Below are 54,959 nucleotides of genomic sequence, written 5' to 3'. Positions count from 1 at the left end.
CGGACTGGAAAAGCGCATAGAGCTAGCCGACCTAGCGAGGCGCTTACGCCGTCAAACGTTGTCAAGGGGTGCAGACACCGCCTTAAATGGACGCCCTGTCAGCGTCTGGCACTTGTGTATCAGATTTATCTGCCCATCGTAAGGTAACTACGAGACGATCGTCGCGCGGCCAATTCATAGAAACCTCGCATTCCGGAAGTGCTCGGAGACGCATCATACTTCGACCGGTTCACAACAATCACAAAGCCGCGGTCGAAAGGGCTGTTTCAGGTACGGTCCCTCCTCATGCTGTACGAACGTCACCAATGAATTCCTCAAGAGTAATAAGATGAGGTCGAACGGCCTCAGGGTAAGAAGCATGTATTCCAGACGGCACCACGAGCCGGATACCGGCTTCGACCATCTCGTTGAACTGCGGCTCTGAAACTCCCTCTTGGAGTGTCAAAAGGTGCTTGGTCTGAATGCGATCTGCCTCATTGATGATCTGCCGCCAGCGATCCTTGCAGGTTGTCTTTGCGGCAAGCATACGCAGGCGATTCGCTGGAAAGGAATTGTCCTCGTATGCCGCAACACTTGGAAACAGAAAATCTGGGCGTTTGTTGATCTCTATGAGCGGGTTGTGCACGAACGCTGTCCCTGGTGCCAAGCCCTCTTCTTCGAGGAGAGCTGCGGTATGGTATTCCAATGACTTCCCGGCTCGGGATTTACGGCTCTGCAAGATCGTGTTCGCCATACCCAGAAATCCATCGATCGAGTGAAAGCCTTCCTTGATCTTTGGCAGCCAAGACGCCTCTTCGATGGACTTGAACATTTCGAACTCGCACGCGCGGCGCAGCATCAGTCGGACATCGACAGGCATGCCGCTTGCCGGCCTCAATCCAATTGTCCTCTCGATGATTTCTCTTCCAGTTGGGAAAGCGGTCAACCATCCTTCAGGAATCTCGCTTGGCTGCAGCCAGCATGACGCGCGGCTTGAAACTGTGGTGAACAAGTCTGCTTGCGGATCCGAAACGCCGGGCCTCCAGATCACCGGAATTTTCGGTTCAACGGGCCCCAGACGCTCTTCGACAAAGTCCGCTTCCGTGCCTTCGCCACCACATACCCAGACGTGGCATTCAGCAGGCGCCCGTTCGGTTTCGACCTTGAAAGCAAAGACTGCAAGCGCGCCAGTGCTATCCGGGTCGAGAAGAGCCGACTGCGCGCCGCCGAAGCCCGTCAGGCGAGTCTCGTTTCTCGTACCGCCATGGAGTTTTCCGTTATACCAGATCGCTCTGATGGTCCTGACTTCCGGATGAGAGTCGAGATACAGCTCAAAAAAAGCGTCGGGTCTCTCCACTTCGGGCCGATTGATGCTCGGAAGCACCTCGAACAGCACCTGCTTTGGAATGTATGGCCCGGCCTGGTGGCTCTTGTTTGCCAACGTGTCGTTGCCAGAAAGCCGCTTCGCATACCAGAGGTAACCCGGCTTCCCGAAGTCGGCCATCCAATCACTCAGGTCGGCGATCGTCATCCCGCATCCCCTCGATTTCTCCGGTTCGCTCGGTTGATTCGAGCCACGTGCGGATCCTGTCGATTACCACGGGAAATGGCAATCGGGTCCGTCCCTTGAGAGCGCATTCCCATACTGTCAGATACCGCCATCCCTGCGCCTGAAGTTCGTCGCGAACGCGCACGTCACGTCGCCTGTTACCCTCGATCTTAGACTGCCAGAAGTCCTGTCTGGATGACGGCATTTTGAACAGGTGGCAGTCGTGCTGGTGCCAGAAGCAGCCCTCTACGAAGAGGGCCGCCTTCCGGCCAGGGAACACCACGTCTGGCTTTCCGGGCAGGCGCGTGTCGTGGATACGGTATCGGTATCCAAGGGCAAAGAGTGCCTTCCTGATGGCGATCTCCGGCCTCGTATTTTTGCCCTTGATACCGGCCATCATCTGGCTGCGTTTCTCGCGCGAAACGACGTCCGCCATCAGGCACTCTTGCGGATAAGTTCTTCGATTTCCTGGTAGTCGAGAATATAGGGCTTCATGAGTTCCGCCACAGCCTTGACCGCCGGAACGGCAACACTGTTCCCGAACTGACGATAAGCTTGCGTGTCCGAAACCGGTATACGGAACTCGCTTTCGCCTGGACCATCAAAACCCATCAGGCGGGCACATTCACGCGGTGTAAGGCGACGCGGATTGCGGCCATCACCGCGACTGATCAGGATCTCGGAGCCGTCTTTATGATAACGCGCGGAGAGCGTACGGGCGATGCCATCTGGGGTGAAGAGGCCGAACCCGAAACCGTTTCCTGCCGCCTTATGTTTTGCAGCATATGCCTGCAGGTAAGCCCAGAGCTTGTCTGTCAGCGTGTATCTATCGGAGACGCTGCCTATGTTGCCATCAGTATAGGGTTTTTCCGGCGCTTCCTCGCCGGTCTCTGGATGTAGGATCGACTTTAACGTTGGTCCTTTCAAAACATCGGGAACCTGCAGATCGTCGAAGTTGAAACCCTGATCCTGTCGGAAGCCCACGATGAAGATGCGCTCCCGATGCTGGGGCAGCCAGGATTTTGCGTCGAGAACCTTGTATTTGATCGTGTAGCCGAGCTGGTTCTCCAGCACATCCTTAATCACTGAAAAGGTTCTTCCCTTGTCGTGGTTGACCAGGTTCTTCACGTTCTCGAGCAGGAAGGCCTTCGGACGCTTCGCCTCTAGGATTCTCTGGATCTCGAAGAAGAGCGTGCCTTGGGTCTCACATGCAAATCCGTGAGGACGGCCCAAGGCATTCTTCTTTGAAACGCCCGCGATCGAAAAGCTTTGGCAAGGAAACCCTCCGAGGAGGACGTCATGATCCGGAATTTCATCGACGTGAAGCTGGCGGATATCGCCGTGGATTTCATGCTCATCGTCCGGGTAATTTGCCCGGTAGGTCTGCTGGCTGTGCTTGTCCCATTCGCAAGTCAGTACACACTTACCGCCGATAGCGTCAAAGCCGCGTCGAAGCCCGCCAATGCCCGCGAAAAGATCGATGAAGGTGAACGAATGTTCCCCTGAGGTGGCCGGGCAACGCTGCTGCCGCAGGGACTCAAGCTTGTCGATGACGACCTTCCGCGGCACATTCTCTCCGGATTCCCAGCGGTAGACCTGACGCTCGTTGTAGCCCAGAAGCTCGGCTGCTTCAGGAACAGTCAGGCCAGCTTTCTGGCGGAGAGTTGAAAAGTAGGACATGATTCACCTCGTATTCGCTGGGACTCTTTCTGACATCCGGGCACGAATTCACCAATAGAACAAAAATAGAACATTAACAAGATTGTTCCGGATTTGTGCTGGCGTTTGCGCCGTGCTCGTCCAGCCCACACCATTTTCTTCGGCATCTTGCCTCGAAGGACTGGGCTTCAATGCCATTCTGCCGTCCAGCCTGATTGAAGACGAACTTGAAACTCCGGACACCTTCAGTCTAGCCGCCGAGCACATCACTTTGAATTCTGAGAAGGGCAACGACCGCCAGTATCGTGCGATCCTGCTGGAATGCACTCGGTAATTCGATAGCCTGAAGTACCACATGATCGTCAGCCAGTTAGCGGAACCTGCTTGGAACCGCTTCGTATCTCTCCGGCTGCGAAAGCCCGAGGATGGCATGGAGGCCGACGACTACAAGGACCCTGATTGGATGCACCCGGCTCGTGGCCACATCCATCCCCAGCAGGAAATCGCCGCCTTTAGTCAAGCAGTTCAGGATGGGTTCACCTCCCGGAAGCGCGCGACCTCTTCGTTCAGGGAAGACATCGAGGATATCGACGACGAAATCGAAATTGATCAGGCACGGGCGAGAAGCAAAGACCTCCGCTGCACCATCTATCCCGCCCTCGACACGGACACAGAAGCGGTCTTGCGGACGCTCGAAGAAGATCCGGATGCGGAAACCGATGAGGCGCAGATAAACGCTGCAAGATCGAGAGGATCGAGACGAAAAACGGCCTAACATCGCCTATAAATTTCACTGATTTCACAGTGGTAATAAGAATACAATACTTCTCAATTCATTGAAAAAAAATCAGAAATTGCGTTTCTAATCTGTTGACGTTACCACTCCATCCGGGGCTTTCTATGTGCGTACGCCACAAACAAGAAAGGCTCCGTACCGTGTTTATGTGTGACTTCCTGGCCATCGATGGAGAGCGCTACTTCATCATCGTTGACACCCGCACGAAGCAGTTGCGCTTCGAGCACGTATCGAACGCAGAGTTCGAAAAGTTCATCCTCGCTGTCATCGCACCGAAGGACGGCGAGTCCATCTCGATCGTGGCACCGGCCTCGGCGGTGTCGGCATGAGCAAGGCACTTAAGCGCGCGGCCGAGGTGACCGCTGTTATCGCCGACCTCAAGCATGGCACCGACTTCCTTTCGGACTGGCTCGCGTCTCAGATCCGCGAGAATTCCGAACGTGCCGATGATGGGTTGTCTCACCCCACGCTCGCCATCCGCGTTGCAATCAAGGACGGCAAGCCCAAAGGGCAGATGGATCTCTACGATCGTACGCGCCCGATGCCGAAGCAGCGCGACAACGACTTCCGCGTCGAACTCGACACGATGTTCGAGCGCGAGTTGTCGCCGCGGGATGTCCACGAGTTCCTCCGCTCTTCGGAATGGCGCAGCCTGTTCAGCAACCGCCAGCTTGTGAAAGGTCTGATCCAGGAGGCACGAGCATCTCATGGCGCGTAAAGCAAGTTCCGGCTTCGGAAAGCTGTCCAAACTTATGCGCGAAGCCGCAGACACGCAGGAATGGCTTCGGTCCGTTCGTGAAGCGCAAGCCGCAGGCCTTCCTCAGCCTCCGACGGGTTCCGAGTTGACGCTGCCGCGCCGCATCGGCCTCACGACGGATGACATCGTCGACTGACGCCTGAAGCCCCCGGATTTCGGGGGCTATCATTTTTATGCCGTCCTCGTCTCGAATCTTTCAGAACACTAGGTAACGCTCTCTGCAGACACCGTTCTGAGACGAGAGAATGCTAGCAAAACCATCAACATCTAAAGCACCAACCATGTCCTATAGGGGCTCGGTCAAGCGCGCGCTGTCGTCTGCTGATGTCTCGTCGGTCCCGGTTTCGGTAGCGTTCGCGCTCCTCCACGAAGAAAACCCCCTGACACGCCGGATGTCGACGACGTGCCTGCGCCATCGCTGCCGCGCCAGATTAACCTGAGACCGGACTGGAGTGCTCCCCATTTCACCGGACATAGGGGCTGAAGATGTCGCAGAAGCTTATAATGGGGCTGTCGGGGTTCGTTCAACGCCGGATCCACAGCGAAGTCGATGGGCGGCTGAGGACGGTCACGGTCGATGTCATGGCGCGCTGGGATGTCAACAACGAAAGCGTGTTGGCCATTGGGCGCGAGCAGGCGGGGATACCAGTCGCTGTCAGATAGGAACGGATGTGGTGTTCGTAGCGCCGACCTGATCAAACCGCCTTCTTGATCTCCGGAATACCTAGATCAACCACGTACTCCTCGTTGTTCTGAACTTTCGTGAGCAACTCAACGAGATCCTGCGAGTACTTATGGAACACGGTATTGTTGACCTTGTCCGCCCGATGATACCGATTGTCGGACTTCTTAAGATTGACACCCTTCTCGTTGAGAACTCGGGTAATGAGGTGATCTGCTGAATGCCAGCCCTTGTGGCCGAGTGCCTTACCGACCTGCGTCAGGCTGTAGCAATGATGGGCACCGGCAGCACTGTAGTCATGGATGTTCGCGATGCCGAACAGCTTGGCAAAGGTTTCAGAGTTCTCCACCGCGTCATTGAGCATCTTGAAGTCGGCCTCTACGGTCATCTTAGGGATGTCGTGGCGGACTAGCTCGTAAGATCTCGCAATCAGCGACCGAAGGACTTTGGTGTTGACATGCGCAAGAGCGGGATTGGCCGCGAAGGCGTCAAACACCCAAGAGAAATCGTTGGCAACGATCATCTTCACCCGGACGCTGCGATCTTCTTCAGTTGGGATCACTTTATCGCGCGGCGGCCAGCTATCTTCCGTAAGAGAGCCGTCCCACTGAAGGATGAATACGTTCGGAATTATGCCGCCCTTTTCAGGCAGGGCTTCATCGATGTCCGACAGGATTGCACGAATATTCGGGTCACCCGCATTGTAGCCCACAAAAACCAGCGGATGCTCATTGAAGAACGTCAGCAGTTTAGCGCTGAGGAACTTCTTACGCTTCATGAACTCGTCGTAGTCGTCCGATGTGAAGACGATGCTGTCGTGATCCGTCACGCATCCATGAATTTTGTAGATCTCTCCGACGCAAACCTGTTGTCCCTTGAGAATCTGCTGTCCGATAATAGGCTCGTGATCCGGGAAGATCAGCTCGATCATCTGATCATAGTTCGTCGTGATGATCGCGTGCGGCTTGACCTTCGAAAGCACCTCAATCTCGCCGAGGTAATCCGCCTTCAGCCCAGCAGTGTTTTGCGGCATTAGGCTAGTGAGATACTCAGCAATCTTGAACTTGATATAGGATTGTGCGTGTACGTCGTCATTGAAGAGCTCTTTTGGGAACTCATTGTTGCCTGCGCCCCAAGCCCACTCGTGATAGAGCCGTGCGAATTCCTGGCCTATTTTGATCGGCGACACTAAGGACTGCTTGTAGAAACCAAGACCCTTATCGATCACAGAGCATTTATCGGCGAGATGCGATAACAGCTCCTCCCAATTAGGAGCGTCCATATAGCGCTTCGCAAGACCGGATCCGATGAAAAGGATGGGTTGGCATCCGAACTCATCGACTGTGTTTGTGATGTCCTCGGTTATCTCTTCTATATAGCGTTCGTAGCGAGGCTGCTTCGTCTCGGCTGCCAATACTTCCTCCACCATGTACCCCCCAAGACTCAGCGCCCTTATATTGTGTCCAGATGACACCGCACACGCCGATTTCGCAAGCAGCAGATATCGAATCTTGCAGCGTTGTAAGGTCTGCTGTTGGAATTGACACCCAGTGCGTGAGATCAGCCTTCTGACCTGAGACCCATTGTCGCTCCAATTTTCAGGAGAGTCTTGGGTTTTCTGCTCTGAGACCGAAGATTGGACCGCCGGATTCTGGAGTTTTCGGGGATCAGAGCACCGCTACTGGAGAAGCTGCGCGCGAAGCGTTTCGGAGGTCGGACATGATGTTTGCGTGGCCAAGTTCGCGTGCGGTGTGAGTACTCGTGGCCATGCTTGCCCGGTTTGTGCTGACTGGGTGCCAGTCTAAGCCGAAGGAGATCGTCGTCGAGAAGGTCGTCGAGCGAAAGGTCGAAATCCCGAATTCGTTGTTAACATGCTCGGCAGAGCCAGTGGCGGGATCGACATGGCTCTGGGAAAGGGATGTCGCGCAGTATCTCGTCAAGCTGCTGCGGCTGGGGAGGACTGCCGCGCGAAATTGGCGGCTGTCAGACGCCTGGTACAATCGAAATGAAAAGGCCGGGATCACTCCCCGGCCTCGCTTTCTCTTACTCTCTTTTCCAACTCTCGGTGGAAATCTAACATCCATCCTGATCCGACTGATATGATCGCCTTCTTATCTTGCCTATCCTCGGACAGCGGTCCCTGCGCTCTTGCCATCCTTTCCGCGATTTGCGCCCCAAAATGATTCCGTCTTGGTTTCTCGGTCATTCGAACATCTCCCGCTGCCCTGCATTCTCTCGTGCTTCGAGCTCGTCGATCGATCCCTCGCGGTGCCAGTCCGGACCCGGTCTCGGGACTGCGCCGATCCATGTCCTACGGACAAGGCAGTCCTTTTCCTTATCCCACCAGTACCTGACCCATCTCGGCCGCCGTAAAGACTTGTCCGTCGACGGCCGTTCCTTCGCAGCCATCACCGCGTCATACGCAGCCTGCTTCTCCGCTGCTTTCTCTGCTCTCTTGGACATCAGAAATCCTCCAGTTCCGACATCGCTCTCGCGGTAGCCGATTCCCACGGCTGGATCTCGTCGCCGCGCTCGATGTCGCCGACGGCAGCTTCAAGCCGCTCGACCTGCGATGTCGTCACCTGCGTCTGCCATGGCCGATATTCTGTGCTGAACGACCACAGGGTATATCTGTCGCAGTCGGCGAGTTCGCAGAGCAGCTTGGCGGCATCCTCCGGATCGTCGAAAGCGGTACCGATCTGCCAGGCACCCTGTCTCCAACGACTCCGGAGAGCGGCGGCGGCATCTAGCGGAGGCACCTCAGTCACACGCGGATCCGCGCTCCATGTCACACGCACGCTGCCGCCTAGCTTGTCAGCGACCTCGCGCATGCGCAGGGGATGCGGATGTCTGTCTCTGACCAGCCCGTCCTCATCATGCGCGGTATAAACCGGAGTCAGATGCGCCTGAGAGCCGCCGAGTTCCTGCCGATACGGCCACGCTGCTGCCTTCCAGTATGCATCCACTGCCAGCTCCCGGATCCGGTCCAGCATGACGGCTGGCATACGCCGATGCGACACGGTTGCGACACCACGCGAGTAGGCCTTGAGCGTTATCGGCGAGATGCCGAGAGCGGATGCCGTCGCGTCACGGTCGATGCCTTGTGATGCGAGCAGCTCCTCGGCCGCGCGGCATACGGAGCCGATCTCGCTGTCGGTCAGGAAATAGCGGACGCTTGGACGCGCTGTCTCCTCGATTTCGATTTGTAGTTCCATTCGATTACACTCCCAGTTTGAATTCGCGTTCCTCTGCGGTGGTGGTCGTCATCTTCGTGAGTTTGGCTACCGCGACCTCCGGAGAGGTTTCGGCCCCAGCCACGGAGCCAAGAGGAGCCGAAGCTCCCCGTCATCAGGCGGCTTCGTAAATCCATTCTGCTTCGTGGATCCATTCTGCGTTGTCAGTGTCGTAAATCGCGACGTGGCCAAGGTGCTCGGATCCCTCGTGTGAGATGAGGTTGTCAGGATCCACCTCGTCGTACCCTGTCTGGTTCAGTACAGCGTGGAACACCATATGTTCTCTCAGGCGATAGTTGGCATCGACCCAAACGAATCCAGTCTTCGCGTATCCCGCGACCTCGCCGATCTTCTGGACGGCCTCTTCGACCGTCGCTCCGGAAGAAAATAGGGCTCCCGTGAAGTAGTGGATGAGATGGACATCCGCCATTTTCGTTCTCCTTGTCTGCGGCAACACCTCGCTGCCGATGACTAATGGTGTGTCCGGATGCGGACACAACACAATAGCCGAAATCAAAATAATCCATTGTCAACAATTGCTTAGGTTAACGACAACCGATTCCAAGCCAATCCGTTCACTGATTTGTCAGTGCGTTTTGACCGGCGAAAACGCCAGTTGTCGCTTTCCGCCGACGGCTGGATCCTGGGGTCAGACAAACAGGAGGTGTCGACATGCAGAAGAAGACGAAATCGATGTGGAAGCTGCTGAATCCGCTGGAATGGATCCACGCGGCTTTCGCGCTGCTGGCATGGTTGATGGGGCCGATCCTGCGATTTTTCGGGATGATGCCGCCGCCGCGCACAGACGGATTCCAGAATATTCAGAAGAGCGATGTCGATGAAGCGGCTGAGCAGGCCAAGCGGACGGAGGAAGCTGTCGATGCGATCCTGAAGGAAATGTCGCCTGCAGAAGTCGTAAAGGCGTATGCGAAGGCGGACGCAGACACACGATCGACGATGGATCTGTCGGTTCTCGATCTCGAGGGGCAAGATTGGCTTCTCAACCTGTCGAAGGAAGATCTCGATCTGTTGGGAATGTCGACGGAGGCCGCTTGCGCAAGGAGCCTAGAAGCGAGGGAGGTCAGACCCGCATATCCGAAGCCGCGCCCGGAAACAGAAGCGCCCGAGATCCTTTCGGTCCCGAGCGCAGAAGATACAGATGAATGGAAGCGGCAGCAGATCGCCGAACGATTCCGTCAGGTACAGCAGGAGTTGTGGCTATCCCCGGGCGTTCCCAATCCGAAGCCTAAGCATGCCGCCTTCACGCTGCACTGAAATCGAGTTTGACTTCATGTTGAAACCGCCCGGAATAGCCTCCGGGCGGTTTTTGATTTCATGAATACGAAGAGCTTCCCACAGCTCCGGAATCTCATTGATCACGTGGCCGTACTTGATCGCCATGGCCTCATCGGAGAGATCGGTCGCGATATCCATCAGGCGGCTCCACGGTTGCGTTCGATGTGAGCCTGACGCTGCTGGAGAGCGACCCGGAGACGGCGGACTTCGGCTTCGAGGCTCGCAACATGGCGGACGGCACGAATAGCAACGCGGCCAAGCTCATCTGCCCGGCCGCGAGCTTCGACGAGTTCGCATCCGTATTTATACGCAGCTCGGCGTTCCTTGCGTTCTTCTGCCGCCTGTTTTCCGGCGGCGAGACCGTCCGCGAAAGTTGCGGCGATGCCCATGGTCAGGAGGGTCAGCTCGCCAGCGGCGGCTCCGGCGGGGTTGCGAGAATTCCACATCGACATACGCAGCACTCCAGATGAACTCGGGAAGGTATGCGTACACGGACCCGGAGGCGCTGTGAGCCCCAAAATTCCATGAATAGTAAAGAGAGCACGATCGCACGCACTGAGGTATCAGTGCGTTTATCTTGGCATCTTCCGCATCGTCGCTTTGTTGCCAACCTTGTTCTGACAGGCCTTGCACCGTAGCCGTGAAGGGATCGCGGACAGCACGGTCTTCGGGCCGAGCACGCGCTTGATATCACGCCTCTCTATCGATCCGCTCCGACGGCAGCGCGGACAGGTGCCGACGAAGGCATACCATTCAGGTACCTGATCCAATCGTTCTTCTGCGGCCGCACCTTCAGGCTTGGCCGCCGATACTCCGGGACGGGAGGATCCGGGGCGCGCTCGCAGGTCATGCGATGCCTTTGGTTCAAATGGATCAGGGTTTTGCCTGGTCGCTCGCGAACGGCAGCCTTCAGTGCGGCACAGGACACGCCGAAGGTGGTAGACCGGGATATCGTCTCCAGCAACTCGCCGCCGGCTTCAGGAGGATCGGACCAGACTTCGATCCGATAGGGAGCATCAGGCGGCTCCGAACCGCCACGACGGCTGCCTTCGCCAACGGTATAGCCGACATCGGCTCCTTCGCGCACGAGGTCGATGCCTTTTCGGTGTTTCACTGGACGCGCTCGTACTGGGGCTTCCAGCCGCGGGCCATGCCTTGGCTCATGATGCAAGATGCCGTGTGGAGCTGATCCCGAAGGAAATCGGCGTCGAGCAGCAATTCTCGGATGGCGGCAAGTGCGTCACCGTCGAAAGCGTTGAGTACAGACACGGCGAGATCGACAGAGTCGTATGACTGGGTGCCAGTTTCTTCGACCGGGATATCGAGTGCGAGCTGCTGAGCCATGAAAGCCTCCGTAGGAATGTTATCCGCGTCAACGAATTTGTTCCTATTTTGTTCTCATTGCTTCGAGAGTCAAGCGGAGTCTTTCGATCTGCCGTATCGCTCTGGATATCTCGCGACCTTCGCTTCGGTGATTCCGCTCTCACGATCGACGGGATCTTGGTATAGAGCCCGAGCGGTTTCGACCTCGAGCCAAAACTCGGCGTCGGCCTCAGACATATGACGATACCGTGCGGCGCGTTCTTCTGGTGGCAGCGCGAGCCAGTCGTCGTATCGAAGGATGTCGTCGGCTGTCGTATCTCCGGGGATCCATTTCATCCGGAGCCAGTCGCGCAGGGTGTCGTATTCGTCATCGATCATGGCGGGAGAGTAGCCGGTGAGAATGATGGCGTCGATCTCGAATCTTGCAGGAAGCCAAGGCATCATCTTCATGATGACCCGGGTAGTCGAGTACTGCCGGGAATCGGGAGCACCCGTCGCATGCGGCGGTTGACGCTCCTGCCACGGCGAGACGTCTCTGTGGTGAAGTTATCCGCCTCTTGGTACAAAACTGAGTGACGACTTCAAAAGAGGGCTACGGCTGCTCTTACCTGCTTCGGGCGTGCGGACGATCCGAAGTTTATCGTTCCAGTGTTTTGAACTTAGAGGCGGTTCGCTTCATCAAAACGCAGTTGAGATCTGAGACCACCGACGGCTTCCGACGGATTGGAGTTTCCAATCAATCGGTGAATCTGTCGGTGGAGATTTCGCGCGTCTATTAGCAGAAACAGAAAAGCCCTGCTATGCAGGGCTTCTAGCTGGTCGGAGTGGCAAGATTCGAACTTGCGACCCCCACGTCCCGAACGTGGTGCGCTACCAGACTGCGCTACACTCCGTGACCAGCGGCGCTTCTATAGACCAGCCTCTGGCATTCGACAAGCGGCTTATTGCATTTTTTATGACAAGTTTTCCCCACCTGCTGAAACAGCCCCGGCAGGCACCGGCGGCACCGGGCGGAAGGCTTCAAAACGTTACAAAAAAGCAATTGTGGCAGGAAATTTTCATCGGGCCGCACAGCTCCCCTGCCCGCCGCCGCCAAATCTGCTAGGGGAACGGAATGACCGGCGGGATGCCGGACACGGCACAAAGGACATTTCACCATGCTATTTCGCAGCGTAACGCTTGCAGCGTTTGCCATTGCGCTCTCGGCCTGCACCACTTCCACCGATGGCTCCACGCCCTCCTTCACCCAGAAGAGCCCGGTTGAGACCCGTTGGGTCGGCCAGTCCGCAGGTATTTTCTTCGCCAAATTCGGCCCGCCGCTGAGCGACACCGAAAGCGGCAGCTCCACCGTCTACAACTGGCGCGGCGGCTACAAGAAGGCGACGATTCCGGCGAAGTTCGAAGAAGGCAAGGATGGCAAAAAAGGCCGGCAGATTTCGCCCGCCCGCACCGCCTCTCTTTCCTGCACGGTGCAGCTGGTCGTCTCCAGCGATTACAAGATCACCGCCGTGCGCACGATCTCCGATCGCCCGGGCGTCAACGGTCCGAGCTACTGCGCGGAATTCCTCGCCGCCAACTGATCGTCAGCCACAAGCCAAAAATGCACGAAGGCCCGCCCCGAACCGGTGGGCCTTTTCACTTTTTCGGGATTTCCGTCATTATTCTGAAAAAAATTGTGCCTGAAGCGGCACCTTGCGGATCGTAACTCACTGGAAAGGGTGCTGGCGCTGCGTTTTTGGCAAAATCCCGTCAGGGAACGCTTTCAACCGTTTGAAAGCCGCAACTTATCTTAACAATCATCAAAATGATAATCGGCATAACCGTGAGATCGGCCGTCCGCCGCGGCAAAATCCGCACAAAACCGCTTGAACTGGGGTGGATGAGTCCGGGTTGTGCCGGTTTGCGCTTTGCTATAACGGGGCGGTCGGGAGGAGTGTTTTTAACACAAAACAAGAATCAGGTATGGCCGTGACTCCCATCGATCAAGACAAATCCCAGCTCACTGATCTCTCCGAGGAAACTTCCCTCTCCCACGCATTGCCGATGAACCGCAGACAGGTTCTGGGTGGTGCTCTCGCCGGACTTGCCGCGGCAGCGCTGCCCTCTTCCGCGCTTCTCGCCAATACGACTGCCAAGAAGGTCGACGTGCTTCTCATCGGTGGCGGCATCATGAGCGCGACGCTAGGTGTGTGGCTGCGCGAGCTGGAGCCCACCTGGTCGATGCAGATGCTGGAGCGGCTGGATGGCGTGGCGCTTGAAAGCTCGAACGGCTGGAACAATGCCGGCACCGGCCATTCTGCGCTTGCCGAGCTGAACTACACGCCCGAAGACGACAAGGGCAACATCAAGATCAGCCAGGCGATCAACATCAACGAATCCTTCCAGATTTCCCGGCAGTTCTGGGCATGGCAGGTGCGCAACGGCGTTCTGAAGAACCCGCGCTCCTTCATCAACCACACGCCGCATATGAGCTTCGTCTGGGGTGACGAGAACGTCGCCTATCTGGAAAAGCGCTATCAGGCGCTGAAGGCGAGCCCGCTTTTCGCGGGCATGGACTTCTCCACCGATCCCGAGCAGATCAAGAAGTGGGTGCCGCTGATGATGGAAGGCCGCGATCCTTCCCAGAAGATCGGCGCAACCTGGTCGCCGCTCGGCACCGACATGGAATTTGGCGAAATCACCCGCCAGTTCGTATCGCATCTGCAGAGCGACCAGAATTTCGACCTGCAGGTCAATAGCGAGGTTTCCGACATCCAGCGCAACGCCGATGGCAGCTGGCGCGTGACCTATACCAACACCAAGACCGATGCCGAACAGGTGGTGGATGCGAAATTCGTGTTCATCGGCGCCGGCGGCGGCGCGCTGCATCTGCTGCAGATGTCCGGCATTCCGGAAGCGGATGATTATGCCGGTTTCCCTGTCGGCGGCTCGTTCCTCATCAACGAGAACCCCGATGTGACGATGCAGCATCTGGCCAAGGCCTATGGCAAGGCCTCGGTGGGCTCGCCGCCCATGTCGGTGCCGCACCTCGATACCCGCGTGCTGGGCGGCAAACGCGTCATCCTGTTTGGACCTTTCGCCACCTTCTCCACCAAGTTCCTGAAGGAAGGCTCTTATTTCGATCTCGTCTCCTCCGTCACGACCAGCAATGCCTGGCCGATGGTGCGCGTCGGCATCGATGAATATCCGCTGGTCGAATATCTCGCCGGCCAGCTGATGATGTCGGATGACGACCGCTTTGCTGCGCTGAAGGAATATTTCCCGAATGCCAAGCAGGGGGAATGGCGCCTGTGGCAGGCAGGCCAGCGCGTGCAGATCATCAAGCGCGACGAAGAAAAGGGCGGCGTGCTGCGGCTCGGCACCGAAGTCGTCTCCGCTGGGGACGGCAGCATCGCCGGCCTGCTCGGCGCTTCGCCGGGCGCTTCCACCGCAGCGCCGATCATGCTCAGCGTTCTGGAAAAAGTCTTCAAGGACAAGGTGGCAACGCCGGAATGGCAGACGAAGCTGCGCCAGATCGTGCCGAGCTACGGCACCAAGCTCAATGACGACCCGGAAAAGGTACGTGAGGAATGGGCCTACACCGCCGAACACCTGCAGCTGCCGACCCCGCCGCAGATCGATCTTGAAGCGCTGAAGGCAGCTGGCTCGGCGCCTGCGGGTGCGCCGGTGAAGAAGGTGCCGGATATCGCGCTTTAAGGTTTAGGTGCGATTTAGGATTGGACGCCGCGTGTCTCTGGATGCGCGGCGTTTTTTGTCGATCCAATTCTGCATACTGAAATATCTGGTCGGCCAATCTCTTTGGTGGTAATAATTGCTACCAAATCGATGGAGATCTTAGATGGCCAATGTGGAAAAAATCAGCGTCTCGATGACACCCCAGCACGCCGAAATCTTGCGTGATGCCGTGGAAAGCGGGGCTTATGCCAGTAGCAGCGAAGTCATCCGTGAAGCGATGCGTGACTGGTCGGCAAAATGGGTTCAGCGACGCGACGACATTGCCAAGCTGCGCGCATTATGGACCGAAGGCAAAGCCAGTGGCAATTCAACCGAAGTGGATTTCGACGAGGCGCTCAATGAAGCGCGTGCAGAACTGGCCTCGTTGAAAAATCGTGACCATTAAACTTTTCTGGTCGCCCCGCGCGCGCAGCAATGTGAAGAAAATCTATATCGATATCGGCAAATCACAGCGCCTTGCCGTTCCGCGCCAAAGCGGAGCGCTTGGTCGACCATCCTCACCTCGGCGAGCGCCGCCCGGAAATTTTCCCATCCGCCCGCATGCTGGTTGAAGCGCCTTACATCATTCTCTACGAAACCGTGCCGGATACCGATGGCGGCGAAATATATTCCGTGGAAATCGTTCGCGTGATCGACGGTCGCCGGAACCTGCGAACGTTGTTCTGACTTGGGGATAGATGGCTGGGGCGCCAGGATTCGAACCTGGGAATGCCGGTACCAAAAACCGGTGCCTTACCGCTTGGCGACGCCCCAACAGGGCAGCGAGAGCGAAACGCCGCTGCCTGAACCGCGCCTGATTAGCAAAGCCTGCCCGGCGCGGCAATGACCCGGCGACCAATTTTTTCACAAAATTCAAGCTTTTTGGGTGCCGTGTCGAAGTTCGCATGTTAGGGCTTGGCCGTGACGCGGATGAGGCCGCGGCGCAAGCATGCATGGCATTTTTTCAGGAGGTCTCGATGGCGGACCCGGCATTCGATCTCGATTTCCAGCCGGCCTATGGCGAGGCGGTTCCCGTCGCCCCGCTCATCCAGCGCATCACCGTCAACAATCCTTCCGCCTTCACCTTCCATGGCACCAATTCCTATATCGTCGGCGACCGTTCCGTCGCCGTCATCGATCCCGGCCCGGAGGACGAGGCGCATTTTCGGGCGCTGATGGCCGCGCTCGAAGGGCGCGAAGTCACGCACATCTTCGTCAGCCACACCCATCGCGATCATTCGCCGCTTGCCCGCAGGCTGGCGCAGGCGACCGGGGCGCTGACGGTGGCGGAAGGCCCGCACCGCGCCGCCCGGCCACTGCATGTGGGCGAGACCAATCCCTTTGCCGAAAGTTCCGATACGGCTTTCGCGCCTGACATTGCGCTGGGCGACGGGCAGAGCCTTTCCGGCGACGGCTGGACATTGACGGCGCTGCATACGCCGGGCCACACCGCCAACCACGCCGCCTTTGCGCTTGAGGGCAGCGGCATCGTTTTTTCGGCCGATCACGTCATGGCCTGGGCCACCACCATCGTCGCGCCGCCTGATGGGGCGATGAGCGACTACATGGCTTCACTGGAGCGGTTGCTGACCCGCGACGACCGGTTGTTCCTGCCAGGCCATGGCGGCCCGGTCACCGATCCCGCCGCCTTCATGCGGGGCTTGCGCGCCCACCGCCGCATGCGGGAAAAGGCGGTGTTGAAGCGGATCAGGGACGGCGACAGGCTGATCGCCGATATGGTGAAGGTGATCTATGCCAGCACCGACAAGCGTCTGCATGGGGCGGCGGCACTTTCCGTGCTGGCGCATATCGAGGATCTGATCGAGAAGGGCGAAGTTCGGACGGATGGCGCGCCTTCGCTCACGGGTGAATATTTCCCGGCGTGACGGGGTTTTAACTAGCCAGCTCTCAAGGTGCTTTTGTGATTGCCGCCCCTTCGGTGGGGAGCGAGCGGGTGCCACTTGTTTCTCCTCCCCGCCGGGGAGAAGTCCGCGGCAATGGGATGAGGGACAAGCTCTCCGAAAATCTCGCCGTTGCCCCCTCATCCCGCTGCCGCGGACCTTCTCCCCGGCGGGACCCGTTGCAAAATTCCGTGGTTGTGATTCACTCGGTCGAGGATAGCGGGCGAGGTTACGATGTCGGTGCGAGACAACAGGCAGTTCAGTTTCGTTGAGGCGCTGATGCCGCAGGCGAAGGGTTCCGGTCGGCTGGAGCGCTTGTCGGGCGTTGTGAAGTGGTATCGGTTCGAAAAGCTTCTGTCGCGTCTTCGTGATGAGAAAAGCGCCGGTCGTCCGGCCTATGAACCGCTGGTGATGTTCAAGGCCCTGCTGTTGCAGTCACTCTATGGGCTTTCCGACATGGAGCTCGAGGAGGCGCTTGGCGACCGGCTGTCGTTCAAGCGTTTCGTCGGCCTGACGCTTGAGGAGGCCGTTCCGGATCATTCCACGCTTTGCCGCTTCCGTAACCTTTTGATTGGCGAAGGTCTGCTGGAGAGGTTGTTTGGAGAACTCGACCGGCAGCTCGATGCCGCGGGCCTGATCCTGCGGCGCGGCACGATGCTGGATGCGACGATCATCGAAACGACGGCGTCGCGGCCACCCAGGGGGCGCAATGGTGACTTCGATGCGGCCGCTGGATTTGCAGATGGGCGCAAACCGGAAGAGCCGGATCATCCTGGTGCTGCCGGGAGCGATGAGCGGACAATCGATCCGGATGCCCGCTTTGTCCGGCATAAGGGCAAGCACGGCTCGGCCTATGGCTACAAGGCGCATGTCGGTGTCGATGAAGGGTCTGGCCTGATCCGCAGGATTATCACCACGCCTGCCAATGTGAACGATACGGTCGTCGCCGATCGGCTGATCGTCGGCGACGAGGCCTGCGTTCTGGCAGATGGGGCGTATCATACCCATGCGCGGGAGAAAGCCTTGAAGGCGAAAGGCATCAAGCCGCGGCTGATGCGCCGTCCGAACCGGCATCACCGCGTTCTGTCGCCGCGGCTTGCCCGGCTTAACCTGTTGATATCGAAACGGCGGGCGGCCGTCGAAACGACGTTTGCCACACTCAAGAACCGCATGGGGCTCGACGTGATCCGCTACCGTGGGCTGATCAAGGCCAGGGCGCAGGTGCTACTGGCAGCCATGGCCTTCAACATGCGCCGCTGGGTGACTTTGACAACACCTGCAAGGCCCCACTGCGCCTGAAAACCACCGAAAACATCCCCAACCCACCCAAAACCCGCCAAAGACAGAGGCGGGACGGGAAATCACGGCTGAAAATCTCCCGAAAGGGTCCCGTGATGAATTTTGCAACGGGTCCCGGCAGGGAGAAGAAATGTGCGGCGACGTCACGATGCATCAGCCGACGTGTAGCTTTGCCTTCCGGCCTCAATTATCGTTCAGACCCTGCATCTCCGCATCCAGCGCATCGAGATAGGCTTCCGCAATCGCCGCACCCATGCCAAGATCATGCGGGCCGTAGCGGGAGGCGACGCGTACGTCGACGATGGTGGTTTCCGCCTCTTCCTTCAGGCGAATGAGGATATCGAAGCGCAGGCCCCAGATGCGGGTGCGGGTTTCACCCTGCATCAGCACCACGCCGCTGCCGTTGAAGAAGGTGGGCAAAGGCGCGTCGGTCGGGCGGGCCATGGGCACGGGCACGATGGAGGGCAGGTCTTCCACCGGCGCATCGTCGGCGGGCTGCTGCCTGTCCTGTGCTGGCACCCCGACGGCAGGGGCATCCTCCGCCCCGATCACACCCTTCGTATGGGTAATGCGGATATTCTGGGAGGCGGCCATTTTTTTGGCGGCGGCGTAGATGCGGTCTATCGCACCTTCATAACGGCGCCCGGCAAGGCTGGCATAGGCCTCCATCTGCGCATCGCGATCAGCCTTGGTAATGGCCGCGGGCCGCACCAGCCATTGCTGGTTGGCGGCCGGTGTCGCCAGCCACTCCGGCACATCGCTCAGGTCAGTGGAAATGTCGTAAATCTTCGGCTGCTGCCAATAAAGAAAGGCGCCGTAGCCGACAACGCCGAGCGGCAGAGCCGAGAGAAGCAGCGCCGCCAGCGCCGAAAGGCCGCCGCGTGCGCCTCTGGTCCACAGCCGCTCAAGGCCGATCAGCGCCAGAAGCACGGCAAGAAAAGCGATGCCTGCGGCAATGAGGAGCAGCCCGACAAGATCAGGCGTCGTCAGCGGCCCGAAACGGTGGATGCCGGCGGCGATGAGAAAAAGCGCCAGTGCCGCCAGGCCCAGATAGCGGGAAAGATAGGCTGCAACCGAAAAAGGCCGGACGAAACGCACAGTCATGGAAGCGGATATCCGTTAGATCGCATTGGCTAAGAGGCGTTGCACCCGGGTTCTGGCAGGGAATCACCTGCATATGATGTCATAAACCGGAATTGCGGCGAGGAAAACAAAGGAGGGGGCGATCTGCGGGTAAAGCGTGCCCCCCCCCCGAAGATCTCTCTTCCGTCATGCCGGGTATGATCCACTTCTGTGCGGGTTAAATTTCCGGACAGGTCGCAGTTTCCTTGAGGTCGGTGATTAAGGGTGAAGACCCGCTCAACGTCATGCTCGGCCCTGTGCCGAGGATCTAACTACCTCCAATAAAAATCAATATGGCGGCAGACCTCGGGACAGGCCCGAGGATGACGTCGGCGCAATTAGCATGACTTTCCCTGCGCGACGGACTGAGAGGCCAAGCCAACAAGAAGCAGGAATATTTTTCCGCATTGCCGCAGCGCCAGGGAATAATTCCCCGACAATGCAACAAATACGCACGTTCATCCCTTAATTGCTGAGGAAATCGGCGTATCCTCGGCGACCTCCCTCGAGAATGCTTGTAAAAAATGCAACATTCTCGCTTTCTTGCACAATAAAGAGACATGTCATGTCACAGGCAACGACCTCTGCCCGCCCTTCGAGGCATAAACCCTTTTATCGCAATTTTGGCTTTCAGGTTCTGATAGCCATGGTCATCGGCCTGCTGCTTGGCCTTGTTGCCCGCAATATCGGCCCCGACGCCGCCGGTAGCCCCAACTGGCTCTCGGTGACGCTGCAGACCATCGGCAGCATATTCGTCCAGCTGCTGCGCGCACTCGTGCCGCCGCTGATCTTTACCGCCATCGTCGCCTCCATCGCCAATCTCAAGAACCTCTCTAATGCGGCGAAGCTCGTCTGGCAGACGCTGCTCTGGTTCGCCATCACCGCTTTGATCGCGGTCGTCATCGGCATCGTGCTCGGTCTTGTCATCCAGCCGGGCGTCAACACGGCGATCGCCAATACGGCAGCCGCAGCACCGTCCTCCACCGGTTCTTGGCTGGACTTCCTCAAGGGTCTCGTCCCGGCCAACGTCTTCGGCCTCGAAGCATCTACCAAAATCAGCAATGGCGCGGCCAGCACCTCGCTGAATTTCAACGTCCTGCAGTTGCTGGTGGTGTCGATTGCCTTCGGTGTCGCGGCGCTGAAAGCCGGCAAGGCGGCGGAGCCGTTCCTCGCCTTCAACCAGTCGCTGCTCGCCATCGTGCGTAAAATCCTGTGGTGGGTCATCCGCCTTACCCCCATCGGCACCATCGGCCTGCTTGGCCGCGCAGTTGACCAATATGGCTGGACCACGCTGTCGCAGCTCGGCTGGTATGCAGCGGCCGTCTATATCGGTCTCGCACTGGTGCTTTTCGTCGTTTACCCGGCGCTGCTTCTCGCGCATGGCCTGAAGCCCTCGCGCTTCTTTGCGGGCGCATGGCCGGCCATCCAGCTCGCCTTTGTCTCGCGTTCCTCCATCGGCACACTGCCCGTCACCGAAACCGTGACGGAAAAGAGCCTCGGCGTGCCGCGCGAATATGCCGCCTTCTCCGTGCCGCTCGGCGCCACCACCAAGATGGACGGCTGCGCCGCGATCTATCCGGCAATCTCGGCGATCTTCATCGCACAGTTCTTCCAGGTGCCGCTCGGCATTCAGGAATATGTGCTGATCGTCTTCGTTTCGGTGCTCGGTTCCGCCGCAACCGCCGGACTGACCGGCGCGGTGGTTATGCTCACGCTGACGCTCTCCACGCTCGGACTGCCGCTCGAAGGTGTGGGCCTGCTGCTCGCCATCGACCCGATCCTGGACATGGGCCGCACCGCGGTCAACGTCGCCGGACAGGCGCTGGTGCCGACCATTGTCGCCAAGCGTGAGGGCATTCTCAACGAGGCCGTTTATAACAACGCCAAGGACATTGATGCGCTCGATGACCGTGAAGTGGCGACGGCCTGACAGCAATAGTCGCGGGGCGTTTCCGATAAAAAGGAGATGCCCTGCGTTGGCCACTTCCTTTGCCCCATCAAAGTTAGGGGTTGACGGAGATGGCTTCATCGATAGCCATAACGACGCGGACAAAACGCAGCTTCAGCGGAACGTATGCATGGTGAAACGTAACTGGATCTATGTCGGCCTGCTCGCCTTTGTCTCAGTCGGGCTGCTTATCGACGCGGCCATCTGGCCCGCCGGACCGCCCAGTTCCTTTACCGCGAACGATCTGGTGCAGATGATCGGCATCATCACCCTGTTTGCGTGGTGGCAGATAGCGGATGCCGAAAAGCGGGGTTCCCGACGCAGCTCTGCCGTAAAATTCGCGACTATTCTGCTCGCGCCTGTGGGCCTCGCCGTTTATCTCTATCAGACCCGCCGCTGGACACGCGCCACACTCGGCCTGATAGCATTCATGGGCGGTCTTCTTCTCGCCGGCATCCTCACGCTTCTGTTGAGTGACTGGCTCATTCAGCAGGGCTTTTTCCCGCCCTCCTTCCTGTCCAGATATTAAGCACAGCGGAGGTGCCTGCGGCGGCCTATTGATGCAACTTTCCACCCCGCCGCGGCTTTTCCCCGTCTTAAAACAGGCGTATCAATCTCGGCAATAAGTGCCGTACGGCTGTCATATCAGGGAGAAACAAAATGCGCTTTTCCATCGTCTTCGGTGCGCTTGCCGCCATGCTGGCGCTCACCGCATGCCAGACGCTGACACCGGAAGAGCGCCGGGCTCGGGATGAGGCGACATGCCGGGGTTACGGTTTCCGCCCCGGCACTGACCCGATGGCCGGTTGCCTTCTCGATCTGGAAATGGACCGCCGTGCGGACAACCGTGCCTGGCAGGCGCAGATGAACCGCGACATGTTCTACCGTCCCGTGGTGGTGGAGCGGCGCATCATCGTCCAACAGAACCCCTGACGGGGATAAAGGCGACATTGCTTGCCACCTGCCCTTCTTCCGCCCGCGCGGCAAGCGTCGCCTGCGCGGCGGCTAGGCGGGCGATGGGCACGCGAAAAGGTGAGCACGAGACGTAATCAAGATCGGCATTTTCGCAGAAATGGATGGAGGCCGGGTCTCCTCCATGTTCGCCGCAGATACCGAGCTTCAGTTCTGGCCGCGTCTGGCGGCCGCGTTCGGCGGCGATGCGGATCAATTCACCCACGCCATCGAAATCGAGCGAAATGAACGGGTCGCGTTCGATGATGCCCTTACGCTGATAGGTATTGATGAAGCGCGCCGCATCGTCGCGGGAAATGCCGAAGGTCGTCTGCGTTAAATCATTGGTGCCGAAGGAGAAGAACTCGGCCGCTTCGGCAATGACATGGGCGCGCAGGGCCGCCCGCGGCAGCTCGATCATGGTTCCCGTGAGATATTCGATCTCCATGCCGGTTTCTTTCGCCACCGCCGCGGCGACGCCATCGATGACCGCAGTCACGTAATCCAGTTCCGAACGCAGGCCGACCAGCGGCACCATGATCTCAGGCACGACGGGCGCGCCGGTAATGCGCGCCGCCGCAACGGCCGCTTCGAAAATGGCGCGGGCCTGCATTTCGGCGATTTCCGGGTAGGAGATGGCGAGACGGCAGCCACGATGGCCGAGCATGGGGTTGAACTCGTGCAGCGCATCAAGCCGCTGGCGGAACACCGTCTGTGGCATGCCCATGGCGGCGGCAACCTCGACGATTTCACCATCCGTCTTCGGCAGGAATTCGTGCAGTGGCGGGTCGAGCAGGCGGATCGTCACCGGCAGGCCGTGCATGATCTGGAAAAGTTCGGTGAAATCCGAGCGCTGCATCGGCAGAAGCTCATCGAGCGCCGCCCGCCTGCCCTTTTCGCTTTCGGCCAGGATCATCTCGCGCATGACATGGATGCGGTCGCCCTCGAAGAACATGTGTTCGGTACGGCAGAGGCCAATGCCCTCAGCGCCAAAGGCGCGCGCGGCGCGGGCGTCGGCGGGCGTGTCCGCATTGGTGCGCACGGTCATCCGGCGCAGCTTGTCCGCCCACTCCATCAGCTTGCCGAAATCACCCGAGAGTTCCGGCTGCGTCATCGGCACTTCGCCTTTCAGCACCCGGCCGGAGGAACCGTCGATGGTGATGACATCCCCCCGCTTCAGCATGCAGCCGACGCCGATCAGCACCCTGTTGCGCATATCGACCCGCATGGAGCCGGCGCCGGTGACACAGGGAATGCCCATGCCGCGCGCCACCACGGCGGCGTGGCTGGTCATGCCGCCGCGCGTCGTCAGAATGCCTTCGGCGGCATGCATGCCGTGAATATCTTCCGGGCTGGTTTCGATGCGCACCAGAATGACGCGACGCCCCTCGGCTTCGGCGGCGACCGCCTCTTCCGCGGTAAAGACGATCTCACCCGTTGCCGCCCCCGGAGAAGCGGGCAGGCCGGAGCCGATGATGGGACGGGATGTGCCGGGATCGATGGTGGGATGCAGCAGCTGGTCGAGCGACGACGGCTCGATGCGGCAGACGGCTTCGTCCTGCGAAATCAGCCCTTCCTCCACCATATCGACCGCAATCTTCATGGCGGCGCGGGTGGTGCGCTTACCGGAGCGGGTCTGCAGCATCCAGAGCTTGCCGCGCTCGATGGTGAATTCAAGATCCTGCATGTCGCGGTAGTGGGTTTCCAGCCGCTTGCAGATCGCTAGGAATTCGGAAAAGGCTTCCGGCATCAGCTTTTCCATGGATGGCTTGTCGGAGCCGGAGGCCAAGCGTGCGGCCTCGGTGATGGATTGCGGCGTGCGGATGCCCGCCACCACGTCTTCGCCTTGCGCATTGACGAGGAATTCACCGTAAAGCTCCGCCTCGCCTGTCGAGGGGTTGCGGGTAAAGGCGACGCCGGTTGCCGAGGACGAGCCGAGATTGCCGAAGACCATGGCCTGAACGTTAACGGCCGTGCCCCAGTCGCCGGGAATATTGTGCAGGTGCCGATAGGTCACGGCACGGTGGTTGGTCCAGCTGGCGAACACGGCGCCAATTGCGCCCCAAAGCTGGACGTGACAATCCTGCGGGAAGGCTTCGCCGAGCTCATCTTCGATCAGCTTCTTGTAGAGCGAAACGACGTGCTGCCATTCGACCGCCGACATGTCCGTATCGTATTCATGGCCAAGCCGGCCTTTTTCATCTTCGAGGATTTCCTCGAACATTTCATGGTCGAGACCCATGACGACATCAGCATACATCTGGATGAAGCGGCGATAGCTGTCCCAGGCAAAACGCGCGTCGCCCGCATCGTGGCCCAATGCCTCGACGGTGCGGTCGTTGAGACCAAGGTTCAACACCGTATCCATCATGCCGGGCATGGAGGCGCGCGCGCCGGAACGGACGGAGATGAGCAGTGGCGACTGGCTGCCGCCGAAGGTCTTGCCGGTCACGATTTCCATACCATGCAGGCCGGCCATGACCTGAAGCTTCAGGTCATCCGGGAGATCGCGGCCGTTCTTGTGATAAAGCGCGCAGGCGTCGGTAATGATGGTGAGGCCGGGGGGAACAGGAAGGCCGAGACTTGCCATTTCGGCAAGGTTTGCGCCCTTGCCGCCCAATATCGCAACGTCACCCGCCCGGCCTTCGGCAGCACCGTTGCCGAAGGTATAAACCCATTTTTTCATTCCACGCTCTCCACCCAGAAGCGTTGTCATTTTTCTATCATCTACAGCATTGGCGGCACGTTGGGAACGCCGCAACGCTTAGTTTACATCGCAGTGCAGCATAATTGCGGCGAATTGCGCGCCAGAATTGCCTTAAACAGGACATAACAGCAGCATTGACGCATTCGTGTAGTGCGCTGAAACGGAGTGTTACCTAAGCCATTCAAATCGCCGACAAAGAGATTATTCATGCAATTTACCCGCCGCCACACGCTTAAATTTGCCGGAATTTCCTGCGCCGCCACCGCCCTTGCCGGTGCGCTTAGAGCCGAGGGCGGAGCTTCCGCCGCCGTCGATCCCACCCTGCCCTTTGCGCTGACGACGCCGATGCATATCGGCAAGGCGGCGCTGCGCGTGCGCGAACTCGATCCGATGATCGATTATTACCGTTCGGTGCTGGGTATGAACGAAGTGGAACGCACGGCAAGGGGCGTGACGCTGGGTGTCGGGACCGTGCCGCTGCTCGATCTCGATCACAAGCCGGCAGCGGATTTCGAGAGCCCCACCTCTGCCGGCCTGTTCCACGTCGCCTATCTGATGCCCTCCCGCAAGGATCTGGCGCGCTGGCTGGTGCATGCGGCGCTGAAGCAGGTGCCTCTGACGGGCTTTGCCGATCACAATGTCAGCGAGGCGATCTATCTCAACGATCCCGAAGGTAACGGCATCGAGGTCTACAGCGATCGTCCCACGGACACATGGGTGTGGAGCGGCAACGTGGTTAAAATGGGCACCGAGCCTCTTGATGTCGATGATCTCGTAAAGCTGACCGATACCAAAAACAGTGATTATGACGTCGCCCCCGCGGGAATGCGCATTGGTCACATCCACCTGCGAGTTGGCGACATCGCCGCTGCCCGCGCCTTCTACGAAGAGGCCGTCGGCCTCAAACCGACACAGGATGCGCGTGCCGACGCGTCTTTTCTCTCTTCCGGTGGCTATCACCACCATCTGGCGGTGAATACCTGGAACAGCCGTGGCGCAAAGGAACGCAACGCCATGGAAACCGGCCTTGACTGGTTTTCAATCACCGTTCGCAACCCCACCGATCTCGAGGCGCAGAAAACACGGCTACGGGCCGCGGGTTATGTGCTGGTGGAGATGGAGAATAATGTCGTGGAAGCGATCGACCCCTGGGGCACAAGGTTGCGGCTTGTGCCGGGGTGAGTGATGGTGGCCTCCATGCATCATGGGCCGAGAAACTCGCACACTGCGCGGGCAGTTGCAGCATGCCAGTGTTTACAGTGATTGGCTGCGTCGCCTCTCTCCGTCATTCCGGCCTTGAGCCGGAATCCAGTCGACGCGGCTCTCGCGCGACGGGAAGAGTCCTTTCAGCCCAAGGACTTGGGCTGGCTGGATACCGGCTCAAGGCCGGTATGACGGAAAGAGGCTTACTCCCCTGACACAATTGCCAATGCAAACCGCCGCGCAACCCTATGAACCCGGAAAAAGAAAGCCTTGCGAGGCCACGGCAGCGGCCTCGCAAGGCATTCCATCCGGTACAGGAAACCGGATGGTGGGGTCTCAGGAGAACCCTTTGGCTCTTGCGAAAGACATAGCAAACTGCCGCGCAATGTCGCTCACCCGAATGGGTGATATGGCAAGATAAATTGACATTGAGCAAAACCAGAAATTGAATCCCGGAAATGTCGCCTCAGACGGCTTCGCGCAACTGTTCGGCGGTCTGCAAATCAACAGACACCAGTTGCGACACGCCCTGCTCCGCCATGGTGACTCCAAAGAGGCGGTTCATGCGCGCCATGGTGATGGGATTGTGAGTGATGATGACGAAGCGGGTTTCGGTGGAGGCCACCATTTCATCCATCAGGTTGCAGTAGCGCTCGACATTGTGGTCGTCGAGCGGCGCGTCCACCTCGTCCAGCACGCAGATCGGCGCGGGATTGGTGAGGAAGACGGCGAATATCAGCGCCATGGCCGTCAGCGCCTGCTCGCCGCCGGAAAGCAATGTCATGGTCTGCGGCTTCTTGCCCGGTGGGCGGGCGAGGATTTCGAGACCGGCTTCCAGCGGGTCGTCGGATTCGATCAGTTGCAATTCCGCCGTGCCCCCGCCGAAGAGATGGGTGAACAGCCGCTGGAACTGCGAATTGACCACATCGAAGGCGGCAATCAGCCGTTCGCGGCCCTCGCGGTTGAGGTTCTGGATACCGGCACGCAGCTTGCGCACGGCGTCGATGATATCGTCCCGCTCCTTGATGAGCGCCTCAAGCTTGGCGGAAAGCTCGGCCTGCTCCTCCTCGGCGCGCAGATTGACGGCGCCAAGCCTTTCGCGCTCGATCTTCAGCCGGTCCAGATCGCGCTCGACATCACGGATATCGGGTTTCGGCTGGTCCGGGCCAAGGCCGGTCAGGCGAAACGCCATATGCGGCTCGGTATTCAGCGTCTCACGGATGCGATGTTCCGCCTCCTGCCGTTTCTCGCGGGCGGAAACCAGCCGCTCTTCGGCACGGCCGCGCTTTTCGCGGGCTTCGGCCAGTTCGGAAAGCGCCGTTGCCGCCAGCCGGTCGGCGGCGCGTTGCAGGTTTTCCGCCTCGGCCAGCCGGTCGGCGGCCGCGCGGCGGGCGTCTTCGGTCTTCTGCAATTCGTTGAGGAGGTTGCGGCGTTTTTCGTCAAATTCCTCGGGCGCAATGTCCAGCTCGGCGATTTCCTCGCGCGCCTCTTCCTCACGTTCGCGCAGCGTGGCGATATGGTCGGCGGCACTTGCCGCCCGCGATTGCCAGGTGGAACGCTCCTGCCCGATTGCCTGAATTCTGCGCTGGCGGCTTTCCGCCTCGCGGCTCACGCCTTCATGGCGGGCGCGTGCTTCCGCCAGCAGGCCGCGATCGGTCGCGACTTCCAGCTGGCTTTCACGCAGCTTCAGATCAAGCACGGAAAGATCAGGCGCATCTTCCATCTCGATACGGGCATTTTCTTCCTGAACGGCGATCTCGTCGATCTGCGCGCCGATCTGGTTCAGTGCTTCGGAGACGATATCCCGGCGGCGCAAAAGATCGCCCGAGGCCCGTTCGGCCGACGTCAGCGCCTCGCGTGCCTCGGCAAGCTGACGGGTCGCAAGCCGGCTCCGGTCGCGCACGTCCGAAAGCCGCAATTCGCTGCTTCTGATCTCCTCGCTTTTCGCGGCAAGCTGGTCTTCGGCCTCTTCCAGAATGGAGCGGGCTTCATCCAGTTCGGTTTCGATTTCGGCGAGGCGGTTCTTCTGCGACAGGCGAAGTGCCGCAGCGCCCGGCGCATCAGCGCTGGCGACATGGCCGTCCCAGCGGAACAGCGCGCCTTCACGCGTCACCAGCCGCTGGCCGGCCTTCAGCGACGGCAACAGCCGCCGGGCCTCCGTGACGTCTGCAACGACGCCGATCTGTGCAAGGGCACGCCTAAGCGCATCCGGCGCCTGAGCATAATCCAGAAGCGGTTTAGCACCCTGCGGTAAGGCAGGATCATCAGAACCGTCGCCATTACCGGCCCAATAGGCAGGTGCTGCAGCATCAAGCGGACTTTCGAGATCGTCGCCAAGCGCCGCGCCCAGTGCCGCCTCATAACCGCGCTCAACCGTCATTTCTTCCGCCACCGGCGTGAAGCTGCCATTCGCGGCGGCGCTTGAAGCGAGGATTTTGGTGATGGTACGCGCTTCCGTGTCCAACGCGTTCAGGCGGTTTCGCGCCGTTTCCAGCGGCCCGCGCGCCATGGCTTCGGCGGAACGCGCCTCGGCAACGGCAGCCTCGGCCTCTTCCACGACGATCAGCGCATCTTCGACGGCAATCTCGGCTGCCTCAACCGCTTCGCGCCGTTCCGCGGGGTCCGGAAGGCCGGAGAGTTTTTCGTCGATGGCCTCGATCTCGGCCGTCGCTTCCTGCGATTGCCGTTCGAGCCTCAGCTTGCGGTCGGAAAGATCGCGGATCGCCCGCTCCAATTGCTGCCGGGCGGCGGCGGTTTGCGCGCGCTCGGCGGTGATGGCGGTGAAGATGGCTTCGCTTTCCGCCAGCTTGACGGACGCAGCTTCGAAGGCTTCGCGCATTTCGTCGGCATGGCGGCCGGAATCGGACAGGATTTCGAGGAGCTCGGCTTCTTCCTCATCGAGCCGCGCGAGTATCTGGGCATTGTCGGAGACCAGCCGCTCCTCGCGGATAATATCCTCGCCAAGCTGCGACAGACGGCGCGCCAGCTCGTCACGACGGCGGAGCAGGCGGTTGGCCTCGTCGTCAAGCTGGGTACGGGCGATTTGCAGGCGTTGCAGGGCAGCGGCGACTTTCGCCTCGTCCTCGCGCAGCTCCGGCAGCTTCAGGCTGGCGATGCCCTGCTGCTTTGCCGCTTCCATCTGGGCTTGCGCCTTTTCGGCGACGATGTTCGTTGCCTGATTGAGCGCGCTTTCCGCCTCGCCCTCGGCTTCCTTCGCTTCCACCCAGCGGATGTGCAACAGGGTCGCCTCGCGGGCGCGGATATCGGCCGAGAGCATCTTGAAACGGTTGGCTTGGCGCGCCTGCCGTTTCAGGCTTTCGATCTGGCTCTCCAGCTGGGCGGTCACATCCTCGAGCCGCTCCAGATTGGTCTCGGCGGCGCGCAGGCGAAGCTCGGCCTCATGGCGGCGCGAATGCAGGCCGGAAATGCCGGCCGCCTCTTCCAGCAGCTGGCGGCGGGCCTGCGGCTTGGCGTTGATGAGTTCGCCGATGCGCCCCTGCCCCACCATGGAAGGAGAGCGTGCGCCGGTGGAGGCATCAGCGAAGAGAAGCTGCACATCCTTGGCACGCGCTTCTTTGCCGTTGATGCGGTAGACGGAGCCGTTTTCGCGCTCGATGCGGCGCGTCACCTGAATTTCATCGGCATCGTTGAAGGCGGCGGGCGCGGTGCGGTCGGAATTGTCGAGATAAAGGCCGACTTCGGCGGTGTTGCGCGCCGGGCGGTTACCGGAACCGGAGAAGATGACGTCATCCATGCCGGAGGCGCGCATGTTCTTGTAGGAGTTCTCGCCCATCACCCAGCGCAGTGCTTCGACAAGGTTGGACTTGCCGCAGCCATTGGGGCCGACGACGCCGGTCAGACCGGGCTCGATGATGAATTCCGAGGGCTCGACGAAGGACTTGAAACCGACGAGGCGGAGCTTGTTAAACTTCATGCCGCCACGCTCCGGACAGAAAAACTGCAATAAAAAACGGGCGTGCGGAAATATCCGCCGCCCGTTTTCTGAAGGCTTCGGTGATCAGAGCAGCTTGTCGATGACAGCCGACATGGTTTCAACCGACATGTCTCCTGCGTATTTCTTGCCGTTGATGATGAAAGTCGGCGTGGAGTTGACGCCGAATTCCGTCGCACCGCGTTGCATGGTTGCGTTCACATCATCCAGAAGTTTCTGGTTCGTCAAGCAGGCCTCGAAAGACTCCTGTGAGAAACCGGCCATTTTCGACATTTGCAGCAGGGCGGCGCGCGCATCCTGCGCAACGGCCCAGCTCTGCTGCTGCTTGAACAGCATGGAAACGAAGGGGAAATACTGACCTTCCGGTGCGCAGCGCGCCAGCATGAAGGCGGCAGCGGCGCGCGGATCGAACGGGAATTCGCGGAGCACGAAATAGACCTTGCCGGTATCGATATACTTCTTCTTGATTTCTTCGAAGGTCTTGTTGTGGAAGTTGGCGCAGTGCGGGCAGGTCATCGACATATATTCGACGATCTTGACGGGTGCGTTGGCATCGCCGAGCGCTGCTTCCGGCAGCGGGCCGGGCTTCATTACCGCAGCCATATCCACATCACCGGTGGACTCAGGCAGTTCCTGAGCCTCGGCGATACCGGGCGTAAAGGCAAACGGCAGGGCCGTGGCAACGGCAGCAAGAGCAACGCCGCCGAGGAGGCTGCGACGGGAAATGGTCAGTTCGGGAAAATGCATGAAAGCACCTGTTGGTAATAGACTCTATTGTCCGTTGATTCCGATATAGCGACGGCCTGTTCATCACAAGCGGGGTTCTGAACTCTTCTTGTCAAAGAATTGTGACCAGTCAAGGACGGCACCTTGCATCAAATCGTCCTGCGCCCCGGCTTCTTCTGCAACACCGCCGTGCCCAGCCTCTCCACCGCCTTGCGCAGCGCCTCGCTTTCAATGCCGTCCATCATGTCATCGAGACGTTTTGCCGCATCGCCGCGCAGGGGCTGCGGTTTGCGCCGGCGGGTGATGGTTTGCGAGACGGGCTTCTGTACGATCCTGATCTGGCGCACGGCCGGGAAGCCGAAAAAGCCGTTGATGCGAGCAATGAGTTCGCCCTGCGCGTGGGTGAGAAATAGCGCGCGCGCGCCTTCGCAGGCGATCGTCAGCACGCCGGGCTGATATCCGCCACGGTCCGGGCCTTCGTCGCGGCGCGGCCAGGTGATCTTTTCCGGGCGGGTGCAATCGGCAAAATCGTCCCCGGCGATCTCGTCCCAGGAGCCGAGCAGCGCCGTGTTGATGCCGGCGCGTTTCGACAGGACCGGGTCCATGATGCCATTGGCGACTTCGGCGATCTGCACGACGCCCTTCTTCTTGCCGGCACCACTCTGGGGATAACGCATGTTTCACTCGCGATTTTGGAGAGGGCGATCCACATTTTCTTGATCGCCCGCTACGGATGTCCCAACTATAGGCCAAATCGAACAGAAACGGCAAACCATGCTTCAAAAAACCGCCTCGTCGTCTTATGCGCAGATGCTGCTCGCATGGTACGACCGGCACCATCGCGAATTGCCATGGCGCACTTCCCCGGCCATGGCAGCGAAGGGAAAACGCGCCGATCCCTATCATGTCTGGCTTTCCGAAGTGATGCTGCAGCAGACGACGGTGCAGGCCGTGAAACCTTATTTCCTGAAGTTCCTCGCCGCGTGGCCGAGCGTCACGGATCTCGCTGCGGCGCCGGTCGAGGACGTCATGGCGGCCTGGGCAGGCCTTGGTTATTACGCTCGCGCCCGCAATCTCAAGAAATGCGCGGAAGCCGTGGCGAATGAGCATGGCGGCGTCTTTCCGGACACGGAAGAGGGTTTGAAGCAACTGCCCGGCATCGGTGATTATACCTCGGCTGCCGTCGCTGCCATCGCTTTTAACCGGCAGGCGGCTGTCATGGACGGCAATGTCGAACGGGTCATTTCACGTCTCTTCGCCATCGATGCGCCACTGCCCGGCTCCAAGCCGGCGATGAAAGCTAAGGTAGCAGAGCTGACGCCTGCCGACAGGCCCGGGGATTTCGCCCAGGCAATGATGGACCTTGGCGCAACGATCTGCACGCCGAAACGGCCGGCCTGCGCGCTCTGTCCCTTCAACGGCCACTGTCTTGCGCTTGCCCATGACGAGCCGGAGCGTTTTCCGGTGAAAGCCGCGAAGAAAGCAAAACCGGTGCGGCTCGGGGCTGCCTTTGTGGCCGTCAATGCAGAAGGTGAAATCCTGCTGCGGCGGCGAATCGACAGCGGCCTTCTCGGCGGAATGACCGAGGTGCCGACAACGGCTTGGACCGCCCGCCTGGATGGCGGCACGGACCAAAGTCACGCGCCCTTCGCCGCCCGCTGGCAGGCGACGGGCGTGATCGTGCATGTGTTCACCCATTTTGAGCTGAGGCTCAACGTCTACCGCGCTCAGGTTCCGGGCGGCCTCCAAACCGGGCCGGATGACGGATGGTGGGAGCCGGTTACAAATCTTGACGCGCAGGCGCTGCCAACGGTGATGAAAAAAGTCATCGCCCAAGCTATTCCATCCGCGTATCGGCCCGAAAATCGAAATTGATTTTCGACAGGCACGATGCGCAACTCAAAGATTTAGAGCGTCTTTCGGACGCTCTAACGTTCGATGAAAGCAGGAAATTTCGATGACCAAGATTGAGCATATCGTATTCGACATCGGCAAGGTGCTGATCCATTACGATCCGCATATTCCCTATAGCCGCCTCATTCCCGATGCCGATGAGCGCCAATGGTTCTTCGAGAATGTCTGCACCCATGACTGGAACCTCGAGCAGGATCGTGGCCGCCGCTGGGAGGATGCTGAAGCTTTGCTGGTGGAGAAGTTCCCGGAACGGGAAGAGCACATCCGCTCCTTCCGCAAGTTCTGGCACGAGATGGTCTCGCATTCCTATGACGACAGCGTCGCGATCATGACAGGCCTTATCGAGAGCGGCCACGACGTGACGATGCTCACCAACTTCGCCTCCGACACTTTTCGTGAGGCGCAGAAGATGTTCCCCTTCCTCACCCTGCCGCGTGGCGTCACCGTTTCCGGTGACATCAAGCTGATCAAACCGGATGTGGCGATTTATGAGCTTCATGCGCGCGATTTCGGGCTCAATCCCGCCGCAACTCTGTTCATCGATGATACGGCGATCAATGTCGAAGGCGCAAAGGCCGCCGGCTGGCAGGCGGTGCAGTTCACCGGCGCGGAGAAGCTGAAGCAGGATCTGCAGGCATTTGGGGTGGCGGTTTAGGTTCCGCCCTTAAGTCACCTCGTGGCACGGATTAAGGCTCATTGCCCCAGTCCTCGTGCCCATGGCGGACGCGGACGATGAGGACGTCGTCGTCCGCCTCAACGCGATAGACCACCAGATGTGCTCTGAACGGATGAATGCGCACCGACGGCGACAACTCGCCACGCTCGCGTGCGATCCTCGGATTCCGTGATATCAAGTCGAATATTGCGAAAAGTTCGCGATGGTACTTTCGCGCTTGCTGAGGTCCAAATAGGTCGATGCCTTCTTGCGCTATGCGGATGACGTCTTCTTCCGCAGGCAGAGAAAGGCGAAATCCCATGATCAGCCAATTTTACGTTTCATGGAGCGGGCTTCGGCCTCAGCAAACAAGGCATCTTCACAACGATGACCGGAGGGAGCCTGCAATCCTTCGTCCACCAGACCCTGCATGGCAGCGATCTTTTCGCTCCGCTCCTGATCCTTTCGGATGAGATCTCGGACATAGTCGCTGGCATTGGAGTAACGGCCCGTTTTAGACTGCGCTTCGACCCATTCCTTCATCTGGCCGGGCAGCGAAATATTCATGGTCACCATCTTCATCTCCTATGAAGACAGAGTGCAGATTTTGGCAAGGTTTGTCAAAAAGATCGGGAAAAGAAATTGGCGCAGGCGGAAATGGCGGTCTCCGGCCTGCGCCAGTCCTGCCGCAAGCGGCATTGGACGCAATGTTTTTGTGAGTTGTCCAGACCGGATTTTCACAACCACTGCTTTGATTAGGACAGTAGTTGTCGTCTCTTGCGCGAAACTTGTCTATCTAAAATTTTATATTCGAAAATACCAACGCCCGACACGATGTGCCGGGCGTTGGTCGTTCTCCATCCGGGACTGAAGGTACTAAACCGGACGGAGACGTATTCTGGACAAGGGCGGGCGGTGGATCGTTGCCTTCAAGCCTTTTCGGCTTGGACTATTCGGCCTTTGCCAGTTCACTGCGGATGATGGCTCGGAGATCATCGATCGGCTTCAGGTCGTCGCCGTCTTCGAAGTGCCAGAACGTCCATCCGTTGCATGCGTCGAGACCCTGCACCGTCGCGCCGAGGCGATGGATGGAGCCGGCGGTTCCGGCGGATGCGAGCGTACCATCCGCACGAATAATGGCGCTATAACGGCGCTTTGCATCCGTCAGCACCTGGCCGGGACGGACGAGGCCGCTTTCCAGCAGGGTGTTGAAGGCGACTCGCGGCTCGGCCTTCTTGCCGGTCATGACTGTCAGTTCCGCCTTGCCGAGCGGTTCGACGGCGGCGATGCGGGCGGCGGCGGCATCGATATAATCCTGCTCGCGCTCAATGCCGACGAAGTGGCGGCCGAGGCGTTTTGCCACCGCACCCGTGGTGCCGGAGCCGAAGAACGGGTCGAGCACGACATCACCCGGTTTGGTGGAAGCCATGATGATGCGGGCAAGCAGCGCTTCCGGCTTCTGGGTGGGGTGCACCTTCTTGCCGTCCTCACCCTTCAGCCGCTCATGGCCGCTGCAGATAGGGAACAGCCAGTCGGAGCGCATCTGCACGTCGTCATTGGAGGCCTTCAACGCATCGTAGTTGAAGGTGTAGTTCTTGGCTTTCGGATCGCGGCTCGCCCAGATCATGGTTTCATGGGCGTTCTGGAACCGGCGGCCCTTGAAATTGGGCATGGGGTTGGTCTTGCGCCAGACGATATCGTTGAGGATCCAGAAATCGAGGTTCTGGAGCGTGGCGCCGACGCGGAAGATATTGTGATAGGAACCGATGACCCAGATGGTGCCGTTCGGCTTCAGCACGCGGCGGCAGGCGAGCAGCCAGGCGCGGGTGAAGGCATCATAGGCCTCGAAGGAGGCGAACTGGTCCCATTCGTCGTCGACGGCGTCAACCAGCGACTGATCGGGCCGGTGCAGCGTGCCGCCGAGCTGGAGGTTATACGGCGGATCGGCGAAAATCGCGTCCACCGACTGGCTCGGGAGGGCATCCAAGGCAGCGACGCAATCACCCTTTATGATGCTGTCTTTCCAGGCGTCACTCTCACCTGCACGATCAAAACCGGCATGCCGAAAATCGGCCAGCGGAAAAACTGCTGCCATTGGTACTCGCTCCATACGCTTACTCTCTACTGAGGCTTATGGTTACCGAAGATGGTTATCAAAGCCTGAACAAGTCACGGAAAATGCGAAATAAATGGCTCCCGCGGCGCACTGGCGCAATTTGCGGAGACCGGCGGGGAACCCGAAGTCCGGCGAAAACGTTGTGCACAATGGGTTCTCCTGTGCCCGCATATTCGCGCGGCAGGAAGAGCCATTATGGCAGGGGGTAGTCCGCAATGGGGTCCGTGATGAAAATGGCGTCTTTTTCCATGAATGTCGTTTGGGCCGCACTTTTCGCGGTCGCGCTGGCAACGCCCTCGCAGGCCCAGCAACCGAACCCGCAATATAACGTCATCACCGATGCGGTTTTGTTTGATGGCGGCCCCTCCCTCGGCAACAGTGACAGGGTGCGCTGGGATTTCTACAAGGCCGACCGCACCGGCGTGCGCACCGACGAGAATGCCGGCGGTTCCTATGACGCCACCTTCGAGGCGAAGCTGCCAGCGGGCAGATATGTGGGCGTGGCGGCGCTGGGCAATGTGACCCGCGAAATAGCGTTCGAGGTGAAGGACGGAAGCGTTGCAAGGCCGAAGGTAAATTTCGATGCGGCCGAACTGACTGTCGTGCCAAAACGCAGCCCCGGCGGCGATGTGGAGACACAGGCGAAAACTGAAATCACCAAGGATGATTTCAAAGACAGCGTCTATGGCCAGAATACCGTCTTCGTGCCGGCGGGCGAAGTGCTTCTCACCGGCAGCGTCGGCCCGGCGCGGGCGCAGGAGAAGCTCACCATCAAGGCCGGCGACAAGATCAGCCACGAACTTGTCATTCCGAGCGGCGTGGTGATCGCCAAGGCCGTGTATGCGGAAGACGGCAGGGCGGTGGAAACGGATGATATCCGCTTCGAAGCGATGTCGGCCAAGGAAACCCTTGACGGCACGCGGGAGACCATCAACGGCATTTACGGCACCGGCAAGATGATGGAAATGCCGGCCGGTAATTTCGTCATGCGCGCACGCCTCGGCAAGGTGACAGTGGAGCAGCCGTTCACCGTGACCGCCGGAAAACGCACGGAAATAACCATCAATCTCGATGCGGGCGTTCTCGCAATTACCGCCCCCGGCGCGGAACGGATCGACATTGTCGAAACGACCAGGGACCTTCAGGGCACGCAGAAGGAGATTTCCGGCCGCTATGGCACGCAGCATCAGGAAACGCTTCATCCCGGCGATTATTCGGTGAAGGTAAGTTACGACAAGAAGTCGGGCCGCGATCCGAAGGAGATCAAGGCGACGGTCAAGGCTGCCGAGAGAACCGAGACGCGTGTGCCGGAGTAGGCCTCGGCCGCAGCCCTGCTTGAGGCTCCGGCTGTTCGCCGATTTTCACGCCAGCAAAGCCTGAAGCCGCAATGCGGTCGCACAGCCTGTTCCACTGGCAGCCTCGACAGGCCTGCCTGATATCTCCCGCTGCAAATGCCAGACGCATCTTGGCAAGGAAGTCCGGCGTCGCCTGCAACCGCTTGCCGGCAGCCAGCGTCTCGCCCAAAAGCACTGACACCGAAACGCGGGCCGTCTCATCCCGCTTCACAACCCCTTCGTTGAAACAGTGGGCATGGCTTTCACACAACAGGCCCTCGCAGATGTCGTCGGGGCCATCCACCAGCTCGATATCCTCTTCCCCGGCATTCAGGCGGTCGGCGACACGGTCGTAATTTTCGACGAAGCCGGATGTGTATCCCTTGCCCACATAGGTGAGCATGCAGAGAAGGTGGTGGGGCCGGAGGCGGACGGTCAAGGGCCTATCCGACAATGGCGAAGGCGTCGCGCACCGAGCCGGACGAGGTGCGGATCGCCTTGCGGCCGATCCATTGCACATGCCCGTCAAGGATGCGCACCGCCTCTTCGGCGCGGCCGCCGCGCAGCGCGTCGATGATCGCCCGGTGATCGGTATCGGTGCGGCGCTCCCAGCCGGCCCGCCAGGCGGAAAACAGGAAACGGGCGCTTGCCGCATGCAGGCCATCGATCGCTTCCATCAGGCGCGGCATGTTGCAGGGCGCGGTGATGAGGCGGTGGAAGCGGCGATTGGCCTCCTCCCAATGCTCGACATCAACGGCGCTGTCGCCTTCGAGCGTGGCTGCCTCCGCCTGATCGAGAATGGCTGACGTCATGTTGGGAATGGCGTGGCGCAAAGCCAGAACCTCAAGAGCAGCACGCATTTCCGCCACCTCGCGCACATCATCGAGACCGAAATCCGCGACCCTGACACCCCGGCGCGGAATGCTGGCGGCAAGCCCCTGCGCTTCCAGCCGGCGGAATGCCTCGCGCACCGGCACATGCGAGGCGCCGAATTCGGCGGCGATGTGATCCTGCCGCAGCCTCTCGCCCGGCGACAGCTCACCGCGAACGATGCGGTCGGCAAGCGTGCGGCTGATGCGGGCGGCAATGGTATCTTCAGGCGAATTTTTTGCTGTCTTGGGCATAACATCCCATAGCGCATATGGCGCGACCGTGTGTAGAGGTTTTTGCAGCAAGCCAGAGCAGACTGTTATGACACGCGGCACCCTTGCCCGCGGCCTTCAAGCTATGAGCCTGACGGGACTGTCCTTTGCTGGCGAGCCGGTTGAGCTTGGCGCGGACATGGTCTAAAAGCCCGGCATCATTTTCTTCCAGCCAAATCCGATACAGGGAGCGCCCATGAGCGGCTTCGACCTCATTATTTTCGACTGCGACGGCGTTCTGGTCGATTCCGAAATCATCGCGGCACAGGTGGAATCCCGCCTTCTGACCGAAGCCGGTTATCCGATCTCGGTCGAGGAAATGGGGGAGCGTTTCGCCGGCATGACCTGGAAGAACATCCTCCTGCAGGTGGAAAGCGAAGCCAGCATTCCGCTCTCAGCCTCGCTGCTCGACAAATCGGAAAAACTGCTCGACATGCGGCTGGAACGCGACGTGAAGATCATCGAGGGCGTGAAGTTCGCCCTGTCCCGCCTGACGACGCCCCGCTGCATCTGCTCGAACTCTTCGAGCCACCGCCTCGATATGATGCTCACGAAAGTAGGCCTGAAACCCTATTTCGCGCCGCATATCTATTCCGCCAAGGATCTCGGCGCTGATCGCGTGAAGCCGAAGCCCGACATCTTCCTGCACGGCGCAGCGCAATTTGGCGTTTCCCCCGATCGCGTGGTCGTGGTCGAAGATTCCGTGCACGGCATCCATGGCGCAAGGGCCGCTGGCATGCGCGTCATCGGCTTTACCGGCGCGTCCCACACCTATCCCAGCCACGCCGACCGGCTAACAGATGCGGGCGCCGAAACGGTGATCTCCCGCATGCAGGACCTGCCGGCCGTGATTGCGGCAATGGCGGAGTGGGAAGGCGCGTTTTAAGGAGGTAGCTGTGGTGGCATCCCAGACGGAAAAGGAATTCGTACCCGGCCAAGGCTATACCGAAGCGGATTGGGATGCTGTCGACTTTCCCGAAATGACAGATGAAGAGCTGGCAAATGCGCGTCCCGCCAGGGCCGTTTTGCCGCCAGCTTTTTTTGAGGCTGTGGAGGAGTATCGAAACTGCCGTAGCCGCCCGTCAGCGGAGAAGGCGACGACTGTGGGAAAACCCTCCGGTTAAAACGCATGGAAAGTGGTAGACCTCTCCTCCGTCATGCCGGACTTGATCCGGCATCCAGTCACGGCGTGTCTGCGCCGTGAGAAGAGTCTTTTGCGATCAATGACTTGATCGCGCTGGACCCCGGATCAAGTCCGGGGTGACGGAATTCGGACCTTTGCGCGCAATCAGCACCGAAGCCTGCCGAGCAGCCTCCGGCTTTTACATTTTGCCCGTCAAATCACCGGCGCTTCGTCTTGGCCTTCGCGCCCTGCTCTGCAAAGCCGATATAAACGCTGACAGACCTCGGCGCGCCGCCCGGTCCGTTGGGAATGGCGACGTGGTCGTTGTTGAAGATGAACTGCGTGCCGGCCCCGCCTGCGGGAACATCGATGGCGAAATTGGTCGTTTCACCGAAAATCTCGCCGTCGCCATCCTTCACCGTCACCCGGATCGGCACGGTGACTCGGCCGGGCTTGGCCATCGGGCCGGGAACGAGGCGGCCCTGGGCCAGCACGTTGACGGTGAGCGTCGATTCATTGGCGGTGCAGGAGCGCGTCGTATCGGACAGCGAGACCTGATAGGCGAGTTTCTGCGGATCGTCCTTGGCGCCGCCGGCATAGACGCGATGAACGGCATTGGCGTCGAGAACCGTCACGGCCGGGCAATTGGCCTGAACCACGGCAGCCGTTGGCGCGGCCTGCGCCGCCGGCGGGTTGACGGCAAGCGAGTCCGACGGGTTGGAGGAATTGCATCCTGCAACAACGACGAGAAGCGACATCGCGGCGGACAAACGCAAGAAATTCCCTGACACTCTTCTAATTCCCTCTCCATTGTCCCGGAACAGAACCGGAGACGCTGTTTATTGACCTTTCACCCAGGTTGGCGATGGTCTATAGCAGCGACGCCGGAAAAAATCGATTGGCATGTTCGGTTTTGCTTGAATTTTCAAAAAAGCGCTTCATGACCTCGCCAATCGCCTCATTTCGGTGAGACGCTGCGGAAAAGACGCCGATCACATCGGCAACGGATAAGGGACTATCTCGTGGAATATGTATCGACCAGGGGTGCGGCCCCTTCGCTTGGTTTTTGCGACGCGCTTCTGGCAGGCCTTGGCCGCGATGGCGGGCTTTACGTGCCGCGCAAATGGCCGTCCATGTCGAAAAAGGAAATCCGCAACCTGCGCGGCAAGTCCTACCAGGATGTCGCCTTCGAGGTTCTCTACCGTTTCACCGGCGGCGAAATTCCGGCAGACAAGTTCAAGGCGATGATCGACGACGCCTATGCGACCTTCCGCCACCCGGCCGTCGTTCCGCTGACACAGACCGGTCCGAACACCTTCGTGCTGGAGCTGTTCCACGGCACCACGCTCGCCTTCAAGGATGTGGCGATGCAGCTCCTCGCCCGTCTGATGGACTATACGCTGACGGAACGCGGCGAGCGCGCCACCATTGTCGGCGCCACATCCGGCGATACGGGCGGGGCGGCGATCGACGCCTTTGCCGGACGCGAGCGTACTGATATCTTCATCCTTTTCCCGAACGGCAAGGTCTCTCCGGTGCAGCAGCGCCAGATGACGACCTCCACCGCTTCCAACGTGCATGCGCTGGCGATCAACGGCAATTTCGACGATTGCCAGACGCTGGTGAAGGAGATGTTCAACGACGTGAAGTTCCGCGACGGCGTGAAGCTTTCCGGCGTCAACTCCATCAACTGGGCGCGCATCATGGCGCAGGTGGTCTATTATTTCACCGCGTCTCTGTCGCTCGGCGGCCCCGACCGGAAGGTGTCCTTCACCGTTCCGACAGGCAATTTCGGCGATATTTTCGCCGGTTACGTCGCCAAGAAGATGGGCCTGCCGATCGACAAGCTGGTCATCGCGACCAATGACAACGACATTCTGGCGCGCACGCTGAAGACCGGCCGTTACGAGATGCGCGGCGTCAAGCCCACCACCTCGCCCTCGATGGATATCCAGATTTCGTCCAACTTCGAGCGACTGCTGTTCGAAGCCTACGACCGCGATTCCGCTGCCGTTAAGTCATCGATGGATGGCCTCAAGCAATCGGGCGCGTTTGAAATTCCGGAAAAGGCGCTGAAGTTCATCAAGAAGGATTTCCGCGCCGGACGCGCCACCGAAAAGCAGGTGGCGGCGACCATTCGCGACACGCTTGAAAAGACCGGCTACCTGATCGACCCGCACACGGCAACAGGTGTTTTCGTGGCGGAAAAGCACGAAAAGCCCGCAACGCCAATGGTGGTTCTGTCGACCGCCCATCCGGCAAAATTCCCGGCGGCTGTAAAATCCGCTTGCGCAATCGACCCGGCGCTTCCAGTATGGCTCGCTGACATCATGAACCGGGAGGAGCGTTTCGACATTCTGGATGCGGAGCTCAAAGCCGTGGAAAGCTTCATCGGCAAACATGCACGCGCCGGCAAATAGAGACGCGGAAAGACGTTGAGTATGAGAGTAAATTTGACCCGGCTTTCGTCCGGGTTGACCGTTGTCACGGAAAGAATGCCACATCTCGAAAGCGTCGCTCTTGGGGTGTGGATCAAATCCGGCTCCCGCAACGAGACGACTGCCGAACATGGCATCGCCCATCTTCTCGAACATATGGCGTTCAAGGGCACGGCGCGCCGCACCGCCCGTCAGATCGCCGAAGAGATCGAAAATGTAGGCGGCGAAGTCAACGCCGCGACGTCGACGGAAACAACCTCCTACTACGCCCGCGTCCTCAAGGATCACGTTCCGCTCGCGGTCGATATCCTTGCCGACATCCTGACGGAATCGCTCTTCGATGAAGACGAGTTGGAGCGCGAAAAGAACGTCATCCTGCAGGAGATCGGTGCCGCCACCGATACGCCCGACGACGTGATCTTCGACAATTTCTCCGGTGTCGCCTATCGCGACCAGACGATCGGCCGGCCGATCCTGGGCACGCCCGAGACCGTGCAATCCTTCACGACAGGCCAGATCAGGCATTATCTCGCCCGCAATTATACGACGGACCGCATCTTCGTCGTTGCGGCCGGCGCGGTCGATCACGAGAGCTTCGTCAAGCAGGTTGAAGAGCGTTTCGCCTCGCTGCCGCAGCTGCCCGCGGCGACACCTGTGCTTGAAAAGGCTGTCTATACCGGCGGAGAAATCCGCGAGACCCGCGACCTGATGGATGCGCAGGTGCTTCTCGGCTTCGAGGGCAAGGCCTATCATGCCCGCGATTTCTATTGTTCGCAGATTCTCGCCAATATTCTCGGCGGCGGCATGTCTTCCCGCCTGTTCCAGGAAGTGCGTGAATATCGCGGCCTGTGTTATTCCGTCTATGCGTTCCACTGGGGTTTTTCCGATACCGGCATCTTCGGCGTGCATGCGGCCACCGGCGGCAACGACCTGCCTGAACTGGTTCCCGTCATTCTGGAAGAGCTGCGCAAGTCCTCGCAGACCATCCACCAGGAGGAAATCGACCGGGCCCGTGCGCAGATCCGCGCGCAACTGCTGATGGGCCAGGAAAGCCCGGCTGCCCGCGCCGGCCAGATCGCCCGCCAGATGATGCTTTACGGCCGACCCATTCCGAATGAAGAGATGATGGAGCGGCTGGGCGACATCACCCGCACGCGCCTGACCGATCTTGCAGGACGGCTGTTTTTCGATACAGTTCCGACATTGTCTGCAATTGGCCCGCTCGAACATCTGCCGCCTCTTTCCGACATCACGGCCGCGCTGTCCGCGCAGCAGCCCGCAAGGATAAAGGCGAACGGATAAACCGATATGAGAGCGGGATTTGAAGGTGAAGACCGCTCATCTTTTTCGCCATCCCATTCGCGGATGGCGATATCTGCCTGACAGGGATCGTGAATGCTGCGTTTTCTTTCCCGACATAATGACACACCCGAATTGCGCAGCGCCAATCACCTTCTCAGACTGCCGCGCTACAGCGATTTCAAGCAGTGGCACGTGCTGCGATCCGAGAGCCGGCAGTTTCTACAGCCGTGGGAACCGACCTGGCGGCCGGACGAACTGACGGAGGGCGCCTTCCGCATGCGCGTGGTGCGTAACGGACAGGAATTTTCTTCCGGCACCGCCGTTTCCTTCCTGCTGTTCGAAAAAGAGACGCTTCTGGTCGGCGGCATCACCATCGGCTATATCCGCCGCGGGGCGGCGCAGAGCTGCATGATCGGATACTGGATCGGTGAACGGCATGCCGCCCAAGGCCATATGTCTGCCGCATTAAAATTGGTAATACCCTACATCTTCAACGGACTTCAGTTGCACCGTATCGAGGCAGCCTGTATTCCGGAAAACTTCAAAAGCATCCGGCTCCTCGAAAATGCCGGGTTCCAGCGGGAAGGTCTCTTGCGGGAATATCTGAAAATCAATGGCCAATGGCGGGATCATATGATGTTTTCCCTTCTTGCCGACAAGCAAAGCTCCGGCGGAACGAAGTACGATACATGACCTACAATCACACTGCGCCTTGCCTCACGAAACGTCTGGCGGCAATCGCGCTGGCTGCGCCGTTTTTTCTGCTTTTCCTGCTTTTTGCCTCCCATTCCTTCGCCTTCGAGCCGGTCAAGATCTCCCGCGACGACACGGCGCTCGATCTTACCGCCACCACGGATATCTATGCCAATCAGGGCGAAGCCTTTCAGGTTTCCACCGCGCCGGGTCCTGACGGCATCCGCCGGCGCATCGAGGTGCGCGCCAGTTCCGACGATCACCAGGGCGACTGGGCCGTGTTCGCGCTTGCCAATGTCTCCGAAGAGCAGCTGGAGCGCGTGATCGTCGCGCCGCATTTCCGTCTCGTCAATTCCAAGCTGTTCTGGCCGGATCTCGGCTCGCAACGCATCATGGCGATAACGCCCAGCGAAGGCTTTGCGCTCGACAGGCAGCCAAGCCCGGACGCCGACGTCTTCCGCATCACGCTCAATCCCGGCTCCGTCATCACCTTCGTCGCCGAGCTTTCCACGCCGCAGCTGCCACAGCTTTATCTGTGGGAACCGGAAGCCTACAAGGATACGATCAACGCCTTCACGCTCTATCGCGGCATCGTGCTCGGCATTGCCGGCCTGCTTGCCGTGCTCCTGACCATTCTCTTCGTGGTCAAGGGAACCTCGGTCCTGCCCGCGTCTGCCGCCCTTGCCTGGGCCGTGCTTGCCTATATATGCGTTGATTTCGGGTTCCTCGAAAAGCTCATCACCGTCACCTCAAGCGATCAGCGAATATGGAGGGCGGGCGCGGAAGTGGCGCTCGCCTCCAGCTTCGTCGTCTTTCTCTTCACCTATCTCAACCTGAACCGATGGCACGCACATCTGGGTTATGCGACCTTTGCCTGGGTGGTGGGGCTGGCGCTGCTGTTTGGCGTGGCGATCTACGACCCTTCCGTCGCATCCGGTATAGCGCGTGTTTCCTTCGCGCTGACGGCGACGGCGGGCATCGCGCTCATCATCTATCTCGGTTTCAACAAATACGACCGGGCGATCCTGCTCGTCCCATCCTGGGCCTTGATCCTCGTCTGGCTGTTCGGCAGCTGGTTGACGGTGACGGGACAGCTGGACAACGACATCGTGCAGCCTGCGCTTGGCGGCGGGCTGGTGCTGATCGTTTTGCTGATCGGTTTCACGGTCATACAGCACGCCTTTGCCGGCAGCGCCTATCAGCAGGGGTTGTTCTCCGATCTGGAGCGGCAATCGCTGGCGCTGACGGGCAGCGGCGATACGGTCTGGGACTGGGACGTGACGCGTGATCGCATCGTCACCACACCAGATATTTCCAACCGCCTGGGGCTGGAGCCCGGCACGATGCATGGCGCCGCGCGCAACTGGCTGCCGCGCCTGCACCCTGATGACCGCGACCGGTTCAAGGCGACGCTCGACGTGCTGCTCGACCATCGCAAGGGCCGGCTGAACCACGAATTCCGTATTCGCGCCGAGGATGGCCACTTCCACTGGCTGCAAATCCGTGCGCGTCCCGTTCTTGGCTCCAACGGCGAAATCATCCGCTGCGTCGGCACCATCACCGATATTACAGAGCAGAGAAATTCGGTCGAGCGGCTGCTGCAGGACGCGATGAACGACAATCTGACCGGGCTTCCGAACCGGCAGGTCTTCCTCGACCGCCTGCAATCGATCCTCAACCTCTCGCCGGACAGCGAGGGCGTGCGGCCAACCGTGATGGCGATCGATATCGACCGTTACAAGCTGGTCAATGACACGCTCGGCATTGCTGCAGGCGACAATATTTTGATTGCCCTCACCCGGCGCCTGCGTCGCCTGCTCAAACCGCAGGACACGCTGGCTCGTCTCGGCGGCGACGAATTCGGCCTGATCCTGACCTCGGAGCGCGATCCGCAGCGTGTGGCGGATTTCGCCGATGCGGTGAACAAGGCGATCATGGTGCCGATCAATTTCGCCAATCGCGAAATCATTCTCACCGCTTCTATCGGCCTCGTCTCGTGGATCGACCAACAGGAAAGTGCGGCAGGTCTGCTCAGCGATGCGGAATTGGCCATGTATCGCGCCAAGCGCGCCGGCGGCAATCGTGTCGAGCCTTTCCGTCCCGCCTTCCGCACCTCGGGCACCGACCGGCTGCAGATGGAAAGTGACCTTCGCCGCGCTATCGAGCGCAAGGAGCTGTCACTTGCCTATCAGCCGATCGTCAAGCTCGATGATGGGGAGCTTGCCGGTTTCGAGGCGCTGATGCGTTGGGAGCACCCGAAGCGTGGCAATATCCCGCCAAGCGAGTTCATTCCGATTGCCGAAGCCTCCGGCCTGATCGAGCCGCTCGGCATGTTCGCGCTGGAACGGGCGGCGACCGACCTGATGGACTGGCAACATGCCATCGACAAGATGCCGATCTTCATCTCCGTCAATATTTCCAGTGCCCAACTGCTGAACAACGAACTCTATAACGACGTTCGCGGCATGCTCACCCGCACGCGCTGCAACCCGCAGCAGCTGAAGCTGGAACTGACGGAATCCGTCGTCATGGAAAATCCGGAACAGGCGCGGCTTGTGCTTTCCAAGCTCAAGGAAACCGGCCTTAGCCTCGCCATGGACGATTTCGGCACGGGCTATTCATCGCTCGCCTATCTCACCCGTTTCCCCTTCGATACGATCAAGCTCGACAAGGCGCTGGTGGCCAATACCAGCGACAAGCGTAACGTGCTTCTGCGCTCCGTCATTGCCATGGCGCGGGCGCTCGACATGCAGGTGGTGGCGGAAGGCATCGAAACGCCTGAGGATGCGGCCGAACTGGCCCGCATGAACTGCCATTTCGGCCAGAGCTTCCTGTTCGGCACGCCGGTTTCCGGCGATGCGGCGCTAAAGCTTCTTCGGGAGCGGTTCCAGCCGACGAAGCGGGCTTCGTAAGCGAAGTATTGAAACGCGAGGTATCTACCCCGTCAGCCGACGCGCGTCGGCGCGGCGGGAAAATCCCTTTCAAACCAAGGACTTGGGCAGGCTGTATACCGGATCAAGCACGGCATGACAGGAGGAGGAGACACCGCGTTTGCCGGCTTTTACTCCTCGCTTGTCGATATTCACTGAACCACGGCAGCCTGCACCGGTGTTGACGCATCCGCCGCCACCCTCCCATGCAGCAGGTCGTGAATGAACTCCATCTTCGCAACCACCGGCGGCGTCAGGACGAAGGGATAGAGGTCCGCCTCCCCCATGCTGCGCTGGATAGAGTTGATCGCAACGCTGAGCGGAATCCAGGCCTTGACCAGCTGTGCAGCGCTGCGGGCATTGTAAGGATCGAAAGTCACCTCCGCCGCCATTTCTTCATGCCCGTCGGGGTCGATTGCCACGCCGAAGGCGCGCGCGGTCTCAAGCGTATCGACGATATGCAGATAATGCGCGAAACATTCGGCAAAATCCTCCCAAGGGTGGACGGAGGCATACGAACTGATGAAGCTGTCCTGCCAGTCGGGACGTGGACCCTCCTCGTAATTGCGTTGCAGGGCAGCGCCATAATCTTCTCTGTCATCGCCAAAGACGGCGCGGCAGGCCTCCAGTCGGTTTGCATCGCGTACGAGCTTGTTCCAGATGAAGTGACCGACTTCGTGGCGGAAATGGCCGAGCATTGTGCGGTACGGCTCGTTCATATTGGCGCGCACCTGTTCGCGCGTAGCATCGTCGGCCTCGGCCGCACGAATGGCGATCAGCCCCTCGTCATGACCGGTCATGGCCGGAATGACGGAACCATCTGGCGCCACCTCATCCACCAGAAAGTCGAAGACAAGGCCGCCAGCGGGATCGGCATCACGGTTGGGATGCGGGAGGCCGAGCCGCAGGATAGAATAAAACAAATGACGCTGCGCCTGGCTGATACGACGCCATTGCTCAATGCCCTGTTGCGTCGCAATGTCGGGCACAAGGCGATTGTGGCTGCAGGCAGGGCAAAATGCGCTTTCGCTTCCCGCGGGCACCGACCAGTTGCAGATATCGTTCACTTCATTGGCGCAAAACCGCACCTGTTTTTGCGGTTCCGCGACGATCTGCCAGTTCGGCTCACCGGCCGGGGCCAACGCCTCCATGGACAGGCGCTCCGGCACGAAGGCAAGACGATGACCGCAGGAAACGCAAAAACGATTGTCGAAATGCACCGGCTGGCCGCAGGATGCGCAGGAAAAAAGCTTCATCGATGAAACCCTTGCGATGGATCAGTTGGTCGGAGGCAAATCTGGGACATCGACATGAACGGCGCAACAGGAAGAGCGTTCCGGCGCTCAGACGACAAGAGCGCATGTGCTCTTTAACACATGCGCTCCGCGCGCCCCATCATCAGAGAGGCGCAATCAATCCGGCGATATTACATGCGGTCGACGGCACCCTTTACGGCATCCTTCGCCTTGCCGACGGAGGACTGTACCTTGCCCTTGGTTTCCTGGGCGGCACCCTTGGCGCGCAACTCATTATTGCCGGTCGCTTCACCGACGTTCTTCTTCACCTTACCAGCAACTTCATTAGCTTTACCGGCGACCTTGTCAGATGTGCTACCCATATTACTGCTCCTTAGTTGAACCGTACTGTCTGTGCGGCTTTCCGGGTAAGTAACGCCAAAGGGAGAAGAATGGTTCCAGCCAAAACGAGCGGGAAGATGAGGCTCAGGCATGCCCTGCATCTGTGGAGAGCATGCGTGCATCAACGCCCATCAGGGCGAGCGCCCGCTCGTATTTATTGTCCAGCCCGCGGTCGAAAATCAGCTCCTCCGCAGCCGGGCAGTTCAGCCAGCCATTATTGGCGATCTCGTTTTCCAGTTGGCCTGGCCCCCAGCCGGCATAACCGAGCATCATGGTGGCCCTTTGCGGGCCGCGGCCGTTGGAAATGGCGCGGACGATATCCAGCGTTGCGGTCAGCGAAATGTCATCGCTGACGGGAATGCTGGATTCGCTTAAATAGTCATCCGAATGCAGAACGAAACCTCGGCCGGATTCCACCGGGCCGCCGCACTGGATCGGGAACTCACGGGTGCGGTTGGGCAGCATGATGGCGTCGTTGCTGTCCACCAGTTTCAGGTGGAGCAGTATGTCCGTGAAGGTAATCTGCTGCGGCCGGTTGATGATGAAACCCATGGCCCCGGCGTCCGAGTGGGCGCAGATATAGATCACCGCACGGGCAAAATTGCCGTCGTCCAGCCCCGGCATCGCAATGAGGAACTGGCCGTCGAGAAAGCCACGTTCGCGCTTGTCCATCAGGGTTGAAAAGCTCACAGGCGCCTCCAGCAGGCCGAATTCCGTCGTTTAACGGAAAACGGCGTTCGCACTTCGACAAAGGACAGGATGCGGCATACCGCCCGATCAATCAACCGAAAATGATGAACCCCACGAATTCGTAACTGGTCCGCCGGTCGATGTTGGGTTAGACGGGAAGCATGAGCGTCAGGTTATTCTTTCGATTTTCACATCTTCACCTCGCGGCTGCTTTTGCCGCCCTCCTCGGCGGCATGCAAGCCGCCCGGGCCGACATCACCGACTGGGCCAGAAGCGAGGGCGGCCAGATGCGCGTCGCGAGCCTTGCCGTGGATGCAAACGGCGTGGTGCGCGGCGTATTGCAGATCGAGCCGAAGGACGGCTGGATAACCTATTGGCGCGAACCCGGAGAAGCAGGCATACCGCCGCAGATCACGCCTGATCCGACCAGCGGTGCGATGCTGACCGCCATGGCCTATCCGGTTCCGAAGTTGATCGAAAACGGCGATATAACCGATATCGGTTATGACCACGCCGTCAGCCTTCCCTTTCAGCTGAAGGTTACCGATCCGGCAGCAGGCGGGAAGATCGACCTCACCGCATTCATCGGCGTCTGCCAGAATATCTGTATCCCCTTCGAGGCGAAGTTCTCCATCGACCGGGGCACGGCTGGTGATGATGACAGCGAGGAGCGCCGCCTTCTCGAAGAGGCGCGCGAAACACTGCCCGAAGCGGCATCCGACGATTTCAAGGTGATCGATTTCCACATCACGCCTGACAAGACCATGCTTGGCGTGCAGCTGCAGCTTCCGGAAAACGCGCCGAAGGAGACCGAAATCTTCATCGCCGGCCCCTCGGGTTTTGCCTATTACGAGCCGCAGAACCTCGTACGCGACAAGCGCAAGCTCTCCTTCTACATGAACATCAAGGGCCTGCCGAAAACCTATCAGGTGCAGGGCAACAGCTGGCCCATTCTGGTCAAATCGGGCGACCGGGCCATGGAGACGATGCTGAATTTCCCGAAGCCCTGAACGGTGGCTCCGCGGTGGAATCCACCGTGAAAACCGCATGGCGGATTTCATTTCCGTGCTCCTGATACCGTTGGATTCGTTGCGAACCTGCCAGTATCCGGACAGCTTGTTTTCGTTTGTCTTCCAGGGAAAACCGGGTTCCACTTTTCCCTGGCAAACTCTATAGTCGCGCGAACCGAACGGCCATAGGAGCACGGACATGACCATCAAGATCGGCGATAAACTGCCTTCCGCAACCTTCAAGGAAAAGACGGCCGATGGCCCGGTGGAAACCACCACGGACGCGCTTTTCGGCGGGAAGAAGGTTGTTCTCTTTGCCGTTCCCGGCGCTTTCACCCCCACCTGCTCGCTGAACCATCTGCCGGGTTACCTGGAAAACCGCGACACTATTCTGGCCAAAGGCGTTGACGATATCGCAGTCGTTGCCGTCAACGACTGGCATGTGATGGGCGCATGGGCGCAATCTTCGGGCGGTCAGGGCAAAATCCACTTCCTCGCCGACTGGGATGCGTCCTTCACCAAGGCGCTCGGCCTTGATGCCGACCTCTCCGCCGGCGGCCTCGGCGTGCGTTCCAAGCGTTATTCGATGCTGGTGGAAGACGGCGTCGTGAAGTCACTCAACGTGGAAGAGAACCCCGGTCAGGCGACGGTCTCTGCCGCTGCGGCGATGATCGAGCAGCTTTAAGGCCAAAGGTTTGGCCACAGGCCGAGCCATAAATCCTCGGGCTTGTCCCGAGGATCCAATCATTTCACCAAAAACGAAATGCTGCAGATGTTTTGGGCCGGCCCGAGCATGAGGGAAGAGAGCGGCGGGGCGCCGCCTTCTCAAACATTCATATCAAACACCAGAAGCCCGGCAAGACCGCCATCGGTGAGTGACACGAGGCGCTCCCCCACCTCCATATGCTTGGGATGGGCAAGATATTCGTCCCGGGCTTCCGGGCTTTCAAGCGTCACGATGAAGCCATCGACAAAACCGCCATTCAGCCCTTCGGGTGAAACGTTCTGTCCGTATTTCACATCGACGATGCCGGGTATCACGTCTTTCAGGGCGGCGATCGCCTCGAAAATTGCATGTTTTTCAGAAGCGGCCGTCGCGGCCTTGAAGCGTAGAAAGACACAATGCAGGATCATCCGGATTTTTCTCCTCCGTTGGGCACCACCGGAGCACCCCTTGACGACAAGATAGGTCGGGTTTCGGTTTTCACAACCCCGGATGGGGGCGTGCCGGCTCGGATTTTGTCCGGCGCAAAATACAGCAGTCTTGCATTACCGCCGTTTGAAAGGCTCCATGCCTTTTCGCGCCAATTCATCGGCGCGCTCGTTTTCCGGATGGCCGGCATGGCCCTTCACCCAGTGCAAGGTAACCTTGTGGCGCTCGCGCGCCACTTCCAATGCCTGCCATAGCTCGACATTCTTGACCGGCTTGTTATCGGCTGTCTTCCAGCCCTTCTTTTTCCAGCCAAAAATCCACTTGGTGATGCCGTCCTTCACATAGGCGCTGTCGGTGTAAAGATCGACTTCGCAGGGGGCCTTGAGCGCATTGAGCGCGGAAATCGCCGCCATCAGTTCCATGCGGTTGTTGGTGGTCTCGGCCTCGCCGCCGCAGAGTTCCTTCTCCACCTCGCCGTAACGCAGCACCGCACCCCAGCCTCCCGGACCCGGATTGCCGGAGCAGGCGCCATCGGTGAAAATATCGACATGCTTCATTCGCCGGCCAGCCCGTATTCGGCGACAGTGGCGATGGAACGGTGGAACCGCAGCTTGCGCAGATATTCCAGCGGGTCTTTTTTCACCACCAGCGCGCCCTCCGGCGTTGTCAGCCAGTCGTAAAGCCGCGTCAGGAAGAAGCGCAGAGCCGAACCGCGCGCCAGAAGCGGCAGCGCTTCCAGCTCCGCTTCACTGAGCGGCCGCACGGACTGGTAACCTTCCAGCAACGCCTTGCCCTTGGTGACGTTGTAAGCGCCATCCTTTTCAAAGCACCAGGCATTGAGGCAGATCGACACATCATAAGCGAGCAGGTCGTTACAGGCGAAATAAAAGTCGATCAGACCGGAGAGTTCGTCGCCGAGGAAGAACACATTGTCCTGGAACAGGTCCGCATGGATGACACCGGCCGGCAGGTCCTTCGGCCAATGGGCCGCGAGATAATCGATCTCGGGGCGAATCTCGTCCTTCAGCCCCTTCTCCACCTCGTCCGCGCGGTCTTCGGATTTCTCCCACAGCACCTTCCAGCCCTCGACGGAGAGCGCGTTCGGCCGCTTGATCTCGAAGCCTTCGCCCGCCAGATGCATGGCGGCCAGCGCCTTGCCGACTTCGCGGCAATGTTTCGCCTCCGGCTTTCTCAGCCACATTCCTTCAAGGAAGGAGATAAGCGCGGCGGGGCGGCCCGACAGCTCTCCCAGCAACTCGCCATCCTTGCGCGGCAGCGGCAAGGGGCAGGACAGGCCTTTGGCGGCCAGATGCTGCATGAGGCCGAGGAAGAAAGGCAGATCGGATTTTTCCACACGCTTTTCATAAAGCGTCAGGATCAGCGGGTCCTTGGTGGTATGCAGCAGGAAATTGGAGTTTTCGACGCCTTCGGCAATGCCCTTGTAGGAAGTGAGGCTGCCGACGTCGTACTGCGTGAGGAAATTCCTCAGATCATCTTCGGTGATATCAGTATAAACTGCCAATTTTAAATCTCTTGATGAAGGATGGAGTGGAAATCCGGCAGAGCGGCGCGGGGCGAATACCACCCTTCCCGCCAAACCATGTCAGGCGCCGGCTGCAGCCTTGGGCGACAGCGCGTTGCTGGCATTGCCGTTGACGAAAGCCATATCATCCGTCGTCAGCTCGATGCTGCGCAACTCGCGATTGACGAGGAAATGTTCCGTTTCCTCAACCGTCACGGCGAGATCGAGCGTGGTGTCGAAACGGGCCTTGAAGGCTTCGATGATTTCATCGACGATGACTTCAGGAGCGGATGCACCGGCCGAGAGACCGACGGTGCGGATATCGCCGATTTCATTCCAGTCGATTTCGGAGGCCCGCTGCACCAGGACAGAGCGCTTCGCACCCGCACGCAGGGCCACTTCCACCAGCCGCTTGGAATTGGAGGAATTGGGGGCGCCGACGACGATGAACAGGTCGCAGCCGGGCGCTGCCTGTTTCACCGCATCCTGACGGTTGGTGGTCGCGTAACAGATGCTGTCGGCAGCAGGCGCCTGAATGGCCGGGAAGCGTTCCTGCAGCCTGGCGATCACGCCTGCCGTGTCATCGACCGACAGGGTCGTCTGGGTGACAAAGCCGAGATTTTCGCGGTCCAGCGGCTCATAACGGTCGGCATCCTCCACCGTTTCGATGAGCGAGACGGTGCCTTCGGGAAGCTGGCCCATGGTGCCGATGACCTCTGGATGACCGGCATGGCCGATCAGCACCACATGGCGGCCGAGGCGCTGGTGGCGCATGGCCTGCTTGTGGACCTTGGAGACCAACGGGCAAGTGGCATCGAGATAAAACAGGTTGCGCGCCTGCGCATCCTCAGGCACGGATTTAGGAACGCCATGCGCCGAGAAAACCACCGGCTGCTCGCGATGTTCGGCCGGAATTTCATGCAGTTCCTCGACGAAGACCGCACCCTTGGCTTCCAGCCCTTCCACCACATAGCGGTTATGGACGATTTCGTGGCGAACATAAACGGGCGCGCCATAGGCCTTCAGCGCCAGCACGACGATCTGGATCGCCCGGTCCACGCCCGCGCAAAAACCACGCGGTCCGCACAGCCTTATCGTCAAAGGGGGTTTGGAAACGGCGATGTTCATTCCAGCTCCTTAGGCGTGCTCCGTGCCCTGCCGATGGCCAGCCCTGCCGGGCGGCAGGCGCACTATTCATCGCGCGCCTTGTGGTTCCGGAAATAGGCAAAACCGGCGACGATGACAAGGGCTGCAGCCAGACCATACCACGTTATCGCATATTGCAGGTGATTATTGGGCAAATCTATCAGCGTCACCCCGCCCTGCGGCCAGCCGCCGGGATTGGGGGCGGCATCGGCATCCACGAAAAGCTTGACCAGCCGGTCCGGCGGAATATCCGCACTGGAGGCCATGGCCGCCAGATCCTTCCAGTAGAATATGTTCTTGGCGATATCGTTGTCCGGCAGCAGCGAGGAAGGCTTGGCGACAAGCGGCGCACGCGCCAGCCCCGTAATCGTCACCTCGCCCGTCACCTGCCCCTCGGATCGCTTGGCCGGATCCTTCATCTCGAAGGGCACAAAACCGCGATTGACGAAGAGGACGCGGCCATCGGCAAGCGTCAGCGGCGTATAGATGTAATAGCCGGTTCTGCCCTGGTGGGTGGCGAAGAAATGCCGCTCGCGGGCGTGATCGAAGGTACCGGACAGACTGACCCTGCGATACTCGATATCGCCGCCGCTTTTGGCAATCGCCTCTATTTCGGCAACCGTGGCGGGGGCAGCGTTTCGCCGTTCTTCTATATCGGCGAGAAGCGCCTCTTTCCAGTAAAGCCGCTTTACCTGCCAGGTGCCGAGCCCGAGAAGAATGGCAAGCGCCAGCAGAACCAGCGGCGCAGCGAACCAGACCCGCCTTTCCGCCGCCTTCATGTGGGACACGTCATTCACGGTCAAGCCTGCCTTCGCTTGCATTGTTGCGGTATTGCAGCGCGATCATGATGCCCTTCAGCTTGCGCAGCAGCACGAGGGAGACAATCACCGTGAATGGCAACCACAAGATGACATGCACCCAGACGGGCGGCGCAAAATGCTGATCGAACCAGAGCGCCAGCCCGACAACCAGAAAACCGACGATCAGCATGACGAAAACCGCCGGGCCATCACCCGCATCGGCAAAACCGTAATCCAGTCCGCATGCGCTGCAGGCGGGTTTTACCGTCAGAAAACCATCGAAAAGGCGCCCGTTGCCGCAGCGAGGGCAGCAGCCCTTCAAGCCCACCTTGATCGGGTCGACCGGGGCGAACTTGCTGCCTGATGGCTCTGACATGGTGAAACCTCCCGCAAAGTCGGCCAAAGTCCGAGGGTGACGTCGATCTCTTGGAAACCTGCCTCAAAACCCGGGCACTTGTTTCTTGCTCGATCGCGTCGCGTCTTCTTCTCCCCGCCGGGGAGAAGGTGGCCCGAAGGGTCGGATGAGGGGGCTAGCTCTCCGGATATCTCTACCGGAG

The 54,959-nt window shown here is 59.6% G+C and carries 58 protein-coding genes, 2 tRNA genes and 2 pseudogenes (1 of these 62 running past the window's edge); 29 read left to right on the top strand and 33 right to left on the bottom strand.

Annotation, left to right across the window (positions count from 1 at the left end):
• Positions 1-142 carry the 3' end of a DEAD/DEAH box helicase gene (locus AGR2A_RS05460; RefSeq protein ID WP_139786333.1) on the top strand. Its footprint begins 2,846 nt before the window's first position, so the window shows 142 of its 2,988 coding nt (coding positions 2,847-2,988); its start codon lies off the left edge, out of view; the stop codon is at positions 140-142.
• Positions 143-283: 141 nt separating this feature from the next.
• Here the strand turns inward: AGR2A_RS05460 and AGR2A_RS05455 are convergent, their stop codons facing one another.
• Genes AGR2A_RS05455 through dcm form a run of 3 tightly spaced genes read right to left on the bottom strand, consistent with a single transcriptional unit; the run spans position 284 to position 3,208 of the window.
• Positions 284-1,510, bottom strand: a complete 1,227-nt coding sequence (locus AGR2A_RS05455) for a type II restriction endonuclease (RefSeq protein ID WP_080822453.1) — start codon at positions 1,508-1,510, stop codon at positions 284-286.
• The gene (locus AGR2A_RS05450; protein ID WP_080822452.1) at positions 1,488-1,964 is read right to left on the bottom strand and encodes a very short patch repair endonuclease; all 477 of its coding nucleotides are present in this window, start codon (positions 1,962-1,964) and stop codon (positions 1,488-1,490) included. Before AGR2A_RS05450 ends, AGR2A_RS05455 begins: the two co-directional genes overlap by 23 nt.
• Entirely contained in the window at positions 1,964-3,208 is a 1,245-nt protein-coding gene (gene dcm / locus AGR2A_RS05445; RefSeq protein WP_080822450.1) for a DNA (cytosine-5-)-methyltransferase, read from the bottom strand. The genes AGR2A_RS05450 and dcm overlap by 1 nt, the downstream gene beginning before the upstream one ends.
• 112 nt (positions 3,209-3,320) lie before the next feature.
• Here dcm and AGR2A_RS28845 point away from each other — a divergent pair, with 112 nt between their 5' ends.
• The 6 genes from AGR2A_RS28845 (at position 3,321) to AGR2A_RS29475 (ending at position 5,403) form a co-directional block, all read left to right on the top strand.
• Positions 3,321-3,521, top strand: coding sequence for a hypothetical protein (locus AGR2A_RS28845; RefSeq protein ID WP_139786332.1), 201 nt, complete (start codon positions 3,321-3,323; stop codon positions 3,519-3,521).
• A 21-nt stretch (positions 3,522-3,542) separates the two neighbouring features.
• Positions 3,543-3,962 carry a hypothetical protein gene (locus AGR2A_RS05440; protein ID WP_080822449.1) on the top strand — a complete coding sequence of 140 codons (420 nt, stop codon included), beginning with the start codon at positions 3,543-3,545 and terminating at the stop codon, positions 3,960-3,962.
• Between the two features lie 125 nt (positions 3,963-4,087).
• Positions 4,088-4,312 carry a hypothetical protein gene (locus AGR2A_RS05435; protein WP_139786331.1) on the top strand — a complete coding sequence of 75 codons (225 nt, stop codon included), beginning with the start codon at positions 4,088-4,090 and terminating at the stop codon, positions 4,310-4,312.
• A complete protein-coding gene (locus tag AGR2A_RS05430; protein ID WP_080822445.1) occupies positions 4,309-4,701 on the top strand; it encodes a hypothetical protein in 393 nt (130 codons plus the stop codon). Before AGR2A_RS05435 ends, AGR2A_RS05430 begins: the two co-directional genes overlap by 4 nt.
• A complete protein-coding gene (locus AGR2A_RS05425; protein ID WP_080822444.1) occupies positions 4,691-4,876 on the top strand; it encodes a hypothetical protein in 186 nt (61 codons plus the stop codon). The genes AGR2A_RS05430 and AGR2A_RS05425 overlap by 11 nt, the downstream gene beginning before the upstream one ends.
• Before the next feature lie 350 nt (positions 4,877-5,226).
• Complete coding sequence (locus tag AGR2A_RS29475; protein WP_167378175.1) at positions 5,227-5,403, top strand: hypothetical protein; 177 nt, start codon at positions 5,227-5,229, stop codon at positions 5,401-5,403.
• Positions 5,404-5,435: 32 nt separating this feature from the next.
• Here AGR2A_RS29475 and AGR2A_RS05420 read toward each other — a convergent pair whose 3' ends face one another.
• The 3 genes from AGR2A_RS05420 to AGR2A_RS05400 form a co-directional block, all read right to left on the bottom strand.
• Positions 5,436-6,851: an SIR2 family NAD-dependent protein deacylase gene (locus AGR2A_RS05420; RefSeq protein ID WP_080822442.1), complete on the bottom strand. Its 1,416-nt coding sequence runs from the start codon at positions 6,849-6,851 to the stop codon at positions 5,436-5,438.
• Between the two features lie 1,033 nt (positions 6,852-7,884).
• A complete protein-coding gene (locus tag AGR2A_RS05405) occupies positions 7,885-8,637 on the bottom strand; it encodes a hypothetical protein (protein ID WP_080822438.1) in 753 nt (250 codons plus the stop codon).
• A 133-nt stretch (positions 8,638-8,770) separates the two neighbouring features.
• Entirely contained in the window at positions 8,771-9,085 is a 315-nt protein-coding gene (locus tag AGR2A_RS05400) for a hypothetical protein (RefSeq protein WP_080822436.1), read from the bottom strand.
• A 242-nt stretch (positions 9,086-9,327) separates the two neighbouring features.
• Here AGR2A_RS05400 and AGR2A_RS05395 point away from each other — a divergent pair, with 242 nt between their 5' ends.
• On the top strand, positions 9,328-9,930 hold the full coding sequence (locus AGR2A_RS05395) for a hypothetical protein (RefSeq protein WP_080822435.1): 603 nt from the start codon (positions 9,328-9,330) through the stop codon (positions 9,928-9,930).
• Here AGR2A_RS05395 and AGR2A_RS28840 read toward each other — a convergent pair.
• The 6 genes from AGR2A_RS28840 to AGR2A_RS05370 all read right to left on the bottom strand — a co-directional run bounded on the left by AGR2A_RS28840 (position 9,874) and on the right by AGR2A_RS05370 (position 12,167).
• Entirely contained in the window at positions 9,874-10,089 is a 216-nt protein-coding gene (locus AGR2A_RS28840; RefSeq protein WP_139786330.1) for a hypothetical protein, read from the bottom strand. The two genes, AGR2A_RS05395 and AGR2A_RS28840, sit on opposite strands and share 57 nt — an antisense overlap.
• A complete protein-coding gene (locus tag AGR2A_RS05390) occupies positions 10,089-10,403 on the bottom strand; it encodes a hypothetical protein (protein WP_080822433.1) in 315 nt (104 codons plus the stop codon). Before AGR2A_RS05390 ends, AGR2A_RS28840 begins: the two co-directional genes overlap by 1 nt.
• Positions 10,404-10,651: 248 nt before the next feature.
• Positions 10,652-11,065, bottom strand: coding sequence for a hypothetical protein (locus AGR2A_RS05385; protein ID WP_080822431.1), 414 nt, complete (start codon positions 11,063-11,065; stop codon positions 10,652-10,654).
• On the bottom strand, positions 11,062-11,295 hold the full coding sequence (locus tag AGR2A_RS05380) for a hypothetical protein (protein WP_080822428.1): 234 nt from the start codon (positions 11,293-11,295) through the stop codon (positions 11,062-11,064). The genes AGR2A_RS05385 and AGR2A_RS05380 overlap by 4 nt, the downstream gene beginning before the upstream one ends.
• Before the next feature lie 69 nt (positions 11,296-11,364).
• Complete coding sequence (locus tag AGR2A_RS05375; RefSeq protein ID WP_080822426.1) at positions 11,365-11,724, bottom strand: hypothetical protein; 360 nt, start codon at positions 11,722-11,724, stop codon at positions 11,365-11,367.
• Between the two features lie 366 nt (positions 11,725-12,090).
• Positions 12,091-12,167 (bottom strand) — tRNA-Pro (locus AGR2A_RS05370).
• A 264-nt stretch (positions 12,168-12,431) separates the two neighbouring features.
• Between AGR2A_RS05370 and AGR2A_RS05365 the strand changes: the two genes are divergently transcribed.
• The 4 genes and pseudogenes from AGR2A_RS05365 (at position 12,432) to AGR2A_RS05350 (ending at position 15,675) form a co-directional block, all read left to right on the top strand.
• Positions 12,432-12,854, top strand: coding sequence for a hypothetical protein (locus AGR2A_RS05365; RefSeq protein ID WP_006699999.1), 423 nt, complete (start codon positions 12,432-12,434; stop codon positions 12,852-12,854).
• 382 nt (positions 12,855-13,236) lie between these two features.
• Positions 13,237-14,970, top strand: a complete 1,734-nt coding sequence (gene mqo / locus AGR2A_RS05360) for a malate dehydrogenase (quinone) (RefSeq protein WP_072494063.1) — start codon at positions 13,237-13,239, stop codon at positions 14,968-14,970.
• 142 nt (positions 14,971-15,112) lie between these two features.
• Entirely contained in the window at positions 15,113-15,394 is a 282-nt protein-coding gene (locus AGR2A_RS05355) for a type II toxin-antitoxin system ParD family antitoxin (protein WP_072494062.1), read from the top strand.
• Positions 15,384-15,675: pseudogene (locus AGR2A_RS05350) on the top strand (type II toxin-antitoxin system RelE/ParE family toxin). The gene AGR2A_RS05355 and the pseudogene AGR2A_RS05350 overlap by 11 nt, the downstream one beginning before the upstream one ends.
• Before the next feature lie 12 nt (positions 15,676-15,687).
• Here the strand turns inward: AGR2A_RS05350 and AGR2A_RS05345 are convergent.
• Positions 15,688-15,762, bottom strand: a tRNA-Gln gene (locus AGR2A_RS05345).
• Between the two features lie 203 nt (positions 15,763-15,965).
• On the opposite strand from AGR2A_RS05345, the gene AGR2A_RS05340 reads away from it, so the two are divergent.
• Together AGR2A_RS05340 and AGR2A_RS05335 are read left to right on the top strand one after the other, a co-directional pair.
• On the top strand, positions 15,966-16,874 hold the full coding sequence (locus AGR2A_RS05340) for an MBL fold metallo-hydrolase (protein ID WP_004440431.1): 909 nt from the start codon (positions 15,966-15,968) through the stop codon (positions 16,872-16,874).
• Positions 16,875-17,123: 249 nt separating this feature from the next.
• Positions 17,124-18,188: an IS5 family transposase gene (locus AGR2A_RS05335; protein WP_080822424.1), complete on the top strand. Its 1,065-nt coding sequence runs from the start codon at positions 17,124-17,126 to the stop codon at positions 18,186-18,188.
• Between the two features lie 183 nt (positions 18,189-18,371).
• Here the strand turns inward: AGR2A_RS05335 and AGR2A_RS05330 are convergent, their stop codons facing one another.
• The gene (locus AGR2A_RS05330; RefSeq protein WP_072494061.1) at positions 18,372-19,292 is read right to left on the bottom strand and encodes a DUF1499 domain-containing protein; all 921 of its coding nucleotides are present in this window, start codon (positions 19,290-19,292) and stop codon (positions 18,372-18,374) included.
• Positions 19,293-19,875: 583 nt separating this feature from the next.
• On the opposite strand from AGR2A_RS05330, the gene AGR2A_RS05320 reads away from it, so the two are divergent.
• From AGR2A_RS05320 to AGR2A_RS05310, 3 genes are all read left to right on the top strand, one after another.
• Positions 19,876-21,240 (top strand): dicarboxylate/amino acid:cation symporter, encoded by a 1,365-nt coding sequence (locus AGR2A_RS05320; RefSeq protein ID WP_072494877.1) that lies wholly within the window; start codon positions 19,876-19,878, stop codon positions 21,238-21,240.
• Positions 21,241-21,388: 148 nt separating this feature from the next.
• A complete protein-coding gene (locus tag AGR2A_RS05315; protein ID WP_072494060.1) occupies positions 21,389-21,787 on the top strand; it encodes a hypothetical protein in 399 nt (132 codons plus the stop codon).
• 131 nt (positions 21,788-21,918) lie between these two features.
• Positions 21,919-22,191, top strand: a complete 273-nt coding sequence (locus AGR2A_RS05310; protein ID WP_004440421.1) for a hypothetical protein — start codon at positions 21,919-21,921, stop codon at positions 22,189-22,191.
• Here AGR2A_RS05310 and ppdK read toward each other — a convergent pair.
• Positions 22,169-24,895, bottom strand: coding sequence for a pyruvate, phosphate dikinase (gene ppdK / locus AGR2A_RS05305; protein ID WP_004440419.1), 2,727 nt, complete (start codon positions 24,893-24,895; stop codon positions 22,169-22,171). The genes AGR2A_RS05310 and ppdK overlap by 23 nt on opposite strands.
• Positions 24,896-25,123: 228 nt before the next feature.
• On the opposite strand from ppdK, the gene AGR2A_RS05300 reads away from it, so the two are divergent.
• Positions 25,124-26,098 (top strand): VOC family protein, encoded by a 975-nt coding sequence (locus AGR2A_RS05300; protein ID WP_072494059.1) that lies wholly within the window; start codon positions 25,124-25,126, stop codon positions 26,096-26,098.
• 487 nt (positions 26,099-26,585) lie between these two features.
• Here AGR2A_RS05300 and AGR2A_RS05295 read toward each other — a convergent pair whose 3' ends face one another.
• The 3 genes from AGR2A_RS05295 to AGR2A_RS05285 form a co-directional block, all read right to left on the bottom strand.
• A complete protein-coding gene (locus AGR2A_RS05295; RefSeq protein WP_072494058.1) occupies positions 26,586-30,053 on the bottom strand; it encodes a chromosome segregation SMC family protein in 3,468 nt (1,155 codons plus the stop codon).
• 84 nt (positions 30,054-30,137) lie between these two features.
• Positions 30,138-30,818: a DsbA family protein gene (locus AGR2A_RS05290; RefSeq protein WP_072494057.1), complete on the bottom strand. Its 681-nt coding sequence runs from the start codon at positions 30,816-30,818 to the stop codon at positions 30,138-30,140.
• A 128-nt stretch (positions 30,819-30,946) separates the two neighbouring features.
• A complete protein-coding gene (locus tag AGR2A_RS05285; RefSeq protein WP_006699987.1) occupies positions 30,947-31,474 on the bottom strand; it encodes a DUF721 domain-containing protein in 528 nt (175 codons plus the stop codon).
• A 97-nt stretch (positions 31,475-31,571) separates the two neighbouring features.
• On the opposite strand from AGR2A_RS05285, the gene mutY reads away from it, so the two are divergent.
• Positions 31,572-32,672, top strand: a complete 1,101-nt coding sequence (mutY, locus tag AGR2A_RS05280; protein ID WP_072494056.1) for an A/G-specific adenine glycosylase — start codon at positions 31,572-31,574, stop codon at positions 32,670-32,672.
• 82 nt (positions 32,673-32,754) lie between these two features.
• Positions 32,755-33,366, top strand: coding sequence for an HAD family hydrolase (locus AGR2A_RS05275; protein ID WP_022555751.1), 612 nt, complete (start codon positions 32,755-32,757; stop codon positions 33,364-33,366).
• A 31-nt stretch (positions 33,367-33,397) separates the two neighbouring features.
• On the opposite strand, the gene AGR2A_RS05270 is transcribed toward AGR2A_RS05275, so the two are convergent.
• From AGR2A_RS05270 to AGR2A_RS05260, 3 genes are all read right to left on the bottom strand, one after another.
• On the bottom strand, positions 33,398-33,688 hold the full coding sequence (locus tag AGR2A_RS05270) for a type II toxin-antitoxin system RelE/ParE family toxin (protein ID WP_072494055.1): 291 nt from the start codon (positions 33,686-33,688) through the stop codon (positions 33,398-33,400).
• A 2-nt stretch (positions 33,689-33,690) separates the two neighbouring features.
• The gene (locus tag AGR2A_RS05265) at positions 33,691-33,942 is read right to left on the bottom strand and encodes a type II toxin-antitoxin system ParD family antitoxin (RefSeq protein WP_022555750.1); all 252 of its coding nucleotides are present in this window, start codon (positions 33,940-33,942) and stop codon (positions 33,691-33,693) included.
• 373 nt (positions 33,943-34,315) lie between these two features.
• Positions 34,316-35,461: a site-specific DNA-methyltransferase gene (locus AGR2A_RS05260; protein ID WP_072494054.1), complete on the bottom strand. Its 1,146-nt coding sequence runs from the start codon at positions 35,459-35,461 to the stop codon at positions 34,316-34,318.
• Positions 35,462-35,697: 236 nt separating this feature from the next.
• Between AGR2A_RS05260 and AGR2A_RS05250 the strand changes: the two genes are divergently transcribed.
• On the top strand, positions 35,698-36,798 hold the full coding sequence (locus tag AGR2A_RS05250) for a hypothetical protein (protein WP_072494053.1): 1,101 nt from the start codon (positions 35,698-35,700) through the stop codon (positions 36,796-36,798).
• Here the strand turns inward: AGR2A_RS05250 and AGR2A_RS05245 are convergent.
• Both AGR2A_RS05245 and AGR2A_RS05240 read right to left on the bottom strand, forming a co-directional pair.
• Positions 36,758-37,219, bottom strand: a complete 462-nt coding sequence (locus AGR2A_RS05245) for a DUF1284 domain-containing protein (RefSeq protein WP_072494876.1) — start codon at positions 37,217-37,219, stop codon at positions 36,758-36,760. The two genes, AGR2A_RS05250 and AGR2A_RS05245, sit on opposite strands and share 41 nt — an antisense overlap.
• Positions 37,220-37,259: 40 nt before the next feature.
• Positions 37,260-37,940: a GntR family transcriptional regulator gene (locus tag AGR2A_RS05240; protein WP_004440402.1), complete on the bottom strand. Its 681-nt coding sequence runs from the start codon at positions 37,938-37,940 to the stop codon at positions 37,260-37,262.
• A gap of 214 nt (positions 37,941-38,154) precedes the next feature.
• Between AGR2A_RS05240 and AGR2A_RS05235 the strand changes: the two genes are divergently transcribed.
• Positions 38,155-38,844 carry an HAD family hydrolase gene (locus tag AGR2A_RS05235; RefSeq protein ID WP_003520496.1) on the top strand — a complete coding sequence of 230 codons (690 nt, stop codon included), beginning with the start codon at positions 38,155-38,157 and terminating at the stop codon, positions 38,842-38,844.
• 10 nt (positions 38,845-38,854) lie between these two features.
• Positions 38,855-39,049, top strand: a pseudogene (locus tag AGR2A_RS05230) (BrnA antitoxin family protein); the annotation flags it as partial.
• Between the two features lie 250 nt (positions 39,050-39,299).
• On the opposite strand, the gene AGR2A_RS05225 reads toward AGR2A_RS05230, so the two are convergent.
• A complete protein-coding gene (locus AGR2A_RS05225) occupies positions 39,300-39,839 on the bottom strand; it encodes a hypothetical protein (protein ID WP_044458783.1) in 540 nt (179 codons plus the stop codon).
• 264 nt (positions 39,840-40,103) lie between these two features.
• Between AGR2A_RS05225 and thrC the strand changes: the two genes are divergently transcribed.
• The 4 genes from thrC (at position 40,104) to AGR2A_RS05205 (ending at position 46,426) form a co-directional block, all read left to right on the top strand.
• Positions 40,104-41,501 carry a threonine synthase gene (thrC, locus tag AGR2A_RS05220; RefSeq protein ID WP_072494052.1) on the top strand — a complete coding sequence of 466 codons (1,398 nt, stop codon included), beginning with the start codon at positions 40,104-40,106 and terminating at the stop codon, positions 41,499-41,501.
• Positions 41,502-41,522: 21 nt separating this feature from the next.
• Positions 41,523-42,821 (top strand): M16 family metallopeptidase, encoded by a 1,299-nt coding sequence (locus tag AGR2A_RS05215; protein ID WP_045532577.1) that lies wholly within the window; start codon positions 41,523-41,525, stop codon positions 42,819-42,821.
• Between the two features lie 93 nt (positions 42,822-42,914).
• Positions 42,915-43,514, top strand: coding sequence for a GNAT family N-acetyltransferase (locus tag AGR2A_RS05210; protein WP_004440394.1), 600 nt, complete (start codon positions 42,915-42,917; stop codon positions 43,512-43,514).
• Positions 43,511-46,426 carry a sensor domain-containing phosphodiesterase gene (locus AGR2A_RS05205; protein ID WP_004440393.1) on the top strand — a complete coding sequence of 972 codons (2,916 nt, stop codon included), beginning with the start codon at positions 43,511-43,513 and terminating at the stop codon, positions 46,424-46,426. The genes AGR2A_RS05210 and AGR2A_RS05205 overlap by 4 nt, the downstream gene beginning before the upstream one ends.
• A gap of 170 nt (positions 46,427-46,596) precedes the next feature.
• Here AGR2A_RS05205 and AGR2A_RS05200 read toward each other — a convergent pair whose 3' ends face one another.
• The 3 genes from AGR2A_RS05200 to AGR2A_RS05190 all read right to left on the bottom strand — a co-directional run bounded on the left by AGR2A_RS05200 (position 46,597) and on the right by AGR2A_RS05190 (position 48,771).
• Positions 46,597-47,700, bottom strand: a complete 1,104-nt coding sequence (locus AGR2A_RS05200; RefSeq protein WP_037090776.1) for a zinc-binding metallopeptidase family protein — start codon at positions 47,698-47,700, stop codon at positions 46,597-46,599.
• A gap of 170 nt (positions 47,701-47,870) precedes the next feature.
• Positions 47,871-48,062: a CsbD family protein gene (locus AGR2A_RS05195; RefSeq protein ID WP_004440389.1), complete on the bottom strand. Its 192-nt coding sequence runs from the start codon at positions 48,060-48,062 to the stop codon at positions 47,871-47,873.
• Between the two features lie 103 nt (positions 48,063-48,165).
• Positions 48,166-48,771 carry a YqgE/AlgH family protein gene (locus AGR2A_RS05190; RefSeq protein WP_004440387.1) on the bottom strand — a complete coding sequence of 202 codons (606 nt, stop codon included), beginning with the start codon at positions 48,769-48,771 and terminating at the stop codon, positions 48,166-48,168.
• 161 nt (positions 48,772-48,932) lie between these two features.
• Between AGR2A_RS05190 and AGR2A_RS05185 the strand changes: the two genes are divergently transcribed.
• Together AGR2A_RS05185 and AGR2A_RS05180 are read left to right on the top strand one after the other, a co-directional pair.
• Positions 48,933-49,781, top strand: coding sequence for a protein-disulfide reductase DsbD domain-containing protein (locus AGR2A_RS05185; protein WP_004440386.1), 849 nt, complete (start codon positions 48,933-48,935; stop codon positions 49,779-49,781).
• Between the two features lie 199 nt (positions 49,782-49,980).
• Positions 49,981-50,466, top strand: coding sequence for a peroxiredoxin (locus AGR2A_RS05180; RefSeq protein WP_006699978.1), 486 nt, complete (start codon positions 49,981-49,983; stop codon positions 50,464-50,466).
• A gap of 140 nt (positions 50,467-50,606) precedes the next feature.
• On the opposite strand, the gene AGR2A_RS05175 is transcribed toward AGR2A_RS05180, so the two are convergent.
• The 6 genes from AGR2A_RS05175 to AGR2A_RS05150 form a co-directional block, all read right to left on the bottom strand.
• Complete coding sequence (locus AGR2A_RS05175; protein WP_004440381.1) at positions 50,607-50,915, bottom strand: Dabb family protein; 309 nt, start codon at positions 50,913-50,915, stop codon at positions 50,607-50,609.
• Positions 50,916-51,050: 135 nt separating this feature from the next.
• A complete protein-coding gene (gene rnhA / locus AGR2A_RS05170) occupies positions 51,051-51,491 on the bottom strand; it encodes a ribonuclease HI (RefSeq protein WP_004440380.1) in 441 nt (146 codons plus the stop codon).
• Positions 51,488-52,456, bottom strand: coding sequence for a homoserine kinase (locus AGR2A_RS05165; RefSeq protein WP_004440378.1), 969 nt, complete (start codon positions 52,454-52,456; stop codon positions 51,488-51,490). The genes rnhA and AGR2A_RS05165 overlap by 4 nt, the downstream gene beginning before the upstream one ends.
• Positions 52,457-52,537: 81 nt before the next feature.
• Positions 52,538-53,584, bottom strand: a complete 1,047-nt coding sequence (ispH, locus tag AGR2A_RS05160; protein WP_037090782.1) for a 4-hydroxy-3-methylbut-2-enyl diphosphate reductase — start codon at positions 53,582-53,584, stop codon at positions 52,538-52,540.
• A gap of 62 nt (positions 53,585-53,646) precedes the next feature.
• Positions 53,647-54,423: an SURF1 family protein gene (locus tag AGR2A_RS05155; RefSeq protein WP_376750262.1), complete on the bottom strand. Its 777-nt coding sequence runs from the start codon at positions 54,421-54,423 to the stop codon at positions 53,647-53,649.
• On the bottom strand, positions 54,392-54,778 hold the full coding sequence (locus AGR2A_RS05150) for a DUF983 domain-containing protein (protein WP_004440372.1): 387 nt from the start codon (positions 54,776-54,778) through the stop codon (positions 54,392-54,394). The genes AGR2A_RS05155 and AGR2A_RS05150 overlap by 32 nt, the downstream gene beginning before the upstream one ends.
• Between the last annotated feature and the right edge of the window lie 181 nt (positions 54,779-54,959).

The organism is Agrobacterium genomosp. 2 str. CFBP 5494, from assembly GCF_900013495.1.
GTDB lineage: Bacteria > Pseudomonadota > Alphaproteobacteria > Rhizobiales > Rhizobiaceae > Agrobacterium > Agrobacterium pusense.
Note: the sequence above shows the minus strand (reverse complement) of the source record. Positions and strands in the feature narration are given on the sequence as shown.

Coding starts and splice junctions, on each gene's coding strand:
- AGR2A_RS05185 (WP_004440386.1), top strand. CDS start 48,933: ATGAGCGTCAGGTTATTCTTTCGATTTTCACATCTTCACCTCGCGGCT.
- AGR2A_RS05205 (WP_004440393.1), top strand. CDS start 43,511: ATGACCTACAATCACACTGCGCCTTGCCTCACGAAACGTCTGGCGGCA.
- ispH (WP_037090782.1), bottom strand. CDS start 53,584: ATGAACATCGCCGTTTCCAAACCCCCTTTGACGATAAGGCTGTGCGGA.
- AGR2A_RS05455 (WP_080822453.1), bottom strand. CDS start 1,510: ATGACGATCGCCGACCTGAGTGATTGGATGGCCGACTTCGGGAAGCCG.
- AGR2A_RS28840 (WP_139786330.1), bottom strand. CDS start 10,089: ATGGATATCGCGACCGATCTCTCCGATGAGGCCATGGCGATCAAGTAC.
- AGR2A_RS05225 (WP_044458783.1), bottom strand. CDS start 39,839: ATGTCGCTTCTCGTCGTTGTTGCAGGATGCAATTCCTCCAACCCGTCG.
- AGR2A_RS05375 (WP_080822426.1), bottom strand. CDS start 11,724: ATGAAGATGATGCCTTGGCTTCCTGCAAGATTCGAGATCGACGCCATC.
- AGR2A_RS05440 (WP_080822449.1), top strand. CDS start 3,543: ATGATCGTCAGCCAGTTAGCGGAACCTGCTTGGAACCGCTTCGTATCT.
- AGR2A_RS05200 (WP_037090776.1), bottom strand. CDS start 47,700: ATGAAGCTTTTTTCCTGCGCATCCTGCGGCCAGCCGGTGCATTTCGAC.
- AGR2A_RS05340 (WP_004440431.1), top strand. CDS start 15,966: ATGGCGGACCCGGCATTCGATCTCGATTTCCAGCCGGCCTATGGCGAG.
- dcm (WP_080822450.1), bottom strand. CDS start 3,208: ATGTCCTACTTTTCAACTCTCCGCCAGAAAGCTGGCCTGACTGTTCCT.
- AGR2A_RS05150 (WP_004440372.1), bottom strand. CDS start 54,778: ATGTCAGAGCCATCAGGCAGCAAGTTCGCCCCGGTCGACCCGATCAAG.
- AGR2A_RS05250 (WP_072494053.1), top strand. CDS start 35,698: ATGGGGTCCGTGATGAAAATGGCGTCTTTTTCCATGAATGTCGTTTGG.
- AGR2A_RS29475 (WP_167378175.1), top strand. CDS start 5,227: ATGTCGCAGAAGCTTATAATGGGGCTGTCGGGGTTCGTTCAACGCCGG.
- AGR2A_RS05430 (WP_080822445.1), top strand. CDS start 4,309: ATGAGCAAGGCACTTAAGCGCGCGGCCGAGGTGACCGCTGTTATCGCC.
- AGR2A_RS05285 (WP_006699987.1), bottom strand. CDS start 31,474: ATGCGTTATCCCCAGAGTGGTGCCGGCAAGAAGAAGGGCGTCGTGCAG.
- rnhA (WP_004440380.1), bottom strand. CDS start 51,491: ATGAAGCATGTCGATATTTTCACCGATGGCGCCTGCTCCGGCAATCCG.
- AGR2A_RS05365 (WP_006699999.1), top strand. CDS start 12,432: ATGCTATTTCGCAGCGTAACGCTTGCAGCGTTTGCCATTGCGCTCTCG.
- AGR2A_RS05290 (WP_072494057.1), bottom strand. CDS start 30,818: ATGCATTTTCCCGAACTGACCATTTCCCGTCGCAGCCTCCTCGGCGGC.
- AGR2A_RS05330 (WP_072494061.1), bottom strand. CDS start 19,292: ATGACTGTGCGTTTCGTCCGGCCTTTTTCGGTTGCAGCCTATCTTTCC.
- AGR2A_RS05395 (WP_080822435.1), top strand. CDS start 9,328: ATGCAGAAGAAGACGAAATCGATGTGGAAGCTGCTGAATCCGCTGGAA.
- AGR2A_RS05275 (WP_022555751.1), top strand. CDS start 32,755: ATGACCAAGATTGAGCATATCGTATTCGACATCGGCAAGGTGCTGATC.
- AGR2A_RS05425 (WP_080822444.1), top strand. CDS start 4,691: ATGGCGCGTAAAGCAAGTTCCGGCTTCGGAAAGCTGTCCAAACTTATG.
- AGR2A_RS05245 (WP_072494876.1), bottom strand. CDS start 37,219: ATGCTCACCTATGTGGGCAAGGGATACACATCCGGCTTCGTCGAAAAT.
- AGR2A_RS05300 (WP_072494059.1), top strand. CDS start 25,124: ATGCAATTTACCCGCCGCCACACGCTTAAATTTGCCGGAATTTCCTGC.
- AGR2A_RS05405 (WP_080822438.1), bottom strand. CDS start 8,637: ATGGAACTACAAATCGAAATCGAGGAGACAGCGCGTCCAAGCGTCCGC.
- AGR2A_RS05155 (WP_376750262.1), bottom strand. CDS start 54,423: ATGCAAGCGAAGGCAGGCTTGACCGTGAATGACGTGTCCCACATGAAG.
- AGR2A_RS05390 (WP_080822433.1), bottom strand. CDS start 10,403: ATGTCGATGTGGAATTCTCGCAACCCCGCCGGAGCCGCCGCTGGCGAG.
- AGR2A_RS05260 (WP_072494054.1), bottom strand. CDS start 35,461: ATGGCAGCAGTTTTTCCGCTGGCCGATTTTCGGCATGCCGGTTTTGAT.
- AGR2A_RS05315 (WP_072494060.1), top strand. CDS start 21,389: ATGGTGAAACGTAACTGGATCTATGTCGGCCTGCTCGCCTTTGTCTCA.
- ppdK (WP_004440419.1), bottom strand. CDS start 24,895: ATGAAAAAATGGGTTTATACCTTCGGCAACGGTGCTGCCGAAGGCCGG.
- AGR2A_RS05435 (WP_139786331.1), top strand. CDS start 4,088: ATGTGCGTACGCCACAAACAAGAAAGGCTCCGTACCGTGTTTATGTGT.
- AGR2A_RS05355 (WP_072494062.1), top strand. CDS start 15,113: ATGGCCAATGTGGAAAAAATCAGCGTCTCGATGACACCCCAGCACGCC.
- AGR2A_RS05270 (WP_072494055.1), bottom strand. CDS start 33,688: ATGGGATTTCGCCTTTCTCTGCCTGCGGAAGAAGACGTCATCCGCATA.
- AGR2A_RS05240 (WP_004440402.1), bottom strand. CDS start 37,940: ATGCCCAAGACAGCAAAAAATTCGCCTGAAGATACCATTGCCGCCCGC.
- mutY (WP_072494056.1), top strand. CDS start 31,572: ATGCTTCAAAAAACCGCCTCGTCGTCTTATGCGCAGATGCTGCTCGCA.
- AGR2A_RS05335 (WP_080822424.1), top strand. CDS start 17,124: ATGTCGGTGCGAGACAACAGGCAGTTCAGTTTCGTTGAGGCGCTGATG.
- AGR2A_RS05235 (WP_003520496.1), top strand. CDS start 38,155: ATGAGCGGCTTCGACCTCATTATTTTCGACTGCGACGGCGTTCTGGTC.
- AGR2A_RS05210 (WP_004440394.1), top strand. CDS start 42,915: ATGCTGCGTTTTCTTTCCCGACATAATGACACACCCGAATTGCGCAGC.
- AGR2A_RS05450 (WP_080822452.1), bottom strand. CDS start 1,964: ATGGCGGACGTCGTTTCGCGCGAGAAACGCAGCCAGATGATGGCCGGT.
- AGR2A_RS05310 (WP_004440421.1), top strand. CDS start 21,919: ATGCGCTTTTCCATCGTCTTCGGTGCGCTTGCCGCCATGCTGGCGCTC.
- mqo (WP_072494063.1), top strand. CDS start 13,237: ATGGCCGTGACTCCCATCGATCAAGACAAATCCCAGCTCACTGATCTC.
- AGR2A_RS05215 (WP_045532577.1), top strand. CDS start 41,523: ATGAGAGTAAATTTGACCCGGCTTTCGTCCGGGTTGACCGTTGTCACG.
- AGR2A_RS05420 (WP_080822442.1), bottom strand. CDS start 6,851: ATGGTGGAGGAAGTATTGGCAGCCGAGACGAAGCAGCCTCGCTACGAA.
- AGR2A_RS05265 (WP_022555750.1), bottom strand. CDS start 33,942: ATGGTGACCATGAATATTTCGCTGCCCGGCCAGATGAAGGAATGGGTC.
- AGR2A_RS05295 (WP_072494058.1), bottom strand. CDS start 30,053: ATGAAGTTTAACAAGCTCCGCCTCGTCGGTTTCAAGTCCTTCGTCGAG.
- AGR2A_RS05180 (WP_006699978.1), top strand. CDS start 49,981: ATGACCATCAAGATCGGCGATAAACTGCCTTCCGCAACCTTCAAGGAA.
- AGR2A_RS05175 (WP_004440381.1), bottom strand. CDS start 50,915: ATGATCCTGCATTGTGTCTTTCTACGCTTCAAGGCCGCGACGGCCGCT.
- AGR2A_RS05320 (WP_072494877.1), top strand. CDS start 19,876: ATGTCACAGGCAACGACCTCTGCCCGCCCTTCGAGGCATAAACCCTTT.
- AGR2A_RS05400 (WP_080822436.1), bottom strand. CDS start 9,085: ATGGCGGATGTCCATCTCATCCACTACTTCACGGGAGCCCTATTTTCT.
- AGR2A_RS05380 (WP_080822428.1), bottom strand. CDS start 11,295: ATGGCTCAGCAGCTCGCACTCGATATCCCGGTCGAAGAAACTGGCACC.
- AGR2A_RS05195 (WP_004440389.1), bottom strand. CDS start 48,062: ATGGGTAGCACATCTGACAAGGTCGCCGGTAAAGCTAATGAAGTTGCT.